The following is a 42,236-nucleotide window of genomic DNA, read 5'->3' as shown; positions in this document are numbered from 1 at the left end:
TCGTCTTCAGGAGTCAGTTGGGGGTCAAGTCGTCTGATGACTTAGTCTACACCCGGAAGCTACTTAGAATCTCCTTCTAATGTTTCATCGGCTTTTAGATCTACAACCAGAGTACCTTTCTGAAGAGTGACCAGCAAGCTTGGTCCTGTAGCTCCAACACCTCCCTTCCCAATCAGGTTCTCCATTAAATATTTCCCAAATGTTTCTTGCCGCTCCATCATCTGACCAAGAATCAATTCATCAAGTGTTGCACTTGAAGTATTAGAAAAAGGAAGTTCATAGCTCTTCGCCGTCATTGCGTAGCGTTTTATCGGCTTTCCAGGCCGTCGCTCCTCACTTACGACTTTTACCAGACCAATGGCCTCTAGTTGTTTAACACGATAATAAACTCTATCCATAGATAAATTGAGATCATCTACAAGCTCTTTCAGAGAGTGAGGTCGAGTAAGCAGTCTCTTAATAACATCCTTATAGTCCGAACTGAGCAGTATACGACACTGCTCCGGTGTAGCGATGGCCACGTCCGAACTTGTGAGAGAAGGTTCCATGACAAGTAGGTTACTTGGGATACTCTGTTCACGGATGAACTGCTTGTCCCAGCAGCCTGACAACTGCACTTGGACAAGACATGAGCTAGACCAATATCAAAGGAGGGATAGAATGGTACCGACCATCATCGTTTCAATTGGCAGCTAAGCACTTTTCCAACCTCAGCACATATAAAACGTGTGCTGAGGTTTTCTAATTTTTGCCCAATGTACCCCTATCGGCAACCTTTTACTCGCTGGAGGGGCGGAATTTTTCTGCCTCAAGATTGATACCCCAAACACCAGAGATCAGACAGCAAAAACCCCCGCTCCAGGCGGGGTGTTTGTGGTGGATGATGAGGGATTTGAACCCCCGACCCTTCGCTTGTAAGGCGAACGCTCTACCGCTGAGCTAATCATCCGCTCAAAAGCTCAACCAGTGTAAGGGGCGGCCCGGATTCTGTCAATTCTCCGGGCCACGCGCCTCAATTACCGGCGGTTCTGGTAGCGGTCCAGCAGCTCCGCCTTCAGGTCGGCAAACGCCACGCCTTTGCGCTCTTGGTGGCCTTCGGGGGTGCGCTCACGCACACTCACAGCCTGAGCCTCCTGCTCCTTGTCGCCCACAATCAGCATGACGGGAATCTTTTTCAGCTCAGCGTCGCGCACTTTGGCATTCATACGGTCGCTGCCGGTGTCCACTTCAGCGCGCAGACCGGCGGCCACCAGTTCGGCCCGCAGCTGCTCGGCATACTCATTGTGGCGGTCAGCAATGGGAATGAGCATGACTTGGCGTGGTGCCAGCCAGAAGGGGAAGTTGCCGGCAGTGTTCTCGATCAGGAAGGCCGTCATGCGCTCCATGGTGGAAATCACCCCACGGTGAATCATCACCGGACGCTGGCGCGAGCCGTCCTCGGCCACATACTCCAGATCAAACTTCTGCGGCAGCAAAAAGTCCAGCTGCGCCGTGCTGATGGTTTCGTCTTTGCCCAGGGCACTGCGCACCTGCACATCCAACTTGGGGCCATAGAAGGCCGCGTCGCCGGGCGACTCGTAGTAGTCCACGCCTAGGTCGGCCAGCGCTTCACGCAGCTGCGCCTCGGCGGTGTCCCACATCTGGTCGTCTTGGTAGTACTTCTCGGTATCGCCAGGGTCACGCAGCGAGAGGCGGTAGCTGTAATGCTCGAAGCCCAACACCTCGTACACCTCCTGAATCATGCGTACCACGGCCTTAAATTCTTCCTGAATCTGGTCAGGGCGGCAGAAGATGTGGGCGTCGTTCAGCGTCATGCTGCGGACCCGCGATAAGCCAGTCAGCTGGCCGCTTTGCTCATAGCGGTACATGGTGCCCAACTCAGCAATCTTGAGGGGGAGTTCACGGTAGGAGTGCGGCTTGTGGGCGTAGATCTGGATGTGATGCGGGCAGTTCATGGGGCGCAGCACCAGTTCTTCTTGGTCCAGATACATGATGGGGAACATGTCCTCTTGGTAGTGATCCCAGTGGCCGCTGATCTTATACAGCTCCGACTTCGCCAGTGCCGGCGAGTACACATGCTGGTAGCCGTTTTTTAGCTCTACATCCACAATAAAGCGTTCCAGCTCACGGCGAATGGTTGCGCCTGACGGCAGCCAGATAGGCAGGCCCGGCCCAATCACGTCACTGGTAAAGAACAGCTCCAGCTCTTTACCCAGGCGGCGGTGGTCGCGGCGCTTGGCTTCTTCAAGCAGGTTCAGGTAGTCCTCTAGCTCCTTTTGCGTGGCAAAGGCCACCCCATAGATGCGCTGCAAGATGGGGTTGTTCTCGTTGCCGCGCCAGTAGGCCCCGGAGGTACTCATCAACTTAAAGGCAGTGGGCAAGCGGCCAGTATTCGGAAAGTGTGGGCCACGGCACAGGTCGGTGTAATCGCCCTGGGTATACAGCGTGACGGCTTCGCCTTCGGGCAGACCTTCAATCAACTCAGCCTTATAAGGATCGTGGGCAAACACGTCCAGCGCCTCGGCGCGGCTCACCTCGCGGCGCGAGAATTCCAGTTTGCGCCCGATAATGTCGCGCATCAGCCGCTCAATTTCGGGCAAGTCATCTTCGCTGAGTGGCTCAGGCAGATCGAAATCCTGATACCAACCGTTCTCGATGGCCGGGCCTACGCCGCGTTTGATCTGATCATCCCCGTAGCCTTTGGCGCGGTAAAACTCGCCCACGGCCTGACTCATCACGTGACCCAGCGAGTGGCGGAAGAGGGCCGCTGCGTCGCCGGGGTTCTTCTTGGTGATCAGGCTGAGCCGTGCGCCGTCTGACAAAGGCGTCATCAGGTCGGTCAGCTCGCCATTGGCGGTTGCCGCGACAGCGTCACCAGCCAGGCGCTCAGAAATCTGCCGGGCCACATCCAGAGCCGTGGCTCCTTGGGGAAGGTCAAGTTGTTTGCCGTCAGGAAGGATAATGTGCATAGGTTCTCCAGAAGAATCCAAAAGAAGTGGTCAGGAACAAGGAAAGCGTGGCCCGCCGCAAAGAAGCCGCCTGAAAGCCGGGGAAAACAGGCTCTCAGGCGCAGGAAGTTCGGGTCAGACCACGCATGGCAGCATCACCTTGGCCGTGCCTGACCGGGCCACGCATGGGGTCAGGAAAGGGGCCTCGGGACATGGGCCCATGATACCCACTCGCTGCCCCATGCGGCAATACGGCCCCAGCACGCAGTACCCAGCCAAATGTGAGCCGATTTGACAAGATGCGGCGCTGGTCCCTATACTTCCTTTCGCGCTTGAGAAGCGGCCCCGCCCGAAAGGGTTTTCCGCACACGCTCTGCACATGAGCAAACGGGGGGTTGGCCGAGTGGTTGAAGGCAGCAGTCTTGAAAACTGCAGTAGGGCAACCTACCGGGGGTTCGAATCCCTCACCCTCCGCCAACTGGCGATTAGGGGCACAAGCGCCGCACAATTTGGGGAGGTGGGTGAGTGGCTGAAACCGCACCCCTGCTAAGGGTGTATACCGCAAGGTATCGAGGGTTCGAATCCCTCCCTCTCCGCCACGTGCGTACCCATAGCTCAGCTGGATAGAGCGTCTGACTACGGATCAGAAGGTCGGGGGTTCGAATCCTCCTGGGTACACCATCAAAAACCTCACCCAACCGGGTGGGGTTTTCTCTTTGTCTACCTTGCCATTAACCTTTGGCGCTTCGCACCTGCTGTCCGCTTGCACTTTTGTGGAGTGCCCGGTATACTCCCTTCCTGCCTGAGCACTGAGTCCAAGCACCAAGCCAAGCAGTGATAGCCCATCTCAATAATGTACCCATAGCTCAGCTGGATAGAGCGTCTGACTACGGATCAGAAGGTCGGGAGTTCGAATCTTCCTGGGTACACCATCAAAAACCTCACCCAACCGGGTGGGGTTTCTTCTCTTTTCTAGTCCGCTACTCCGGCTCACTCCACTTTTGCCTCAGTACACTGGCCTATGCGCTTTTACAGTTTGTGTGCTTGCTTTGCTCCTCAGCTGTACACCGGCACCACCAGCCGACTTGCCAGCGGGCAGTGCGAGTGGATCGGCAGCCCTGACCACGTTCCCGCCCATCAAGGACGCCGACCTACGGAGTCATCGCCCTGCCGGAAATACAGTGCTCAGGCACACTGAGTTCGGAAGACACGCTGAACCGGGGAGAAGTGACCTGGCTGTATGAAAATGTCACCTGTGATGATCTGCACTGTGGGACGCTCGTCTACCGCACCGCCGAGCTGCCGCAGGGGCGTGAGGTGACTCCTGGCTTTTGGCAGGAAGCAAACCGGGTCATTCTCAAGTTGGACAATGCGGCGGACGCACTGCGCGAAGAAGGCCGGCAGCGCTACGGCGAGGAGCTGTCTATTTCGTCACCCTGTACTTTGACGCACAGCCGGGCATTCCTGCAAAGAACGCAGGGAAGAAATATTCCATTCTCCTGACGGGCCTGTACTGAGGCGCCTCTGTCCGAATGGGCACCCAGCACAACCACACCAGGCAGCTCGTGAAGTTACTCACGAAGTAGCAATGTTCCCATGATGACATTGGGGGCATTTGCCCCGTATCATGAGGCATGACAAACATTTCACAAGCGCCTGGCGGGAGTGCTGTCTCCCCGTCTCTGAGCGTAGATGACGCCATTGACCGTATCGGGATGGGTAACTTTCAGTGGAAGCTGCTGGCCATCTGCGGGCTGACCTGGGCCGCCGACGCGATGGAAGTGCTGCTGATGGGCTTCGCCATGCCCGGCATCAGTGCCGAATTTGGACTACAAAAAGGCTCACCGGAAATGACTTGGCTGCTGACAGCGACTTTTGCCGGAATGTTCGTGGGCGCAGCTTTTTGGGGATACATGGCGGACCGGATCGGGCGGCGCAGTGTCTTTCTGACGACGGTGGCTCTGGGCGTCGTGTTTGGGGTGGCTGGAGCCTTTGCGCCTACAGTGACCCTGCTGATGGTGGCCCGTTTCCTAACCGGATTTGCTATCGGCGGCACCCTGCCGGTGGACTACGCCATGATGGCTGAATTCGTGCCAACCGCCTGGCGCGGGCGCTTCTTGGTATATCTGGAAAGCTTCTGGGCCGTGGGCACCATCGTCGTGGCTGGGCTGGCCTGGTTCCTCAGCACGCAGCTGCCGCCGCAGGAGGCCTGGCGCTGGCTGCTGGGTCTGGCAGCGCTGCCAGGCCTAATTGGTTTGCTGGCCCGCTTCGGCATTCCCGATTCGCCCCGGCACCTGCTGCTGCGCGGTCAGGAGGGACAGGCCCGCGCCGCTGTAGAAAAGGTGGCGCAGGCCAACGGTGAGCCGCAGGCACTCAGTGGACAGGAACTTGCCCCTCCAGTCACCACGGCCCGCGTCACCCCCGCAGACCTGCTGCGCGGCGCGCTGGGAAAGCGAACTGTCCTGCTTGGCATCGTGTGGTTCGGTCTCTCACTGGGGTATTACGGCATCTTCAGCTGGCTGCCCAGCTTCCTCAAAGCGGGCGGCATGGACCTGGGCGCGGTCTACCGCACCACGCTGTTGCTGGCGCTGGCGCAGCTGCCTGGCTACGCCCTGGCCGCCTACCTGGTGGACCGCATTGGACGCCGGGCCACGGTGAGCGGCTTTCTGGCACTGGGCGCGGTGGGAGCCTACCTGTTCTTGTCAGCAGGCACTCCGCAGAGCGTCCTCGCTACCTCCGCGCTGCTGTCCTTCGCGCTGCTGGGTGCTTGGGGCGCAGTGTATGCCTACACGCCAGAGCTCTTTCCCACGCGGCTGCGCTCCACCGGCATGGGCCTGATGAGCAGCATGGCCCGCGCCGCCAGCCTGATTTCGCCCAGCGTAGGAGCCATGCTGCTGACCGGCAACCTGAGCATTGCGCTGACGGTTTTTGCCCTGTGCTTTGCCATTGCTGCGGCCAGCGCCTGGGCGATTGGGGTAGAGACACGGGGACAGCAGCTGGACGACGTGGTGGCCTGAACGTGGCTGCCCCAGGGGCGAGGCTGGCCTAAAGCTGGCCGCCTGCCCCGGCTCTGCGCTACGGTAAAGCTCTTGCCGGAATCACTTTGGCCGGTGTCACTCTTCACTCTGGCCGGTGTCCCTCTCCCCCCTCATTTCTTCTTTGTTCTGGCCCCTGGAGGCTCCTATGAATCCCGTGACACCTACCCAGCAGCGCGACCTGGTCTGCTCCACGCCGCTTTTTACCGACCTGTACCAGCTGACCATGATGCAGGGCTATTTCCTTGAGGGCATGCACGACCAGGAAGCCACGTTTGACCTGTACTACCGCAAGCAGCCTTACAGCGGCGGCTTTGCGGTGTGGGCTGGGCTGGAACCCGCGCTGGATTACCTTGAGCACCTCAGCTTTAGCCCAGCAGACCTGGATTACCTGGCGGCGCTGGACCTGTTCCGTCCCGAGTTCCTGGCGGCGCTGAGAGACTGGCGCTTTTCCGGCACGGTGACTGCTTTCCGCGAAGGCCGCATCGTGTTTCCGCATGTGCCGCTGCTAAGTGTCACAGCGCCTCTATGGGAAGCCCAACTGGTCGAGACGGCGCTGCTCAATACCCTCAATTTCCAGACCCTGGTGGCGACCAAAGCGGCCCGCTGCGTGATTTCGGCCCTGAGCAGTCCGTACGGCGGCGAAGTGGTGGAGTTTGGTGCTCGCCGCGCCCAGGGCCCCAACGGTGCTCTGAGTGCCGCCCGCGCCGCTTTTGTGGGCGGGGCTACTGCCACCTCCAACGTGGAAGCGGGCCTGCGCTACGGCCTGCCGCTGTCAGGCACGCACGCGCACGCCTGGGTGCAGAGCTTTGGCAGCGAGCTGGAAGCGTTCCGCGCCTATGCCAGTGCTTACCCGGACAGCACCGTGCTGCTGCTCGATACGGTAGACACCCTCAAAAGCGGCCTGGTTAATGCCCTGACCGTGGCCCGCGAACTGCGCGCCAAAGGCCACGAACTGCGCGGCGTGCGCCTGGACAGCGGTGACCTGGTGTACCTGAGCCGCCGGGTGCGGGCGGCACTGGACGAAGCCGGCTTCCCAGACGTGAAAATCATCGCTTCCAATGACCTGGATGAGCAGGTGATTGCCTCGGTGATTGCCGAAGGCGGACGCATTGATGTGTACGGTGTTGGCACCCAGCTGGCGACGGCTGGCGGCGATGGCGGCGGCGCACTGGGCGGCGTGTACAAGCTGGCCGCCCTGAACGGCGAGCCCAAGATGAAGTTGACCGGCGACCCCATCAAGAGCAATGTTCCAGGTGTAAAACGCGTCTGGCGTGGCCGTGACCGCGAAGGCATCCTCACTTTTGACGTGATGACGCTGGGAGGGCAGCCCAAAGAGGGCGACCTGGTCAGCGACCCGACCAACCCGCTCAAGCACACGCACTTGCCTGCCCTGGAGTGGGAAGATGTCCGCGAAGTGGTCATGCGTGATGGTCAGCGCGTGCATCCTGCCGACGACCTACCCACCATACAGGCCCGTGCGCGCACCGAGGCGCTTCAGCTGCAAGAAGGCACGCTGCGCCTGCTGAACCCGCACCACTACAAGGTCAGCATCGGTCAGGACGTGTCCGACCTGCGTGACCAGACGGTGCGCAATATCCGGGCCGACCGGGTCGGGGGCTAAGAGTAAAGCAGGAGGTACAGAAGGCTTAGCAGGTCAGCTTCAGCCCCCTCCCAGGGGGCCGTTGCCGTGAGGCAACCGGGGGTGTCCACCAGCCGCTTGCTGCCCGGCTTCAGCCCTCTACGCCGTGCAGCGGCACATGGCCCGGAAAGCCGATCAGCCAGTCCAGCAGGTCGCCCACCATCGCGGAGGCTGTGACCATACCGCCTGCGCCACCGCCCGCGAAGAACAGCGGGCCGCACTCTTCGCCTTCGTATACCATCGCGTTGCGGCTGGCCCCAGCGGTACACAGGGCATGGTCGGCGGGGAGTGCCTGCGGGGACACGCTGGCGTGCCAGCCCTCCCCTTCGCGGCGCAGCTCAGCCACCAGCTTGTAGCGTTTACCGCGCTCGGCGGCGGCGCGCACCAGCTCAGGTGTCAGCCCTTCAATGCCCTGCACCTCTATCTGGCTGTAGGCAAAGTCGCCGCCCACGCAAAAGCGGGCCAGCACCGCCAGCTTGTGGGCACTGTCAAAGCCGCCCACATCCAGGGTAGGGGGATCCTCGGCGTAGCCCAGCGCCTGCGCTTCCGCCAGGGCTGCCGCATAGGTGTGGCCTTCTTCCATACGGGTCAGGATGAAGTTGCAGGTGCCGTTGACCACCGCTTGCAGGCGCTGAAAGGTACTGGCCCGCAGCACGGTACTCATGGGGCCGATGACTGGGGTCCCGGCCATGACACTGGCCTCGTAGTACAGCTGTCCGGCCAGGGCATAGGGCCGCAGTTCGTCCCAGCATTCGGCCAGCAGGGCCTTGTTGGCGGTGATGACAGGGCGACCTGAGCGCAGGTAAGGCCGCAGCAGCTCCAGCGGGCGAACGGTGCCGCCCATCACCTCCACCACCACCGAGCACTCATTGAGAAAGTCTGGCGATTCGGTCAGCGGGGTGCCAGCGGGCACGTCGCGGGGCCGGGCGGCGTCGCGCACCAATACGCCGACCACACGAATCCGCACGCCCATGTCCTCAAAAACGGAGCTGCGGCGGTCCAGAAGCTGCAAGAAAGCGGTGCCCACGCTGCCGCAGCCCAGCAGCCCCAGGGTAATCTCGCGCACCGGAACCTGGTGCTGGGCGTGCAGTGGTTGGCTAGGGGTCGGACTTGGCATGGCCCAGCTTAAAGCAGTTCTCCCGGTTAAGCCACGCGGGAGAGCGCACCCTGCATGACCCGCTTTTGTGTCCTGTGGCCGCTCTGCCTTCGCTCTGCGCTGCCGCTTTATGCCGCGCTTTTTCCATCTGGACAGATTCGCCAGGAAACGCCCCTACAGCACCAGCGCCTGCGCCGCGCCGCCCAGCCGGTCCCAGAGGGTAAATGCAGCGCGGCCGCCAGGGCGAATCCAGCCCTCGTCGGCCCAGCCCGCTGCCAGGGCCGGGCCCCGCGTGTGTGCCCACAGCACCTGCTCAGGCGTCAGGGCTTCGCCGGGAGCCAGCGGCGCGCCACGGTCCCCGCTGCGGGTCACACTGGCCGCGAAGTTGACTGGAGCGCTGGGCGGCGTGACCGGAGCGTCACTGCCAAACGCCAGCACCGCGCCGTGCTCCAGCAGGCTGCGGCTGGCAAAGCTGAGGGCCTCGCGGTGCGGCACCAAGTCCCGAATCAGCGCGGCGTCGGCTGGCAGGTGCGAAGGCTGCAAGCTGGCGACCACGCCCCGGAAGCGCGGCAGGTCCTCGGGGCGCAGGTGCTGGGCGTGCTCAATCCGCAGTGGCAGCCCCCGGGCATCGGCCAGCGGACGCAGCTGGTCGTACACGTTCAGCACCTCGGTATTGGCGCGGTCCCCGATGGCGTGCGTGACGGGCACCAGCCCCAGCTCCAGGGCGCGGCGACCACGTTCCAGAATCAGCTCCGGCGGGTCTAGGGCGATGCCCGTACCCGATCCATCAGCGAAGCCCGGCGCGTGCAGCCAGGCGGTGCGGCTGCCCAGCGCCCCATCTGCGAAGAACTTGACCCCTCCCCACTGAAACATGCCACCTCCCCCATTGCCGCCAATCCCCAGACGCTCAGCCGAGTCAAGTTCGCTGTGGGGCAAGCAGGCCCACACGCGCACGCCCAGTTCGCCCCGGCGGTCCAGCTCTTGCAGGGCCAGCGCCGCCTGTGGTGACTCGTACGCCATGGTGTGTGTGCTGACAAACCCGCGTGCCCGCAGGTCATCCGCCCCGGCCCGCGCCGCCGCCAGATAGGCCACCGCGTCCGGCTCAGGGATGACGCGGCTGACCAGGCCGCAGGCATGCTCCAGCAAGCAGCCCAGGCCACTCGAATCCGGTCCGGCGACACGTGAGCGCACAATCTGGCCGCCTTCTGGGTCAGGCGTGCCAGCGTGAATGCCAGCCAGCTCCAGGGCGCGGCTGTTCACCCAGAGCAGGTGCAGGTCTCGTGAATACAGCGCCACCGGATGCTCAGGGCTGACCGCGTCCAGATCAGCCGCACTGGGGTAGTCGCTCAGGCCCAGCTCCGAGAGCAGGAATCCGCCGCCCTGAATCCACTCGCCGCTCGGCGTGCGGGCCACCCGCTCGGCCAGTCGCCGCTGCACTTCCGCTACGGAGCGGGTACCGTGCAGGTTCAGCTGCGAGAGGGTAAAGCCGTAGGTCGCCAGATGGGTATGGGCGTCGCACAGGCCGGGGGTGAGCACCAGGTCCCGGTGGTCAAGCACCTGTGCCTGCGGAGCCTGGGCGCTCAGCTCGGCGCGGCGACCCACCGCCAGTATCCGCCCGGCACCGACCAGCACCGCTTCCGCCGCTGAGGTTCCGGGAGTCTGCGTCAGCACCTGGGCCAGAATCAGTTGCAGTGTGGACATGCTTTACCTTAACGCAGCCGCGCACGCAGGCAGGACATGAGCCGCCGCTGAAAAACGGCTGCTACACTGGGTGTCATGCCCAAAATCCTGGTCGTGGATGACGACGCCGCTATTCTCAAACTGATCTCTGTCATCTTGACCCGCTCGGGTCACGACGTACGGACAGCCAGCCACCCCGTCGAGGCGCTGGACTTGATGAAGGTCTTTGTACCGGACCTGGTGATCAGCGACGTGGTCATGCCGTACATGACTGGCCTGGATTTTCTGGAAAAGATGCGCGAGGACGAAAAGCTGGCGCGGGTGCCTTTTATGCTGCTGTCGAGCCACGCCGAGCGGGCCGATGTCCGCCGGGGCATGAACCTGGGGGCCGACGACTACCTGCCCAAGCCATTTACGCCCGCCGACCTGAACGGGGCTGTGGAGGCCCGTCTGCGCCGCGCTGGCATGACCCTACAGGGCGAGAGCGGCCTCAAGGCCACCGCGCTAGGCAGCGCCCAGGTCACGCAGGACGGCGAAGTGGTGTCGTGGGTGTCCCGCAAAGCGCTGGAACTGTTTTTCTTTTTGCTGGAAAATGGCGAAGTCACCTCCTGGGAAGCGGCAGAAGCGCTGTGGCCCGAAAAAGACGAGTCGCGCGCCAGCAGTCTCTTTCACACCACACTGCACCGCCTGCGCAAATCGCTGGGCAGTGACGCCGTGACCAGCACCAATCGCCGCTACAGCCTGTCGGATGAAATTCGCCCTGAGTACGATGTGCAGCGCTTTGAGTTGCTGGCGGCTCAGGCTGAGCAGGGCAAGCTGGGCCTGGAAGAACTGCGCGAGGTGGTCGGCCTGTACGGCGAGTACCTGCCGGGCAGCGACGGCCCCTGGATTGACGATGTACGCGCCCGGCTCGAAGGTCTACAACTGAGCGTGCTGGACAGTGCCGCGACCGCCGCGCAGCAAGCGGGCAGCCACAAGGAGATGGCCGGCTACTTGCAGCGTGCGCTGAGCATTGACCCGATGGGCGACAAGCACTGGGACCAGTTGGCTGCCTCCATGCAGGCCCTCAGCGACGAATCCCGCGCCCGGCAAGCCCGCGAACGTGAGATGTGGTGGGACAGCGACTTCGGCTGAGCCTGCACCGAGACTGGGCTGAGATAAGGCCGAGACTGGCCTGCGCCTGAGAATGCAAGTGGATTGGCATAGGCAGTCCCCAATAAAGACGGGGGCCGCTTCTTGCTCCGTGACTTCCTGCTGGGCTTGCCGGAGACCGTATACCGGTTTTTAGTGTCCTGTACACTGCCCTATGCCTATTGGACCGATGGAATGGATCATGATCGCCGTGCTGCTTGGCCTGCCCGTGCTAGGCATTACAGCACTGGTCATGCTGCTGCGCCGCGCCCGCCAGAGCGACAGCCCCAGCGAACAGGCCCGTATCCGCGAACTGGAAGCCAGAATTCAGGAGCTGGAAAGGCAAGGTCGCCGCTAGCTGAGCTTGCCTGATACCCAAGCATGCGTTCGGCCAGTTCAGCCAACGCCCAGACAGAGCAATGCCTTGATCTGGCCACTGCCTGGTCCAAACATGGGCAGCCCGAAGCGGAGTACCCCCAGAGCCGAATCGCCCAAAGCCAGGCCACGCTGCGGGCCGCTATACTCGCGGTTATGACCGCGCCAGAGTCCTCTCCTGCTTCCCCGTCTGCTCGGCACCTCACCACAGCGGACATTCGCCGCAAATTCCTGGAATTTTTTCAGAGCAAAGAACACCTGATCCTGCCGGGTCACCCGGTGGTGGCTCCCGACCCTACTACCATGTTCACGGTGGCCGGGATGCAGCAGTTCAAGCCCCAGTTCATGGGCGCACCAGCGGTATTCAACGAAGGCGCCAGCAAGCGCGTGACCACCGCCCAAAAGTGCGTACGGATGGACGACATCGAGAACGTGGGCCGCACCCGGCGTCACCTCAGCCTGTTCGAGATGATGGGCAACTTCAGCTTTGGGGACTACTTCAAGCGCGACACCATTGCCTGGGCCTGGGAATTTCTGACCAGCCCGGAGTGGATGGGCTTCGAGCCAGAGCGGATGTACGTGACCATCTACGTGGACGACGACGAAGCGTTCCGCTACTGGACCGAAGACCACGGCCTGCCCGCTGACCACATCCACCGCTTTGGTGCCGATGAGAACTTCTGGCCCGCTGACGCGCCCCTCAAAGGCCCCAACGGTCCCTGCGGCCCGTGCAGCGAGATTTACTACGACCGTGGCCCCAAGTACGGCGACGACACCTGGGCCGAGTACGCCGACACCCGCGAGAGCGCCCGCTTTCTGGAAGTGTGGAACCTGGTCTTTCCAGAGTTCGACCGTCAGGGCCTGGACGAGAACGGCGAGCCGATTCTGGCCCCGCTGCCCTTCAAAAACATTGATACCGGCATGGGCCTGGAGCGTGTCGCCAGCGTGGTGCAGGATGTCCCGGACTTTTATACCAACGACATCTTTGCTCCGATCATCGGAAAGATTGCCGAGCTGAGTGGCCGCCCCTACGAGGGCGAACAGAGCGTGTCGCACCGCGTGATTGCCGAGCACGCCCGCTCGGTGAGCATGGTGATTGCCGACGGCGTGGCCCTGAGCAACACCGGGCGCGGCTACGTGGTGCGCAAGGTGCTGCGCCGCGCTTCCCGGCACGCGTACTTGCTGGGCCTGAACGAACCCAGCATCTACCAGTTGGTGCCGCTGGTGGTCGAGAAAATGAAAGACGGCTATCCGGAGCTGGTGGCCGAGCAGGAACGGATACAAGCCGCCATCAAGGCCGAAGAAGAGCGCTTCTTGCGGACCCTGGAAGGCGGCATTCAGCGCCTGAGTGGCCTGCTGGAAGACCTGGGCCGTGAGAAGGTGCTGAGCGGCGAAGACGCGTTTACTCTGTATGACACCTACGGCTTTCCGCTGGACCTGACCCAGGAAATTGCCGCCGAGCACGGCGTAGAGGTGGACGTCACCGGCTACGAGCTGGCCCTGGAACGCGCCCAGGAAACCGCCCGCGCAGGCAGCCGCTTCGGCAAGTCCGAGCTGTTCGACGCCGGGGCCGAAGCGGTGCAGAACCTGCCCCAGACCGAGTTCGTGGGCTACGACCAACTGGACGCCGAAGGCGACGTGCTGGCCGTGCTGGAGGGCGAGACCGCTGGGCACAAAACCGTGGTGCTCAGCCGCACCCCCTTCTATGCTGAAGGCGGCGGCGAAGTGGGCGACACCGGCAGGCTGGAGTGGAGCGGCGGCGAAGGCCGGGTGCTGGACACCCGCCGGGTCGGCGGCGTCTTTCTGCACGAAGTCGAAGTGCTGAGTGGCGAGCTGAGCCAGGGCCAGAGCGTGCGCGGCGTGGTCGGCCCAGAGCGCGCCGCCATTCAGCGCCACCACACCGCCACCCACCTGCTGCACGCCGCTCTGCGGGCCGTGCTGGGGAGCGGGGTGCGGCAAGCCGGTTCACTGGTGGCCCCAGGCCGTTTGCGCTTTGACTTTACCCACACGGCGGCCCTGAGCCAGGAGGAACTGGCCGCCGTGGAAAGCCTGGTCAGCCGCTGGGTCAGTGCCAACTTCCCAGTGAGCTGGCAAGAGATGCCGATTGACGAGGCCAAGGCGGCGGGCGCTACTGCCCTCTTTGGCGAAAAATACGGCGACACCGTGCGTGTGGTGCGGGTTGAGGGTGACGTGGACTACTCCGGCCAAGCTGTATCCAGCATGGAACTGTGCGGCGGGGCGCATGTGCGCCGGACCGGTGACATCGGCGCATTTGTGCTGCTGAGCGACGAGAACGTAGCGGCGGGCGTGCGCCGCATCGAGGCGCTGGCCGGAGAAGCGGCGACGGCGTGGGTCCGCGAGCGCCTGAGCGCTTCTGCCAAAGCCGCTGCGCTCCTGAACACCAGCCCTGAGAGCCTGGAAGACCGCATTGCGGGCCTGCAGGGTCAACTGAAAGCCAGCGAGAAAGAAGTGGCGAACGTGAAACGCCAACTGGCCGAAGCGCAGATGGGCGGAGGCGGCAGCGCCGACACCCGCGAACTGGGCGGGTTCCAGGTCGCCAGCCTGAAGCTCAGCGGAATTGAGGGCGGCGAGCTGCGCGGCGCAGCGGACCGACTGCTGGAACAGAGCGGAGCCGACATCGTGGTCATCGCTTCCGACAAGGGCCTGGTCGTCAAAGCCACCAAGGATGCGGTAGCGAAAGGGGCACACGCCGGTCAGCTGGTCGGCAAGTTGGCTGCGGCTGGCGGCGGCAAAGGCGGTGGCCGCCCCGATATGGCGCAGGCAGGCATTACAGACGCAGCAGGCGCACTGGGAGCGCTGGAAACAGCTTTCTAGAGCAGCCAGACAACAAGCAGAGGTTCAGCGTTCAGAAGCTGGGGAGTGACACCCCCAGCTTTTTCGTAATTGATAGGGCTGGAAACGTGAGAAATTTAGAGCAGTTCTCCGAATTACGCTATGCCTAGAACCCCACTCCACATAGCTCCATTCTCCGTCCTGCTCTTTGTTTTGCACTCACTCCGTTCGCCAAAAAGACAAAGGGTCTTTTTGTCAAATGCTCTAGTGAGTTTGTCCAGTAGAAGTGGACACTCCCCTTCAGCGGTGAGGACTGAAAAATAGACCCCAGTCTGCCGATTTTTGCCGGGCCAGTGCAAAATTTTTCACTTTTCGCCAGATATGTCGTTTGCCTACAACAATGTAATTGGCGCATATATGTTCGTAACTTTCCTAATATTTCTGCCCTATGTTAAAGGCCGTATGAAGGAGAAAGCACAGTCAAAGATGCGGGCTGACCGGCTGGTCGCGGTTGGGCGCTGGCTGTGTGGCCGGTCTATGCAGCAGGCTTATCGCTGCACGCGGCTGGCGATAGAAGAGGCCGAGCGCGAAGGCGAAGCGGGAAGGCGAGCACTGGCCCATGCCTTCAATCTGATGGGCAATATCGAGATTGACCTGGGTCAGCCGGGGGCAGCACGGGTCAGTTTTCGCCGTGCCCGTGAGGAGGCCGTGCGTACAGGGGACACCGAAGTGCAGTTCAAGGTGGCCAACAACATGGCCCTCCTGCACCACACCGCTGGCGAGTGGCACAGCGCCACGCAGCAGTTTCTGCTGGCTCAGGAGCTCAGCCGCCAAGAAGGAATGCAGGTGCCGGAAGTTCTGCTCAGCATGCTTCAGATCAATCTGGCCAACCTGCATCTGGACTGGGGCGATCCTGAGCGGACCCTGCACCTGATTGATGCCTATCACTTGCAGAACCATCCAGAAGCACAGGTGCGTGCCCAAGCCCAGTTGGCACAGGGCATGGCCCATCTGTTCCTCGCCGAACAAAGCGAGCGGCTCGGACGCAGCGAGGAGCAGGCGGCGCACCTTCAGCAAGCAGCGCAGATGTTGGAGCAAACCTATGTGCTCCCCCCCACCGAGCTCTTCTACCACAACACCCGCTGCGCCCTTGAAGCGCGGCTCCTGGCGCACCAAGGCAAGTATGACGAGGCCATCTCCCTGCTTTCACAGCGCTTGGAGCACCTGACGGAACAGTACATGGACGGCGAGATTGACCTGCACCTGTGGCTGGGCAAGCTGCTGCTCAAGCGGCCCAGTGACTGTGCTGCGCAGCGCCGCACCGCTCAACTCGAAGCCGAAGAACACATCAACACCGCCCTAGAATTGATGGACCGCTGGGGTAAGCACCACCTGCGAGTAGAAGCCCTAGAACTCCTGGCTGGGCTGTATGAGGCGCAGGAGCGGCTTGCTGAGGCGCTGAATCTCATGCGGCAGGTAGCCGCAGAACTGCGTGGGCAGGCCGTTGATCCTATGGGATTCACCGGCCTGTTTCATCCCACGGACGACCTGCTGGCCGAAGGCAGCGTGCAGGCCGAGTGGAAACAGCGCGTACAGCTGGCCGAAGGCATGGCCCGCCGCGACGCCCTGACCGGCATCAGCAACCGCCGGGGAGCAGATGAGATCCTGCCTGGGCTGCTGCACCAGCTGCGGGCCCCGACCCAGTCGCTGCACCTGATGCTGATTGATCTGGACCACTTCAAGCAGATCAACGACAATCACTCACACGTGGTCGGCGACAGGGTGCTTCGGTGCCTGGCACAGCTGCTACCAGAAGTGGCCGGTCTGGACGCCCTGACCGCCCGCTACGGCGGCGAGGAGTTTCTGGTGGCGCTGTCCGGTGTCCACAACGAGGAAGCGCGCCGGGTGGCCGAGCGAATTCGGCTGCGGACCATGCAGCTGAACTGGGATATTCCCGGACTCCGGATCACCGTGAGTGTAGGTCTGACCCGCGCCGTGCCACATGACACGGTCAGCTCCTTGATCGCCCGCGCCGACGAAGCGCTTTACCGGGCCAAGAACAGCGGACGGAACCGGGTGGTTGAGCTGCCGCCCAGCGTGCCGGTAGCTGCCCGCTCTGTAGCAGCAGAACATGCTTAGAGCAGTCGGAATTTGGCAAAGACGTGAACAGGACCAGGAGCGGGGATAAAGCGGGAAAAACCACTTCTATCACGCCTCATAGCCTGGCAAGGCTGCACCGCAGAGACCAGCTCTCAATCCTGGCGGCGTGAGGCAGCGTACGCGCTAGCATTGCTGCCATGACACTGACCTTCGCCGCCCTCCTCATTGGTCTGCTGGCTGGCGTGCTGGGGGCCATTTTGGGACTGGGCGGGGGTGTGGTGGTGGTGCCTGCCCTGGGAGCGGTGTCAGAGGCGCTGGGGCAGCCGCTCCCGATTGCCGCCACCATCGCCGTGAGTCAGGTGGGAGTACTGGCGGTAGGCCTGAGTGGCGCAGCGGGTTACCTTCAGCGGGGGCTGGTGCAGGCACGCACGGGCTACTTGTATGCTCCGCTGACCATCGCAGGCGGGGTGATCGGTAGTCTGCTGGGGTTGGTGCTGCCCGCGCAGGCCGTCGCCACCGCTTTTGCAGCACTGCTGCTGTACTCGGCCTACCGGCTGCTGCGCAGTGGCCCCCGCGCCGAGGAACGCCGCCCGCAGAGCCGCTGGGCAGCACCTGGCATGGGCTTTGCGGGAGTCATGAGCGGACTGCTGGGCATCGGCGGGGGCACGGTACAGGTGCCCATCATGAACCTGTTGGGGGGGCTGCCGCTGCGCGAGGCCATCGCCACGTCCACATTCATCATGGGGCTGACGGCAGTCGCCAACACGCTGATTTATCAGGCGGGGGGCCTGCTTGACCCCGCTCTGGCCTGCGCCGTTGCCCTGGGCGTGCTGCTGGGCGCACGTGCTGGAGCCGGTCTACAGGAGCGCATTCCCACGGCGCAGCTCAAGGGGGGATTTGCCGGCTTGCTGCTGCTCACGGCGGCGCAGCTGCTGTGGAAGTACTGGAGCTGACTGCTTGGCCGCACGCAGCGGCCCCCAGAAGCTTCAGCTTGGTTCAAGGCGGCGGCGCATTTGGCGTCCTCCACTCGCCTATACTTGCGCCCGTGGAAAGAATTATGTTCCGGGCCAAGATTCACCGCGCAACCGTCACCCAGGCTGACTTGGATTACGTGGGCAGCGTGACCATTGACCAGGACCTGCTGGACGCCGCCGACATCCTCCCCAATGAGAAGGTGGAGATCTGGAACATCACCAACGGCAACCGCCTGTATACCTACGCCCTGAGTGGCGCACGCGGCAGCGGCGTGATCGGGATCAACGGCGCAGCGGCCCATCTGGTGCAGCCGGGCGACCTGGTGATTCTTGCGGCGTTCGGCAACTTCAGCGAGGAAGAAGCCCGCACGCTGGAACCCCGTGTGGTCCTGGTAGACGAGAAAAACCGGTTGCTTGAGCAGCGCTGAGAGCAGGCTTTTTGGCCCTGTCTCCCGCATGACCGTGTGGTAAGGTGGTAGGAATGAAAAGTACGTATGCATTGGCTATGACGGCATTGTTGCTGCTGGGAATCGGTGGCTCAGTGGTCGGATACCGAGCAGCGGTGAACAAGGTGGCCGCCCACGAAGCTCACGCTGAAGCTGGCACTGAAGACCACAGCGCGGAAGACCACGGTGCAGAAGGTGCGGCAGCTGGCGCAGCTGCAGGCTCAGCTTCTGCCCCAGCTGCCGCAGAGGGCACTGCCCAGCCTGCAACTGAAGGCAGCACCTCCCAGGAGGGCAACGATGCCCATGCTGCAGCCGCTGCAACGGGCGACCCCGCAGCTGGCAAGCAGGTCTTCGCTTCTAGTTGCGCCGGTTGCCACGGGGCTGAAGGTCAAGGAGCCCTTGGCCCTGCCATGACGGCCAACGCGGTTGGTTGGGCACAGCCCGAATTCGTAAAGGCTGTGCGTGAAGGCGTCTCACCGCATGGAGAGCTGGCGGCCACCATGCCCCGCTTCGGCGAAGCCCAGGTCTCTGAAGGCGACCTGAACAACATCTACGCCTGGGTTCAGTCGCTCAAGTAATCGCCACAAGTCAGCGCCATTTGTCTCAGCCGCTCATCCCACGGGTGAGCGGTTGTCATTTGGAGCCTTGCCTGCCTCCGCTGCGCTAGCGCTCAGGGACTGGCAGGGCCGCCAGCGCCGCCCCGAGAGCCTGCATACCTTCTTGCAGACGTGGGCCGGGCCGACCCAGACCACTTTCAGGAATGCACACCACCTCCGCGCCCAGGCCACGGGCTTCCATCACTTCAGGGCGCAGCTTCTTCACGCCGCACCATGAACAGGTCATCAAGTCAGGGGCAGCGGCCTGGACCTCTTCCAGAGTCAAAGGACTGCTGCGGCCCGCCCGCTCAGCAAAGGCGTTCTGGGCTCCCAGGTCCTGCAACATATGGGTCACCCACGAGTCACGGGTCGCGGCGATGATGGGCCGGGGCCACCATTCCACCATCACGCGGGGGGGGCGGGGCCAGGCTGCCAGCGCCCGGCGGCTCCCACGTGCGGCCGTTTCCAGGCCAGCCAGAAACCGCTCAGCTTCCTGCTCGCCGCGCTGCGGGCACCCTACCGCCTGCGCCACCTGCCGGATATCCGAAGCGATGTCCTGGGGCGAAATAGGGTCCAGCACCAAGACTGGAAGTCCAGCTTCCCTTACCGCCTGCACCACCCGTTCCAGGCCGGGCACACTCAGGCTGGCCAGCACCAGGTCAGGGCGGGCCTGGACCAGCTTAGGTATATCAATGTCCTGATCGGGGCCCAGCCGCACTGCGCTTTCCAGACCAGGACTGTCTGAATGGCTGTCTACCGCCACCACCTGACCGAGCAGGCCCAACACTTGCAGGATTTCGGTGTTGCTGCACACCAGCGAAGCCAGCCGGAGCGGGCCAGGAGTGCCCAGCGTCTGAGTTGAGACCATACACTCAGTCTAGAGGGAGGCCTGGCCTAGCGGGGCACAGCGCCTAAAGAAACAGCGCCTAAAGAAGACGCGAACAGGCGAAAGCAGCCAGCGCCCTGCAAGAGACGCGGTGCTACACTAAGCGCCGTGCTCGCACAAGTTCTTCCCCTACTCACCGCCCTGCTGGCCGTCGGGGTGTTGGGGTACGCTGCAGTAGAGGCGAATCAGGCACTGATGGCTGCTTCGGCTGTGCTGCTGGCTGCCCTGACCACTTCGCTCACCGGCCCTATCCGCTGGGCAGCGCTGCTGGCTTATCCAGCTGCCTTTTTGGCCTACATCGTGCTGTTTCCCAAGCAGCTGGTAGCCCAGGACCTGCTGACCGCCACGCTGGTCTTGGCGGGCTTATTCCTGATCATTTACCGCGATCAGCTGAATGTCAGCGACCTGCGCTGGCAACGCCGGACCGTCCAGGCCCTGCGGAGCGGCAGTGAGCGGCTGGCCCAGGCCCAAACAGCCGAGCAGGTGACAGAAGCGGGCGCAGAAATGATTCACCAACTGGGGCTGGCCCCCAACCTGGCGTATCTGGCTTACCGGGGAGGCAGTCCACAGATTCTGGCGGCCCGTGGGGCGTTCGTGCCGTTTATGGGGCAACCCATTTTTCCCAGCCACAATGACAGCCGCTCGGTACAGGCCGACCACTGGGTCGTGGAAGAAGCGCTCGTGCGGCTGCCACGTGACCAGCGCACCCGCTTTCTGGCCGTGCCGGTCAACAACCGCGACACCCAGCACCTGGGCACGATTGTGCTGGCGCGGCCCGGTAACGCCGAATTTCACCCGGACAATGTGGGTGTGCTTCAGTCATTTACGCGCTTGCTGGGCGCACAGCTGGGCCAGTTCGCCGCCATTGACGAACTGAGTGAGGCGCGTGACCTCAGCCTCAAAGCGCTGGGCGGCACGCTTGAACAGCGCGACGACGAAACGGGCGGGCACACTGGCCGCGTGGTGGACCTCAGCCTGCGCCTGGGCCATGCCCTGGGCTTCAGCGAATCCAAGATGACGGCCCTGCGCTGGGGAGCCTACCTGCACGACCTGGGCAAAATCGCTATTCCGGACGCCATCTTGCACAAGCCGGGCCTGCTGACCCCATCGGAGCGCAAAGTGATGGAGTCGCACACCAAAATCGGCTACGATCTGCTGCAAAACCTGCACTTTCTGCCGACGGAAACGCTGGACCTGGTGCGCTATCACCATGAGAAATGGAACGGCGGCGGCTACCCCGCAGGACTGCGCGGCTATGAGATTCCCGAAACGGCCCGCGTCTTTTGCATCGTGGATGTCTATGACGCCCTCACCAGCGAGCGCCCCTACAAGGAAGCCTGGAGTCAGCAGCGTGCCCTACAGGAACTGCGGGACCAAGCAGGCAAGCATTTTGACCCTCACTACGTGGATGTATTCCTGCGGATGCTCCGGGAAGAGGGAGCAGACAGCCTGCTAGAACAGTGAGCAGCGGACTGTCGCCCACTGGCCTGACCCCCGAGGAACAAGCACAGCTCCGGGCGCAGGCGCAGCGGCTGGCAACTGACCTGGCCCTGCTTCCACACCACAGCCCCGAATTCCGCAGGCAGGTGGCCGCTGTGCAGGCGCTGGGCGGGCGAGCGCAGGCCCAAGCAGCGAGACTGGGCCGTGCGCTGCCCACAGCCGGGAGCAATCACGCGCCGCCCCTGAGCGAGTTGCGGCAGCTCATGGCCCGCTTGCAGCCTGCCCAACCTGGACTGCTGGCCCGGCTTCTGGGCCGCCGCCCTACGGCGCTCACCTCACAGGAATATGCCCAGGTCGCTGCCCAGAGCACGCCACTATTGGAAGGGCTGTACCGCAGCCAGGACGCCCTGCGGCGGCAGCAAGCTGCGCTGAGCGAGGAGCAGCAGCAGCTTGCGGGCAGCCAAGCCGAACTGGAACGCGCTCTGGCCCTGACCACCGAGGTAGAGCACCTGCTGAGTGCCAGCCTGCCCGACCTGGAAGCCCGGCAACCACTGCACGCCGCAGCGGTGCAGAGCGAAGTGCTGTACCTCGTGCGGGAGCGGCGCACCGACCTGAACACCGCGCTGGCAACCACCGCCCAGGCGCAGCTGGCCCTGGAGGTGGCCCGCAGACAGGCCGCCGAGCTGGACACGCAGTTGGAGCGAAGTGCAGCTGGTGTGGTCCTGGCGCTGAAGCTGGCCCGCCGGGCAGTGCAGGCGGCAGAGCTGCGCTCGGCGGCGGCGCAGGCCAGCGAACAACTCCAAGGGGCCCAGCAACGCATGGAAGGCGCGGCCAGCTTGGATGACCTGAATGCTGCGCTGGCCCAGGCCTACGCCTCCCTAGACGACCTCGAACGGCTGGAAGGACAGGCCCGTTCCTTCTAACCGCTGGCCTTGCTAGACCCTGCGCCGCAGCAACACGGTTGCCGGGTTCGGCACAAATCCCAGTGCCCGGTTGACTGCCAGCATGGGAGCATTGCGCTGATGGTTCACCGTGTCTACCGAGTGGTAGCCGCGTTCCCGCGCTGCCCGCAGGGCCGCCAGCTTGAGGGCATAGGCCACTCCTCTCCCCTGCCACGCGGGCTCTACTCCGGTCAGCCCAGTACGTAGCGCACCTGAAGCCTCGGCGAACAGCTCGGTCAGCCCCACCCACTCGCCTGCCGGAGACACCGCCACAAAGACAAGCGTGGGGTCGTAGCGGTCAGCGGCGCGTTCTCGCCACACCTCGAAGGACCAGGGGCGGTAACTGACAACGCCCGGCACAGCCGCCAGCCGTGAGACGACCAGGGCATACAGCCGCCGCTGCGCCGCCTCCGACTGGGCAAACTCACCCCAGCCTGCCTCCAGCGTGGCCTGTTCCAAGGGCAGGATATGGACCCCTGCCGCCTGTACCGCTGCTTCCCTGTCCGCGAACTTCCCAACATCCAAGCAGGCCAGGTCCAAGCGGCTGCTGAACGTGCGGTCATATTCAGCAAAGCCTGCCTTCAGATGGGCCGCCAGTTCAGGCCGGTCCTCCCGGACGCGGGCAATAAGCGCGGCGGCATTCAGCTCACGCGCTTGCCGGTGGCCCAAGTCCAGCAGCCGGGGCAGCAGCTCAGGCTGCGGCGTGCCGACCCGCAGTTGCAACCAACCGGGATGATTCTCGGCGCGGGGGGTTTCCAGTTCCAGCACACCTACCCGCTGCTCCTCACTGCCGCACACCCAGAACCGCTGAACCACTTCATCCACCGTGCGCAGCCGGTCACGCTCAGCCAGCTCGGCAGCGGTACGCGGACTGTCTGGCCGCCAGCAGCTAAACGCCTCAGCCCAGGCCGGGAGGTCCGGTGGGGTGAGGGGATGCAGGGTCAGTGATTTCATACGCCAGTCTGCCCCAATCCGCGCCGGAATCCTTACGCCAAGTGGCCTACGTACCCCTTGGCCCCAGTTACCATGTTCAGAACAGCAGCATTCTGCCCGTTACTCTGAAGTATGACTTCCACGACTGCACCGCCCACCACAGCCTTTGGCTCGCTGCTGACCGGAGAGCGGGTGCTGGACTACCATATCCGCCCGCTGTACACGGGCATGCCAGGGCTGAGCGGTCCAGCCTTTACGGTACGGCTGGAACCCGGCTGCAACCTGATGCTGCACGCGGCGATTTATCACGCACCAGTCGGCTCGGTGCTGGTGGTGCAGTCCCCGGACCGGCGGCATGCGGTGGCTGGAGGCAACGTCTGCCTGACCGCGCAGCAGAACGGCATTGCTGGCATGGTCATTGATGGTGTCATCCGTGACCGGGCTGAGATTGAGGCAGCCCGCTTTCCGGTCTTTGCCCTGGGCACCAGCCCTATTCCGGGCAGCAAGGAGCCACGCGGCGAGTGGCAGCAACCGCTTCAGTGTGGTGGCGTGACGGTCCATCCTGGCGACTGGATAGTGGCCGACAGCGAGGGCATCCTATGTCTTCCCGCCAGGGAAGCCCCGGTGCTGCTAGACCAGGCCCGCCAGGCAGAAGCAAAGGAGGCGGCCCAGTCACTAGAAGCGTGGCAGGCCGAGCACCGACGCAAGGTGGACAGCGCGCTGGCTGGGTGCAGTGGAAACTAAGCGCTCTGGAAACTAAGCGCTCTCACCTATACTCGGATTCATGACCCAATCCACCAATCCTTTGCTGGACATCCAGTTCCAGATTCCTTTTGACCGGCTGCGGCCCGAGCACGCCCAGCCTGCCATTGACACCCTGCTGGATCAGAGCCGCGCCGCGCTTGGTGCACTTGCCGGGGCTGGTGAGCGCGACTTTGCCGGGTTCGTGGATGAGCTGGACCGGCTGACCCGCGAGCTGGACACGGCCCGCACCGTAGTAGGCCACATGGACAGCGTGGTGGCCACTGACGAGTGGCGCGCCGCTGAGGAAGCCATCCTGCCGGGCGTGACCGAGTTCTACACGTCACTGGGTCTGGATGCCGGGCTGTGGCAAGCGCTCAAGGCTTACGCGCAGACGCCCGCCGCACAGCATCTGGACCCGGTGCGCGCCCGCTTCCTCAAGCTGACGATGGACGAGTTCCGCCGGGGCGGAGCCGACCTGCCCAAAGACAAGAAAGCCCGCTTGCAGGAGCTGAACGCCGAACTGGCCCAAGTGACCAACACCTTTGCCAAGAACGTGCTGGACGCCACCGCCGCCTTTGAGCTGTATGTGCCGGCCGAGCGCCTGAGCGGTGTGCCTCAGCGGGTGCAGGAGGCCACGCGGGCAGACGCCGAGGAGCGCGGCCAAGCAGGGCACCGCCTGACCTTGCATGCCCCAGTGCTGACGCCCGTGCTCACCTACGCCGATGACCGCGAGCTGCGCCGTGAACTGTGGCAGGCCAGCGGCCTGGTAGGCCAGCAGCCGGAGGGAGACAACCGCCCACTGGTTCGCCGCATCCTGGAACTGCGCCGCGAGAAGGCGCAGCTGCTGGGCTACCGCAACTTCGCCGACCTGGTGCTGGAAGACCGCATGGCAAAAACGGGCGACGCAGCCCTGGCGTTCGAGCGCGACCTGGAAGCCAAGACCCGGCCCGCCTGGGAGCGGGAAAACGCTGAGCTGGAAGCCTTCTACCGGCAGCAGGCTGGCACGGACGCCCCGGCCCTGGCACACTGGGACATCGCCTACTGGGCCGAGAAGCAGCGCCAGGAGCAGTACGACTACGACGAAGAAGAGCTGCGCCCCTACTTCGAACTGAACAGCGTCCTGGCGGGCCTGTTCGAGATTGTCGGGCGGGTGTTCGGCATCACGGTCAAGGAGGCGCAGGCTCCCGGCTGGCATCCTGACGTGCGCTACTACGACATCTTTGCTGAGGGCAAGGATGGACAGCGCGGCGAACATATCGCCAGCTTCTATACCGACTGGTTCCCCCGCGACACCAAGCGCGGTGGGGCCTGGATGAACGCCTTTGTGACTGGTGGACCTGCCGAGGGCCAATTTTTGCCCCACCTGGGCCTGATGTGCGGCAACATGACCCCGCCGGGCAAAGATACGCCTGCCCTGCTCTCGCTGGACGAAGTGGAAACGGTCTTTCACGAGTTCGGGCACCTGCTCCACCACGCTCTCAGCCGGGTAGAAGTCCGCAGTCTCAGCGGAACCAACGTGGCCTGGGACTTTGTGGAACTGCCCAGCCAGATCATGGAGAACTGGGTCTGGCAGCGAGAAGCGCTGGACCTGTTCGCGCGGCATTACCAGACCGGCGAGCGCCTCCCCGAAGACCTGTTCCGCAAGATGCTGGCCGCCCGCAACTACCGCGCCGCCAGCGCCGCCATGCGCCAGTATTCCTTCGGGATGACCGACCTGAGCCTGCACGTGGAATACGACCCGGCCAGCGATACGGACCCGGTGGCCTACGCCCGCGAAGTGATGAACCGCTTTAGCCCTCTGCCCCTGCCCGGCGACTACGCGATGGTTGCCCGGTTTGGACACCTGTTTGCCAGCCCGGTGGGCTACGGGGCAGGTTATTACTCCTACAAGTGGGCCGAAGTGCTGGACGCCGACGCCTTTTCACGCTTCGAGCAAGAAGGCATCTTTAGCCGCGAGACAGGCCGCGACTTTGTGGACACGCTGCTGGGCCAGGGCGGCAGCAAGGACCCTGCCGAGCTGTACCGCGACTTCATGGGCCGTGACCCCGACCCGCAGGCCCTGCTCCGCCGCAGCGGACTGCTCTAGAGGAAAAAAGCAGAAAGCAGAGAGTCCTGAACGTCCAGATTAGCTCTCTGCCTTCTGCTCCTGGCGACCTCAACCCAAACGCGCTTTCCAGTCCTTTTTTAAGGCTGCGTACTCCGTGTTGGCTTCGGCCTCGTCCCACTTGGCCTTAAAGATACGGGCCGCTTCGGCCTTAATAGGGTCTTCGGGTTGGCGGGGCAATTCAGCGCGGCCATGCGCTCCCGACTGGCCCTTTTTGTCATCTGGCACGGGGCCATCGTACTTTTTGCCGCCCTTGTGGTTGGCGTAGCGGCGGGCACGCGTAAAGCCCATTTGTAGAAATTTGCGGGCCATGTCCGCTCCCACAAAATCGCCCTGCGCCAAATAGCCAAGAAACATCGCGTAGATTTTGTCGCTGCTTTCCCGCGCCTTGTCGGGCGTGGCAAAGCGCCAGTGCGGCAGAATCTCGGCCTTGTACGGCTGCACCAGCAGCACACCTTGCTCGCCCCGGCCCACGCGGTACAGCTCCGGCTGCTCACGCAGATTCAGCTCAGCGTAGTGGAGGTCGTAGTCAAAGTCGCGCTCCGACTTTTTTTGTGGGCCTTTGGACACCCGTTCCTTTTCGGTCACTTGTCCTCCTGATAGCTGATGAATTCCAGCAAGGAGCCGTCCGGGTCATAGAAATACACACTCTGGCCCTCGCCTCCAGCCCCAGGCCGCCGCACCGGGCCAGAAATCACCTCTACTCCCCGCACCGCAAGATACGCCTGCGCCTCAGCGACGCTTCCGTCCCACTGGAAACACAGGTCCGAATTGCCTGGTTGCACCGGCAGACGGGCCACCTCCTGCACCTCCAGACCTGGTCCATGCACATTCAGCTGCTGCCCACCAATACGGTAGACAAAGCCTGAACCGTGCGGCACCACCTCGGCACCCAGGACCTCGGCATAAAAGGCATTTGAGCGCTCCCAGTCACTGACATGAATCACCACATGGTCAAGTTTCAGCATTTGCCGTCCTCTAGCAAAAAGGCCCGCCCCGGTGGGCAGGCCCTCATTCTTGCGCCTCCGCCTTAGCGGTTGTTCTGCATGTACTCGTCGTCCATCATGGCCTGAAGCATCCAGCGGATTTTGTCCATGGTGGCTGCGTAACCGTTGTACAGGTCGGCAGTGGCGGGGTCGTCGTTCTCGTCGGCGGTCAGGCTGTCGTCGCGGAAGCCCTTGCTCACGCGGGTCAGGTCGCTCACCAGGTCCTGCACCTGGGTGTAGGCGTCCCGCACGGTTTCGGTAGGCACCTGCACCACGCTGTAGCGGTCTAGGTCGCTGGGAGCAGCCACCGGACTGCCGCCCAGGGCCACCAGACGCTCGGCCTGCTCGTCAATCGCGGGGAAGAACATATCAATAAACTCGTCGTAGGCGGGGTGCAGATCGCGGAAGTACCGGCCCCGGATGTCCCAGTGGTACTTCTTGAACTTCAGGTACAGGCAGATGGTGGTGGCCAGGTTGCGCTGCAAGGTTTCGGCCACCGCACCGAACTGCTCTTCGGACAGGTAGTTGTGATCCACCAGATCGTTGTGCTGGACCTTCATATGGGCGGCATCGGTGGCGGTCCGCTGCGAATCGGCCTTGGCAGATTTGGCTTTGCTGGCCCTGCCCGCTTCCGCTTTGACAGCGGGCTTCTTGGTGTCTTTCTTCGCTTTGGTCATGGCGTCAGGATACGCCCCAGAGCAGCCGATTCTCCAGAATTTCCGCCCTGACATGGCCATCGGTCAAGAGCTCCTTAAGGTGCGCCGCCACAACGGCGCGGTTCAGGAGCAGCGGCCCCATGTGGCTCATCTGGACACCGGCCAGCTCGGCCACCCGCGCCAGCAGCTCGTCCAGACCCGCTGCGCCCTGCGTGGCTGCCTCCAGCACCCAGGCCGTGGTCTGGGCGTAAGACTGCACATTCGCTTCGGCCAGGCCCGCCAGGTCACCGGACGGCTCGCCATGCCCCATCAGTACCGTGCGAATCCCGCTCAACTCACCCAACGCCTGAGCCGATGCCTTTTGCGCGGCGGAATCGGCGCAGAAGGTCAGGGGATGTTTGCTCAGGGCCTCTGGGCCAAACAGAGCGTCAGCCGCGTAAAGCACGTCATCTATGCGTACCGCAAACATCTGCGCGGCGTGACCGGGCACCGCCAGCAGCTCTACGGCGGCTCCACCCAGCGTCTGCTGGCCGGCCTCCACCTCCTGCGCGGGCGAAGCAGGCGCGAGCAGGAACTTGGTTTGTAGCTCGGCAGGCGGGAGCGCCCCGTACAGCGAGAGCGGCTCCAGCACCGGATGGCGAATGATGGCGGCTTCCAGCGGCGGCGCATACACCGGCAGGCCAGGACACTTTTTCAGGATGTGGGCATTGCCGCCGTGATGGTCAGCGTGCGAGTGGGTGTTCAAAATCGCCGCTGGCGTGAGGCCCTGCGCCTCCAGCCCACGCAGCAGCCGGCGCGCTTGGGCGTCGTCCAGGCCCGTATCTACAATCAGCGCGCCACCGGCCCCATTGTCCACGGCCACACTGGTCACCGCTCCGCCCAGCCACCACACCCGGTCCGAAATCTGCTGCAAGGTCATGGGTCAGTGTAAGGGGCAGAGGCAGCAAGGAAAAAGCAGAAGGCCTGAGAGCGAAGATGCTCTGCCTTCTGCTTTCCGCCTTTGGCTGACTACTGCCCGCTCAGCTGCTGTGCAGCACGTTCATGATGTCGCCGTCTTTCATCACGTAGTCCTTGCCTTCGGTGCGAACCCAGCCCTTCGATTTGGCATTTGCCCAGCCGCCCGCTTCCACCATCTTGTCCCACTCAATCACTTCGGCGCGGATAAAACCTTTTTCCAGGTCGGTGTGAATCTCGCCAGCGGCTTCAGGGGCCCGTTCGCCGTCGCGGATGGTCCAGGCACGCACTTCCTTTTCGCCAGAGGTGATAAAGGTGATCAGCCCCAGGGTGTCGTAACCCACTTTGACCAGCTGATCCAGGCCGGATTCCTCTACGCCCAAGTCGGTCAGGAACTCGCGGGCTTCATCTTCAGGCATGGCGGCCAGCTCGCCCTCAATCTGGGCACTGATTTTCACGACCAGCGCGCCTTCACGCTCGGCGTACTCACGCACCGCCCGAACGTGGTCGTTCTCCTCAGTCAGCTCGTCTTCGCCCACGTTCGCCACGTAGATCACCGGCTTGGTGGTAATCAGGCCAAAATCCTTGGGAATCGGCGCGTCATAGCTGCCCGCACGGGCCGGCTTCCCCTCGCCCAGCACCGCGATGATCTGCTCGGCCAGCGACGCCAGGGCTGCCGCTTCCTTGTCGTTGCCCTTGGCTTTTTTCTGTAGATTCGTCAGGCGCTTTTCCAGCCCGGCCAGGTCGGCCAGAATCAACTCGGTATTGATGGTTTCGATGTCGTCTACCGGGTCCACCCGGCCCGCCACGTGAATCACGTTGTCGTCCTCAAAGCAGCGCACCACGTGGGCAATGGCGTCCACCTCGCGGATGTTCGCCAGGAACTGGTTGCCCAGACCCTCGCCCTTGCTGGCCCCCTTGACCAGACCGGCAATGTCTACGAACTCCACGTAGGTGGGAATAATCGGTGGCACCCGGTCTCCCTTGGTAAAGACCTGGCTGAGTGCACTCAGGCGCTCGTCGGGCACAGTTACGCGGCCCACGTTCGGCTCAATGGTCGCAAAAGGATAGTTGGCCGCCAGCGCATTGGCGCGGGTGATGGCGTTGAACAGGGTAGATTTGCCGACGTTGGGCAGGCCCACGATGCCGATGGCAAGGTTAGACATGGCGGTTCTCCAGGTTCTTCGGTGCGATAACTACAGCATTTTTCACGCTCGCCAGTCTATCAGGGCAGCGAGAGTTGAACCTGTGTCACCTTAGTCGTCCAGCAAATACACCTGCTCCTCACAGTCAGTCCAGCAATCCTTGGCGTTCACCTTAGTTGCCATCCAACAAAATGGCAACAAAAAACTACCGCATAGCGGCATATTCCGACTGTACCTGTTGGCAAGGCACACTCAACGTCCACATGACTGCCCACTCCCTGTCCGTATAGCCAAAAAGGCTTTCAACCCGTGTTTATCGAACACCCCATCCATATTACTGTGTTTTAGCGTATAATTTAGTAAACTGAAAAGTTTAGGAGGAATTATGGCTAGCACCAAAACGGGAATTGAATGGACCGACAAGACCTGGAACCCTACAACAGGGTGCAATAAGGTCTCTCCTGGATGTAAGCACTGCTACGCCGAGGAAATTACCCGTCGTTTTAAGGGCACCTTTCCCAACGGGTTTACTTTCACCATCCATGAGGAGAGATTGCAACAGCCAAGGACTTGGAAAAAACCGAGTCGTATCTTTGTCAATTCCATGTCTGACCTCTTCCACGAGCAGATGCCACTCTCTTATCTTGAAAGAATCTTTGAAGTCATGGCAGACTGCCCTCAACATGTTTTCCAAGTTCTGACCAAAAGAGCAGAACGGCTAAGTGAAATAGCACCCTATCTAGACTGGCCTGACAACGTTTGGATGGGCGTATCAGTAGAGACGCAAAAGTACGCATATCGCATCGATCATTTGAGAGAGGTAGATGCCAAAGTACGTTTCCTTTCGTGTGAGCCTCTCTTAGGACCGCTAGAGCTAGATTTGACCGGCATTCATTGGGTCATTACTGGTGGCGAATCTGGCAAAAACCATCGCCCGATAGATGAGAACTGGGTACGTTCGATACGAGATCAGTGCCTAGAGAGCAAGGTTGCTTTCTTTCACAAGCAATGGGGCGGTTCCACACCTAAAAAGAATGGCAGAATGCTCGACGGGCGCTCTTGGGATGAAATGCCGGCTGTTTATAGAGAATTACTTACCGATGAAGAGTTAAACGCTATCTAAGAAAAGTCACGATTGAGGTATCTGGCATCTGACTGTCAGGTACCCTTTTTCCGTCAGGCTTCTCAACTGCGATAATGCCCTGTTCTCTGAGTTGTTTTAGAGAATCTTTATAATCTTTATCTACATAAGAATTACGTGGATTCTCAGTATCATAAATATTGATAATTTCTCTTACGGTCACCTGCTGTCTGGAAAATCTTTTAAGCAGTAGATCCCCTAGAAGATAATAATTACTGAAAAGGCCCTGTGTCTTTTGAGACTTTTTTAGACTAAACCTAAATTCCCCGCCTTCTTCAGTCCTTAATCCTGACATTACCTCTCTGGCTATCTTTCTACCGGTAATATTCTTAGAAACGAATACGAGATAATGACTAGTACGCTCTTTATCTTGAAATTCAAATTCGAACGGCACCACATAACATTTCTCAGGCAAACAGTTTTCTAACGCTGACCAAATGTGGTCTACTATAGCCTTCTGCTTTTCTCTTCCATGCAAACTATGAATTTTTTCTAAAAGTTCGGCTTTACTTTCCACGCCTAAGAAAATTTCCGATTGACTTTTTATTTTTTCCGATGGATGTGATATATCCATATTGAATCTGTTAAAGTTAAAGAAGAATAAGATATCATTCCCTCTGCCAGATAATATTTTACTAATAGATTCTATAGAATATCCTCCATATCCAAATGGATCTAGAAAATATAGACACGGATACGGGCGAATGAACTCTTCTAGATTTTCAGCAGATATAAACTCATGAGTTAGTGTCAATCTTCTCTGAATATGCGGCCACATCCTGTGATTTTTTAAGTTTTCTGATAGAGCATTGAAATACTCGACATTTGGTTCATTAAAATGAATATAAAAATTCTTAGCCATATCACGGTAATAACAAGCACAAAATTCCATCACTTCAATAGGGGTTGACGGCTCCCTATGACCATCCTTATCAATAAAATATCCCGTTCCAGAGAATAAATCAACGTAGCCTATCTTTTTGTGCTTCGATGACAGAATAACCGACCAAGCCCTTAGATATTTTCTAACTATCTCTGTTTTAATTTTAGAAGGTAATTTTTGATTACTACTGAAGAAGTCATCTGTATTCCCCATATTCTTCCCCCTAGCTATGTATTGTGGCTCAAACCTAAAATATTGACCTGATTGTCTCGTCTATTTCTTCTCGCAGGCCATCCCGTCCCCGTCTCGGTCCAGCTTTGCACTGTAAGCCGGGTCGCCCTTCTTGATGTTGTAATAGCCGGCAGCGTTGGCTTCCTTGCAGGATTTGAAGCCGCCAGCGGGGATTTTGCCGGCAGCCAGGGCCGGAGCAGCGGCGAGGGTCAGGGCGGCGAACATCAGAACGGTTTTTTGCATTTCGGAACTCCTCAAGGTTGGATGGCGTTTGCGCGAACAGGCCGCAACGGGCGGTGAACCAGTCGGTCTTTTTCTCTCTGCATCCTACTCAGAAACTGGCCGACCTTCTGCACATTTGTGCAGCCTATGACCCAAGCCACACCCGGTAGCTCCTTAGACATATCCAGAGAAAAAAAGAGGCAGCCCTCTCACCGGCTGCCTCTCTTCCTGAAAAGAAGTCTTACTGCTCGACTTCGACCATCTCGCTGGCTTCGATGATGTCGCCTTCTTGCACTTCATCCCAGTCCAGGTTGATACCGCACTCCAGGCCCTGACGCACTTCACGCACGTCATCCTTGAAGCGCTTGAGGCCAGCCACGTTGCCCTCGTACACAACTTCCTTGCCACGGGTCACGCGGGCTTTGGCCCCACGCTTGAACAGGCCGTCGGTGATGTACGAACCGGCGATGTTGCCGGTCTTGGGGTGGCGAATGACCATGCGGACCTCAGCGCGGCCCAGGTACTGCTCCTCGTAGACCGGCTCCAAGTTGCCCTTGATCAGGCGGTCCACCTCGTCAATCATCTCGTAAATGATCCGGTAGGATTTGAGGTCGATTTCTTTGTTCTCAGCGGCTTTTTTCACGGCTCCGCTGGGCACCACGCTAAAGCACAGAATGGTCGCCTCAGCGGTGGACGCCAGCAGCACGTCGCCCTCAGTAGGTGCACCGATGCCGGCCAGCATCACGTTCAGCTTGACGTCATCCGTTTCCTTTTGGGCCAGGATGCCCTGAATGGCTTCCAGGCTGCCCTGCGTGTCGGCGCGCAGAATCAGGTTGACGGTCTGCACTTCGCTCAGCGGACCGAGGATGTCATCCAGGCTCAGCTTGGGCTTCTTGCGGGCGTCTTCCTCGTCGCGGCGCTGTTCCTGACGCTGCGCCACCAACTCGCGGGCTTCGTGCTCGTTGCCCGCACTGGCGACCATTTCGCCGCTGCTGGGCGCTTCACTGAAGCCCAGAATCTGCACCGGCGTGCTGGGCCCAGCTTCCTTGATCCGCTTGCCTGCCGAGTCGGTCATGGCCTTGACCTTGCCGTAGTTCTCGCCCACGACCAGGAAATCCCCGACTTTCAGCGTGCCTTCTTGCACCATCACCGTCGCCAGCACACCCGCTTGCTTGTCCACGCGACTTTCGATAATCACGCCAGCGAACTTGCCTTTGGGGTCGGCGCGCAGGTCCTCGAGTTCGGCGGTCAGGGAGATGTACTCCAGCAGGTCTTCGACCCCTTCGCCCGTGCGGGCACTGACCGGCACAGTAATCACGTCGCCGCCGTAATCCTCCGGCACCAGGTTGATGGTGGTCAGGTCGGCCTTGACGCGCTCAGGGTCGGCCTGGGCCAGGTCCACCTTGTTGATGGCAATCAGCATCGGCACACCCGCCGCCTGGGCGTGGGCGATGGCTTCACGGGTCTGGGGCATCAACGAGTCATCGGCGGCAATCACGATGATGGCAATGTCGGCCACATTGGCCCCGCGTGCGCGGATAGTGGTAAAGGCTTCGTGGCCAGGCGTGTCAATAAACACGACTTTGCCCCGGCTGGTCTGCGCCTCGAAGGCCCCCACGTGCTGGGTAATGCCACCTGCTTCTTTGGCGGCCACCTTACTGGAGCGGATGTAGTCCAGCAGGCTGGTCTTGCCGTGGTCCACGTGCCCCATGATGGTCACCACTGGGGCGCGGTGAGGCAGGCCCCCGCGGGCCGCCGCCGCTTCCTGGGCAGCTTGCTCTTCGGCTTCCAGTTGGGCCAACTCGGCCAGTTCTTCGGGGGTCATGTCGGTGCCAGCGTCAGCCTTCGGAGCAGCTTTGGGCTGTGCCTGGGCAGGCGCGCTGCCCGCTGCGGCGTCAGCCGTTTGTGCAGCTGCAGCTGCATCAGGAACGGCCTGAGCTGAGCTGCCGCCTTCAGCGACGATGCCTTTGATCAGTTCCACGGTGTCGGCTTCGATGGTGCTGCTGACGCTTTTGTAGCTGACACCCAGGTCATCAAGAATGCTGAGCATTTCAGCGTTGTCAATGCCAAGCTCCTTGGCAATGGTATAGATACGAACTTTGGACATAGCTCACCTCCGGGTGAGAAAAGATTGAATCAGGGAGAGCGGCTTAGTGCATGGCCCGGTCCTCGGGGAAAGGGTCATTCTGCCGGTGGGGAACAATGGTCATGGTAGAGCTGTTGATGGCGTTGGTGGGGAAAGCGGCTCGGTGGAACTTGCGGCCAGTTGCTCGGCCAGAGCGGGCGCAGCAGCGCCAAAAGCACGGCGCAGTTTCTTCTCGGTCCAGCAGGCTGGATTCTCCGCGCACAGGTAGCGCCCGCGTCCAGGCAAGCGGCGCGTGCCGGGCTGAGCCAGGTGCCAGCCGCCTGCCGAGGTCTGGGTCAGCCGCAGCAGTTCCGCCTGGGGGCGGGTGCAGCGGCAAGCCACACAGGTCCGCAGCGGCACGTGGGGAGCTGCCGCTGACGCCTTGGGGGTCTCAGACCTGCGCGTCACCTTCGCCCTGCTCGGTGCCAGCGTCCGCGTCTGAAGTGTCAGCCTCACTCGCGGCAGTGTCTGCAAAGAGGGCATCAAACGCCGAGGTGTCCTTGCCGCCCGACTTGCCGCCTTCGGCCTCAACGGCCTGCTTCATCGCTTCATCCAAGTCACTGATTGCGGCGGTTTCGCGCAGATCAATCTTCTGGCCGGTCAGCTTGGCCGCCAGGCGCACGTTCTGGCCACCTTTACCGATGGCGAGCGATAGCTGGTCCGGGGTGACAGTGACGGTGGCAGTGCCGGTTTCTTCGTCCAGCTCAATGGGGCCGACTTTGGCGGGGCTCAGGGCATTGCGGATGAATTCGCGCTGGTCCTCGTCCCACAGAATCACGTCCACACGCTCGCGGCCCAGTTCGCCGGTGACGGCCTGAATGCGCCCACCCCGGTGCCCAATGCAGGCACCGATGGGGTCCACGTTGGAGTTGTTGGAAAACACCGCCACCTTGGAGCGCTGGCCAGCTTCACGGCTGACCGCCTTGATTTCCACCACACCGTTTTGCACTTCGGGAATTTCCTGGCGCAGCAGGTAGTCCAGCAGGCGCTCATCGGCCCGGCTCGCCAAGATCGTGGGGCCTTTGGGCGTCTTGCGCACTTCCTTGAGGTAAATCTTGACGCGGTTGCCGGGGGTCAGCTTCTCGCCGGGAATCTGCTCGCGGGGCGGCATGATGGCTTCGCCAGCTCCCAGCTCCACGAACCAGTTGCCCTTGTTGTCGCTGCGGACCACCTGAGCGGTCAGCACCTGGCCTTCGCGGTCCTTGTACTCGTTGTAGACCACATTACGCTCGGTTTCCCGCATCTTCTGGGTCAGGGTCTGCTTGGCCGCTTGCAGGGCGATGCGCGAGAACTGCTCCCGCTCGACTGGGAACTCCATCTCCATGCCCACTTCCACACCAGGGTCCAGCTCCAGCGCTTCGGCAAGCGAGATTTGCATGTTCTCGTCTTCGACCTTCTCCACCACTTCTTTGATGATCAGCACTTCCAGGTCGCCGCTCTGGGGGTCCAGATGCACTTCCACGCGCTTTTCGGTGTCAATGTTGCGCTTGTAGGCGAGGGCCAGCGATTCCTCGAAGGCTTCGATCAGCTGTAATTCGTTGATATTGCGTTGCTGCGCCACTTCACGCAGCGCGTCCGCAAAGTTGATTTCTTGCGACATGGATATCCTTTCTTGAGGGGAGGCCAGCACTGGGTGCGGCCTTGCCCCAACAGCTCAGCGGTGTTCGCTGGGAAACTCGGCCAGGTTGGCCTTGAGGTCGGCGATTCGCAGGGTCACGTCACCCTGACCAGGCACGTCAAAGGTGACCTGTTCGCCGTCCACGGCCTTGATCGGCGCGGTAAAAGCGTGTTCACCGCCGCGCACCTTGGCCTTGAGACCCAGCATCCGTTCAAAGTGCCGGGAACGCAGCAGTGGACGCTTGGCCCCAGGCGACTCGACTTCCAGACGGTACTCACCGCCGATGGGATCGGCTTCGTCCAGCCAGGTGCTGAGGCGGCGGGTCACCGCTTCAATATCGTTCACCGCTACCGGCTGCTCATCGAGACGGTCAATCCGCACCAGCAGGACCGGGCGGCCTGACGCATTCTGCATCTGCACTTCCAGCAGCTCGTACTCGCTGCCCAGCTGCCGGGCTATTTCGTTACTCAGTTCTAAGTTGTTATTCATATGTCTGGCCCAGGGGGCCACGCTCACCTCCTCCACGAAAAAAGGTGGGCTCCCTCGCCCACCTCCCGTTCGAGGTCTGAGACCTCAGTATAACAGGCGCGCCCCTGGCCGCCAAAAGCAGTCCGCAGACACGCCGCGCACTTCAGCCCTCGCCGCCCACCGGAGGCATGGCCGAAAATGCCGGGGAAATCACAATGCGGTCCTCCTGAATCCGGGCCAGTTCGGCCTCGGCAGGCGCTTCCAGGCGGCGCATGGTGCTTAGAGAACTGCCTTCCGGCGAGCGGGCGAGGGCGTCGGCAATCCGAATCTGGGCGCTGGCGATGGGCCGTGCCCAGACGATGGCCGAAGTGTTGCCATAAGCGCCAGCATGCGCCACCCCCCGCAGCGCTCCCATCACGATAATGTCGCCGCCTGCCACGATCTCGACGCCCGGGTTCACATCACCCAGGACCACCACGCTGCCGCCGTACTCGCGGCGAAACCCGGAACGCAGAGAATGCGGCAGGATCACCGTGCGGTTGGGGTCGTCCGAGGAGGTCGCCGGGCTCTCCTCACGGGCGCGTTCATCGGAGGCCGAAACTGGCGCAGGCGCACTCACCGATACGCGGGGCGCACGGACCCGGTTTACCCGTCCCCCGGAGCGGGCAATCACGCTGATGGCGTCGGATACCGCGTCTGGAGCGGTGTCGCCCTGAATTTCCAGGGTCACGTTGACCCGCGCCAGACTCTGACTTTCCAGGCTGCGCCGAACACTGGTCCCGGTATCTCCCGGTTCCAGCACAATCATCAGGCCGCCGTGTGTTTCTCGCTGCTTCACTCCGCCATCTTAGTCCAGGTATCCCCGATTCAGATGATCTTGACTCTGCGCCGCAGCATCTGCACCACCTTCAGCCCCCCCGCCAAGGGCAGCCATCAGGTGGACGGGCTACAGAAGGCTGGTGAGCCCTAGTGCAGCGACAAACAGAGCCATTTGATAGATCTGGCCACTCGATCAGCACGGCCCACTTAATGAGCAGGGCACCAACAGACTCTCCCTATTTTATGAGCCGTTGCCCGCATAAGTTAGAAGGCCCCACGGCAGCCCCGTGGCTGGAACTTTTCGACCAGGCGCGAATTGACCTGAGCCTGGCAGCCTTGAAGTGGCGGCGTATCAGCGAAGCGCCAACAATTAAGCCACCACCAGCAACACATCAGCCCCGCTATTTTCGCTTTTAAGCAAGGAGAAATTATGACCCTTTACACTGATCCCCGTTCACGCCGCCTCCGTTGGAGCGGCATTCTGGCTGGCCTCGTTATGGGTGCCGTTTCGACCATGACCATGCTGGCCCTCGGCACCGTCGTTACCTCCCTCACCGGAATCACCCTGTCAGGCACTGGTATTCAGGCCCTGATCTGGGTGGCCCTCTCGGCCCTGGTGGGCGCTTACGCTGGTGGACTGACCGCCGTGCGTGCCAGCTCGCCTGCCACGTATGACGGCGACGCAGCCATCACCAAAGACGACGCTGGCCTGACTGGCCTGGTGACTGGGGGACTGTTGGTGCTGGCCTTTACCTGGATGCTCACCAGCGGCATCGGCAGCCTGCTGGGCCTGGCCGGTAACGCTGCCGGTGGCCTGGCCACTGCGGCCACCACCACGGGCGCCGCCGCTGGAGCTGCCGCTTCTCAGAGCCCAAGCGTGCAGGACTTCGTGTCAGGTATTCAGCCTGAGGACATTGAGTATCTGATTGCTGACAACACGGACCTGACCCCAGAGCAGGTGTCTGCGACCTCCAATGTCGTGGCGGGCGTGTTTCGCCGCGCCACAAACACGAGCGGCGTCAATCTGACCAATATCGCTGACGTGACCCGCAGCCGCACCGAGTACGTGCAAAATGAGCTGAGCGGCCCAGAATTCATCGCCCGTCTGGAGCGTCAGGGCCTGAGCACGGCGCAGGCGCAGGACGTACAGACCGAAGTCAGCCAGGAAGTAGACCGCCTCCAGAAGCAAGCTGCCGAAACTGCTGAGGCTGCCGAAGCTGCTGCCCGCAAGACTGCCACCTATGCCGGTCTGGGCTGGCTGATCCCCGCTGGCCTGATTCTGCTGGCCAGCCGGATGGGTGCAGCCAACGCAGCAGGTGGCGTCCGCCCCGTACGCCAAGTGACCACCGGCGTGAGCACCAGCAACACCCCGCCCCGCGACCGCAGGGAATAAGTCCCAAACGGCAGCCATTACAGACAACTGCGAACTCTTCCCATCCAAGAGGACCTGCCCGGTATTCCCCGGCAGGTCCTTTTTCTTTGTGCAGCTTCCAGGTCACAGAAGGTATGACGGCACAGTATTTGCCCAATTGCTGAGGTCCGCTTGATTGCCTCAAAGCAGTGCCGCCCGCTCTCCGGAGAAAGCGGGCGGCAGCTTCTAAGAAGCCCAGCTAAAGCGAGCGCAGTTACTTGATATTCAGCTGCCAGCGCACATGGCTGGCGATCTTCATGACGTGCGCCGCCACACCCGTCAGGGCCAGTCGGTAGTCGCCGGGCAGGTTGATGGCACCTACGGCCATCAGGCCGCCCAGGCTGACGAACTCGCCCTGGCTGTAGGGCTCATAAGCCTCCAGCGCTTCACCATGCGCGAGACGCATCAGGTTGGCGGCGGTGTGGCGACCCTCCTGTCCGGCATGCTGGGCCGTTGAGGGCACAGGTGCGCCGTCGCTCGCGTTGGCCGCAGCCATATCCCCGATGACGAATACGTCCGGGTAGTTGTGGGCCACCAGGTTCTGGTCCACCTTGATGCGGTTGCCCGGTCCACCCACGATGTTCTCGCCGCGCAGCAGGTTGCGGGCGCGGATGCCGCCAGTCCAGACGATCTTGCCGCCTGCAATCTGGCGGCGCTCACCAGCAGCGTTCTCGACAGTGACACTACCCGGAGCGGCCTCCACAATCTTGTGGCTGGTCAGAATTTCGATGCCGTAGTCCTTCAGCACACCGATGGCGCGTTCACGCAGCTTGGCATCTACCGTGGGCAAGACCGCAGGACCGGCTTCCACCAGGTACAGCTTCAGCCTAGGCAGGCCGGTTTTGTAGCTCAGCTCTTCGGAGCGCTGGGCCAGTTCCGTGATCAGCTCGGTGCCAGTCAGGCCCGCGCCGCCGATCACCACATCGCGGCTGCCAGTAAAGCCCGGCTCAAAGGCCCGGTTGACCCAGTCATAAATCTTCTCGGCGTCCTCAATCTCTTTGAGCACGTCTGCATTTTCCTGAAGGCCCTGAATACCATAAAAGTTGGTTTCGGAACCCATCGAGACCACCAGCTTATCGTATTCCAGTACGCGGCCATCCTTGAGGTGGACAGCGCGGGCGTCCAGGTCCACATGATCCACACTGGCTTGCTCGTACTCCACGCCTGTGCCCTGCAGCAGCGGCTGAATTGGCGTAGTAACCGTCTTGCCGTGGCCAGCGGCCTCGTGCAGCAGGGTGTAGTAGGTGTGATAAGGACGCTGGTCAATCAGCAAAACGTCGAGATTGTCAGTGGGCTTGAGGGCTGTGGCCGTAGCCATACCGCCGTAACCGGCACCCAGGATGATGGTTTTCATAATGATTCCTCCAGGAGATGATGCGAGCAGAAGTGAATGAATTCACGAGCAAGTTGAAGAGAAAGGATTGACCGAGCCGGAAGCCAATTGCAGCAGTGTAAGCGTCTAAACAGTCCAGTGCAACCCAGGGCGAGGACACCTGCGGCCTCAGGAAACACCTGCTCCGGCTGTGGCCCGCAACCACACCACAACGCCTCACATCTTACCCCAGCTCCGCAGCGGAGCAGGCGCCGGCAAAGGGGCTTCGCAGCACGGCGCCCAATAACGGACAAGCGCCCATACATAGCGCAAAAAGAGGCGGCGACCACTCTTGCTCTAGGCGTCTAGGCCACTAGTGACCGAGAGCACCTGAGACAAAGTGACATCCACTTCGCCCTACCTCAGTCATTGAGACGCTGGGACTTATCGCAGGCGCAGCGCGGAGGCCAGGCCCTCACTCAGTACTCAGTACTGACGGCCAAACAGCAGACGCTTGCCATACGCAGCGGGCTTGCCGGTATGCACGCAGACCCCTTCTTCACGATCAGCGAAGAACTCGGCGTCGTCAAAGGGCACATTGCGCGCTGTGGCCTTGGTGTCCTCTTTGATTTGACGCTCCGACTCGGGGTCGCCACAGTGAAACGCCCGCACCCATTTGCCCGCCTCAATGGCCGCCTTGAACTCGTCGTAGGTGTCTACGGTAACCGTGTTCTCCAGCATGAAGTTCTTGGCGCGCTCGTAGAGGTAGCGCTGAATGCCGTCCAGCCGGGCGTCCATGCTGGTCACGGCGTCCACACGGCCCAGGGTTTCCTTGTCTTCGCTGGTGCGGTTCTTGACCACCAGCTGTCCGGCTTCCAGGTCACGGGGACCAAGCTCAATGCGGACCGGCACGCCCTTGAGTTCCCAGTCGTTGTACTTAAAGCCGTTGGTCAGGCCCTCGCGGTCGTCCACCTTCACGCGGATGCCTTCACGCTCCAGCTCGGCGGCCAGGCGGCGAGCTTCTTCTACCATCTGGGCAAAGTCCTCTTTGCGGCCCACCGGCACGATGACCACCTGAATGGGCGCGATGTTGGGCGGCAGCATCAGGCCAAAATCGTCGCCGTGGGTCATGATCAGTGCCCCGATGATGCGGCTACTCAGGCCCCAGGAGGTGGTATAGGCGAACTCTTCGCGCTGCTCGGCGGTTTGGAACTTGACCTCAAAGGCCCGGCTGAAATTCTGGCCCAGGTAGTGGCTGGTCCCCGACTGAAGCGCCTTGCCGTCGCGCATCATGCCCTCAATGGAGTAGGTATTCTCGGCCCCGGCAAAGCGCTCGGAGGCGGTCTTTTCGCCGCGCACCACCGGCAACGCGAGCACGTCCCGGCAAAAAGAATGGTATTCGTCCAGCTGCTGGCGCACTTCAGCGCGGGCTTCGGCTTCGCTGGCATGGGCGGTGTGGCCTTCTTGCCAGAAGAACTCGGAGGTCCGCAAAAACGGCTTGGTCCGCAGCTCGGCGCGGAACACACTCCCCCACTGGTTGTGCAAAAAGGGCAGGTCACGGTAGGAGTTGAGCCAGCCGGACCACATGTGCCCGATGATGGTCTCGGAGGTGGGCCGCATCACGTACGGCTCGGCCAGCTCCTCGGTGCCGATCTTGCTCACGGTGAAGAGCTCCGGCGCGAAGCCCTCTACGTGGTCCGCCTCTTTCATGATGAAGCCCATCGGAATCAGCGTAGGAAACAGCAGGTTCTGGTGGCCGGTGGCTTTGAAACGGTCATCCAGGCCGCGCTGAATGCGCTCCCACAGCGCCGTGCCATAAGGCTTGACCACCATCGCGCCCGCCACCGGGGAATGATCGGCCAGGTCGGCTTTCTTCACCACTTCGTTGTACCAGTCGTTGAAATCCTCGCTCTGCGGGGTCACGCCATACTGCTTGGCCTTGTGGTCCTGCTTGTGCTCTTTGCCGCTCTGCTTGCCTTCGGTCATGCCGACCATCATAGCGGGCAAGCTCCCCGCACCGGCCTGCGCCAATGTGCTTAGCTTTACAACCCTCTAGGCCCGTGCTACCATTCTCTCCGCTGGCCTGAGCAGAGGTCATCCGCATAGCCGGCGCTGTAGCCAAGTGGTAAGGCAGAGCTCTGCAAAAGCTCCACCACCGGTTCGAGTCCGGTCAGCGCCTCCAAATCTGTTACCCCCATCCACATGCAGTTCCGTAGCTCAGGGGTAGAGCACTACCTTGACACGGTAGGGGTCAGCGGTTCAAATCCGCTCGGAACTACCAGATAAGAAGCCCGCCGCAAGGTGGGTTTTTTCTTTTTCTGCGGGGCCAAGTTGGCTGCTAAGTAGCTTCCGGGTGTAGATTGCATCATATTGCAATTCCCCAGTTGGCTCCACCAACTGC

General features: G+C 61.7%; 36 protein-coding genes and 7 tRNA genes. 22 read left to right on the top strand and 21 right to left on the bottom strand.

From position 1 onward, the window contains the following. Nucleotides 1-59: 59 nt before the first annotated feature. The 3 genes from IE158_RS09985 to thrS all read right to left on the bottom strand — a co-directional run bounded on the left by IE158_RS09985 (nucleotide 60) and on the right by thrS (nucleotide 2,969). The gene (locus IE158_RS09985; RefSeq protein ID WP_189643555.1) at nucleotides 60-548 is read right to left on the bottom strand and encodes an ArsR/SmtB family transcription factor; all 489 of its coding nucleotides are present in this window, start codon (nucleotides 546-548) and stop codon (nucleotides 60-62) included. Between the two features lie 326 nt (nucleotides 549-874). Continuing rightward, nucleotides 875-949 (bottom strand) — tRNA-Val (locus tag IE158_RS09980). 67 nt (nucleotides 950-1,016) lie between these two features. Then, complete coding sequence (thrS, locus tag IE158_RS09975; protein WP_189643554.1) at nucleotides 1,017-2,969, bottom strand: threonine--tRNA ligase; 1,953 nt, start codon at nucleotides 2,967-2,969, stop codon at nucleotides 1,017-1,019. A gap of 368 nt (nucleotides 2,970-3,337) precedes the next feature. Between thrS and IE158_RS09970 the strand changes: the two genes are divergently transcribed. The 7 genes from IE158_RS09970 (at nucleotide 3,338) to IE158_RS09940 (ending at nucleotide 7,607) form a co-directional block, all read left to right on the top strand. Then, a tRNA-Ser gene (locus IE158_RS09970) sits at nucleotides 3,338-3,425 on the top strand. A gap of 34 nt (nucleotides 3,426-3,459) precedes the next feature. After that, nucleotides 3,460-3,547, top strand: a tRNA-Ser gene (locus IE158_RS09965). 5 nt (nucleotides 3,548-3,552) lie between these two features. Then, nucleotides 3,553-3,629: transfer RNA gene (locus tag IE158_RS09960), tRNA-Arg, on the top strand. A gap of 174 nt (nucleotides 3,630-3,803) precedes the next feature. After that, nucleotides 3,804-3,880 (top strand) — tRNA-Arg (locus IE158_RS09955). Nucleotides 3,881-4,175: 295 nt separating this feature from the next. Beyond that, nucleotides 4,176-4,451, top strand: a complete 276-nt coding sequence (locus tag IE158_RS09950; protein ID WP_189643552.1) for a hypothetical protein — start codon at nucleotides 4,176-4,178, stop codon at nucleotides 4,449-4,451. 131 nt (nucleotides 4,452-4,582) lie between these two features. After that, complete coding sequence (locus IE158_RS09945; RefSeq protein ID WP_189643550.1) at nucleotides 4,583-5,965, top strand: MFS transporter; 1,383 nt, start codon at nucleotides 4,583-4,585, stop codon at nucleotides 5,963-5,965. Nucleotides 5,966-6,131: 166 nt separating this feature from the next. Continuing rightward, on the top strand, nucleotides 6,132-7,607 hold the full coding sequence (locus IE158_RS09940; protein ID WP_189643548.1) for a nicotinate phosphoribosyltransferase: 1,476 nt from the start codon (nucleotides 6,132-6,134) through the stop codon (nucleotides 7,605-7,607). A 109-nt stretch (nucleotides 7,608-7,716) separates the two neighbouring features. On the opposite strand, the gene IE158_RS09935 is transcribed toward IE158_RS09940, so the two are convergent. Continuing rightward, nucleotides 7,717-8,742 carry a homoserine dehydrogenase gene (locus IE158_RS09935; protein ID WP_229839050.1) on the bottom strand — a complete coding sequence of 342 codons (1,026 nt, stop codon included), beginning with the start codon at nucleotides 8,740-8,742 and terminating at the stop codon, nucleotides 7,717-7,719. 153 nt (nucleotides 8,743-8,895) lie between these two features. Beyond that, nucleotides 8,896-10,422, bottom strand: a complete 1,527-nt coding sequence (locus IE158_RS09930; RefSeq protein WP_189643547.1) for an amidohydrolase — start codon at nucleotides 10,420-10,422, stop codon at nucleotides 8,896-8,898. Between the two features lie 75 nt (nucleotides 10,423-10,497). Here IE158_RS09930 and IE158_RS09925 point away from each other — a divergent pair, with 75 nt between their 5' ends. The 7 genes from IE158_RS09925 (at nucleotide 10,498) to IE158_RS09895 (ending at nucleotide 18,798) form a co-directional block, all read left to right on the top strand. Next, nucleotides 10,498-11,535 (top strand): AfsR/SARP family transcriptional regulator, encoded by a 1,038-nt coding sequence (locus IE158_RS09925; RefSeq protein ID WP_189643545.1) that lies wholly within the window; start codon nucleotides 10,498-10,500, stop codon nucleotides 11,533-11,535. Between the two features lie 172 nt (nucleotides 11,536-11,707). Further along, nucleotides 11,708-11,890 (top strand): hypothetical protein, encoded by a 183-nt coding sequence (locus tag IE158_RS09920; RefSeq protein ID WP_189643543.1) that lies wholly within the window; start codon nucleotides 11,708-11,710, stop codon nucleotides 11,888-11,890. Between the two features lie 173 nt (nucleotides 11,891-12,063). Beyond that, nucleotides 12,064-14,742 carry an alanine--tRNA ligase gene (gene alaS, locus IE158_RS09915; RefSeq protein WP_189643541.1) on the top strand — a complete coding sequence of 893 codons (2,679 nt, stop codon included), beginning with the start codon at nucleotides 12,064-12,066 and terminating at the stop codon, nucleotides 14,740-14,742. Nucleotides 14,743-15,186: 444 nt separating this feature from the next. Beyond that, nucleotides 15,187-16,839, top strand: coding sequence for a GGDEF domain-containing protein (locus IE158_RS09910; protein ID WP_229839049.1), 1,653 nt, complete (start codon nucleotides 15,187-15,189; stop codon nucleotides 16,837-16,839). Between the two features lie 158 nt (nucleotides 16,840-16,997). After that, nucleotides 16,998-17,753 carry a sulfite exporter TauE/SafE family protein gene (locus IE158_RS09905; RefSeq protein WP_189643537.1) on the top strand — a complete coding sequence of 252 codons (756 nt, stop codon included), beginning with the start codon at nucleotides 16,998-17,000 and terminating at the stop codon, nucleotides 17,751-17,753. A 92-nt stretch (nucleotides 17,754-17,845) separates the two neighbouring features. Continuing rightward, nucleotides 17,846-18,202, top strand: a complete 357-nt coding sequence (gene panD, locus IE158_RS09900) for an aspartate 1-decarboxylase (protein WP_189643535.1) — start codon at nucleotides 17,846-17,848, stop codon at nucleotides 18,200-18,202. A 53-nt stretch (nucleotides 18,203-18,255) separates the two neighbouring features. Beyond that, nucleotides 18,256-18,798: a c-type cytochrome gene (locus IE158_RS09895; RefSeq protein ID WP_189643534.1), complete on the top strand. Its 543-nt coding sequence runs from the start codon at nucleotides 18,256-18,258 to the stop codon at nucleotides 18,796-18,798. Between the two features lie 85 nt (nucleotides 18,799-18,883). Here IE158_RS09895 and IE158_RS09890 read toward each other — a convergent pair whose 3' ends face one another. After that, a complete protein-coding gene (locus tag IE158_RS09890; protein ID WP_189643533.1) occupies nucleotides 18,884-19,684 on the bottom strand; it encodes a helical backbone metal receptor in 801 nt (266 codons plus the stop codon). Nucleotides 19,685-19,810: 126 nt separating this feature from the next. Here IE158_RS09890 and IE158_RS09885 point away from each other — a divergent pair, with 126 nt between their 5' ends. After that, the gene (locus IE158_RS09885; RefSeq protein ID WP_189643532.1) at nucleotides 19,811-21,166 is read left to right on the top strand and encodes an HD-GYP domain-containing protein; all 1,356 of its coding nucleotides are present in this window, start codon (nucleotides 19,811-19,813) and stop codon (nucleotides 21,164-21,166) included. Then, nucleotides 21,163-22,065 carry a toxic anion resistance protein gene (locus IE158_RS09880; protein ID WP_189643531.1) on the top strand — a complete coding sequence of 301 codons (903 nt, stop codon included), beginning with the start codon at nucleotides 21,163-21,165 and terminating at the stop codon, nucleotides 22,063-22,065. The genes IE158_RS09885 and IE158_RS09880 overlap by 4 nt, the downstream gene beginning before the upstream one ends. 12 nt (nucleotides 22,066-22,077) lie before the next feature. On the opposite strand, the gene IE158_RS09875 is transcribed toward IE158_RS09880, so the two are convergent. Beyond that, complete coding sequence (locus tag IE158_RS09875) at nucleotides 22,078-23,037, bottom strand: GNAT family N-acetyltransferase (RefSeq protein WP_189643530.1); 960 nt, start codon at nucleotides 23,035-23,037, stop codon at nucleotides 22,078-22,080. 111 nt (nucleotides 23,038-23,148) lie between these two features. Between IE158_RS09875 and IE158_RS09870 the strand changes: the two genes are divergently transcribed. Next, the gene (locus IE158_RS09870) at nucleotides 23,149-23,760 is read left to right on the top strand and encodes an RraA family protein (protein WP_189643529.1); all 612 of its coding nucleotides are present in this window, start codon (nucleotides 23,149-23,151) and stop codon (nucleotides 23,758-23,760) included. A 40-nt stretch (nucleotides 23,761-23,800) separates the two neighbouring features. Continuing rightward, nucleotides 23,801-25,846, top strand: coding sequence for a M3 family metallopeptidase (locus tag IE158_RS09865; protein ID WP_189643528.1), 2,046 nt, complete (start codon nucleotides 23,801-23,803; stop codon nucleotides 25,844-25,846). 69 nt (nucleotides 25,847-25,915) lie between these two features. Here the strand turns inward: IE158_RS09865 and IE158_RS09860 are convergent, their stop codons facing one another. From IE158_RS09860 to ychF, 5 genes are all read right to left on the bottom strand, one after another. Beyond that, complete coding sequence (locus IE158_RS09860; RefSeq protein WP_189643527.1) at nucleotides 25,916-26,452, bottom strand: DUF4385 domain-containing protein; 537 nt, start codon at nucleotides 26,450-26,452, stop codon at nucleotides 25,916-25,918. Beyond that, nucleotides 26,449-26,832, bottom strand: coding sequence for a VOC family protein (locus tag IE158_RS09855; protein WP_189643526.1), 384 nt, complete (start codon nucleotides 26,830-26,832; stop codon nucleotides 26,449-26,451). The genes IE158_RS09860 and IE158_RS09855 overlap by 4 nt, the downstream gene beginning before the upstream one ends. 62 nt (nucleotides 26,833-26,894) lie before the next feature. Continuing rightward, a complete protein-coding gene (locus IE158_RS09850) occupies nucleotides 26,895-27,527 on the bottom strand; it encodes a Dps family protein (RefSeq protein WP_189643525.1) in 633 nt (210 codons plus the stop codon). Nucleotides 27,528-27,531: 4 nt separating this feature from the next. Further along, nucleotides 27,532-28,425, bottom strand: a complete 894-nt coding sequence (locus IE158_RS09845) for an MBL fold metallo-hydrolase (protein WP_189643524.1) — start codon at nucleotides 28,423-28,425, stop codon at nucleotides 27,532-27,534. A gap of 100 nt (nucleotides 28,426-28,525) precedes the next feature. Further along, on the bottom strand, nucleotides 28,526-29,626 hold the full coding sequence (ychF, locus tag IE158_RS09840; RefSeq protein WP_189643523.1) for a redox-regulated ATPase YchF: 1,101 nt from the start codon (nucleotides 29,624-29,626) through the stop codon (nucleotides 28,526-28,528). A 364-nt stretch (nucleotides 29,627-29,990) separates the two neighbouring features. On the opposite strand from ychF, the gene IE158_RS09835 reads away from it, so the two are divergent. Next, the gene (locus IE158_RS09835) at nucleotides 29,991-30,728 is read left to right on the top strand and encodes a DUF5131 family protein (RefSeq protein ID WP_189643522.1); all 738 of its coding nucleotides are present in this window, start codon (nucleotides 29,991-29,993) and stop codon (nucleotides 30,726-30,728) included. Here the strand turns inward: IE158_RS09835 and tcmP are convergent. The 7 genes from tcmP to IE158_RS09800 form a co-directional block, all read right to left on the bottom strand. After that, nucleotides 30,721-31,842 carry a three-Cys-motif partner protein TcmP gene (gene tcmP / locus IE158_RS09830; RefSeq protein ID WP_189643521.1) on the bottom strand — a complete coding sequence of 374 codons (1,122 nt, stop codon included), beginning with the start codon at nucleotides 31,840-31,842 and terminating at the stop codon, nucleotides 30,721-30,723. The two genes, IE158_RS09835 and tcmP, sit on opposite strands and share 8 nt — an antisense overlap. 60 nt (nucleotides 31,843-31,902) lie before the next feature. Beyond that, a complete protein-coding gene (locus IE158_RS09825; RefSeq protein ID WP_189643520.1) occupies nucleotides 31,903-32,103 on the bottom strand; it encodes an excalibur calcium-binding domain-containing protein in 201 nt (66 codons plus the stop codon). Between the two features lie 220 nt (nucleotides 32,104-32,323). Continuing rightward, entirely contained in the window at nucleotides 32,324-34,189 is a 1,866-nt protein-coding gene (infB, locus tag IE158_RS09820) for a translation initiation factor IF-2 (protein ID WP_189643519.1), read from the bottom strand. Between the two features lie 99 nt (nucleotides 34,190-34,288). Next, complete coding sequence (locus tag IE158_RS09815; RefSeq protein WP_229839048.1) at nucleotides 34,289-34,615, bottom strand: DUF448 domain-containing protein; 327 nt, start codon at nucleotides 34,613-34,615, stop codon at nucleotides 34,289-34,291. Continuing rightward, nucleotides 34,599-35,807, bottom strand: a complete 1,209-nt coding sequence (nusA, locus tag IE158_RS09810) for a transcription termination factor NusA (protein ID WP_189643517.1) — start codon at nucleotides 35,805-35,807, stop codon at nucleotides 34,599-34,601. Before nusA ends, IE158_RS09815 begins: the two co-directional genes overlap by 17 nt. 54 nt (nucleotides 35,808-35,861) lie before the next feature. Further along, entirely contained in the window at nucleotides 35,862-36,314 is a 453-nt protein-coding gene (rimP, locus tag IE158_RS09805; RefSeq protein WP_189643516.1) for a ribosome maturation factor RimP, read from the bottom strand. Between the two features lie 142 nt (nucleotides 36,315-36,456). Next, nucleotides 36,457-37,131 (bottom strand): septum site-determining protein MinC, encoded by a 675-nt coding sequence (locus IE158_RS09800; RefSeq protein WP_229839047.1) that lies wholly within the window; start codon nucleotides 37,129-37,131, stop codon nucleotides 36,457-36,459. 411 nt (nucleotides 37,132-37,542) lie between these two features. On the opposite strand from IE158_RS09800, the gene IE158_RS09795 reads away from it, so the two are divergent. Further along, the gene (locus IE158_RS09795) at nucleotides 37,543-38,505 is read left to right on the top strand and encodes a hypothetical protein (RefSeq protein WP_229839046.1); all 963 of its coding nucleotides are present in this window, start codon (nucleotides 37,543-37,545) and stop codon (nucleotides 38,503-38,505) included. Between the two features lie 232 nt (nucleotides 38,506-38,737). Here the strand turns inward: IE158_RS09795 and IE158_RS09790 are convergent, their stop codons facing one another. Both IE158_RS09790 and proS read right to left on the bottom strand, forming a co-directional pair. Further along, nucleotides 38,738-39,877, bottom strand: coding sequence for an NAD(P)/FAD-dependent oxidoreductase (locus IE158_RS09790; RefSeq protein WP_189643515.1), 1,140 nt, complete (start codon nucleotides 39,875-39,877; stop codon nucleotides 38,738-38,740). 444 nt (nucleotides 39,878-40,321) lie between these two features. Then, nucleotides 40,322-41,821 carry a proline--tRNA ligase gene (proS, locus tag IE158_RS09785; protein ID WP_229839045.1) on the bottom strand — a complete coding sequence of 500 codons (1,500 nt, stop codon included), beginning with the start codon at nucleotides 41,819-41,821 and terminating at the stop codon, nucleotides 40,322-40,324. 122 nt (nucleotides 41,822-41,943) lie between these two features. Here proS and IE158_RS09780 point away from each other — a divergent pair. Both IE158_RS09780 and IE158_RS09775 read left to right on the top strand, forming a co-directional pair. Continuing rightward, a tRNA-Cys gene (locus IE158_RS09780) sits at nucleotides 41,944-42,017 on the top strand. A 24-nt stretch (nucleotides 42,018-42,041) separates the two neighbouring features. Then, a tRNA-Val gene (locus IE158_RS09775) sits at nucleotides 42,042-42,116 on the top strand. Nucleotides 42,117-42,236 lie beyond the last annotated feature (120 nt).

This window comes from Deinococcus piscis (assembly GCF_014653275.1).
GTDB classification, from domain to species: domain Bacteria; phylum Deinococcota; class Deinococci; order Deinococcales; family Deinococcaceae; genus Deinococcus; species Deinococcus piscis.
This window is presented reverse-complemented; position numbering and strand designations above follow the sequence as displayed.

Bases quoted from the DNA above. Each gene is read 5' to 3' on its own strand.
- IE158_RS09910 (WP_229839049.1), top strand. From the start codon at position 15,187: ATGCGGGCTGACCGGCTGGTCGCGGTTGGGCGCTGGCTGTGTGGCCGG.
- IE158_RS09985 (WP_189643555.1), bottom strand. From the start codon at position 548: ATGGAACCTTCTCTCACAAGTTCGGACGTGGCCATCGCTACACCGGAG.
- IE158_RS09930 (WP_189643547.1), bottom strand. From the start codon at position 10,422: ATGTCCACACTGCAACTGATTCTGGCCCAGGTGCTGACGCAGACTCCC.
- IE158_RS09875 (WP_189643530.1), bottom strand. From the start codon at position 23,037: ATGAAATCACTGACCCTGCATCCCCTCACCCCACCGGACCTCCCGGCC.
- IE158_RS09895 (WP_189643534.1), top strand. From the start codon at position 18,256: ATGAAAAGTACGTATGCATTGGCTATGACGGCATTGTTGCTGCTGGGA.
- IE158_RS09835 (WP_189643522.1), top strand. From the start codon at position 29,991: ATGGCTAGCACCAAAACGGGAATTGAATGGACCGACAAGACCTGGAAC.
- IE158_RS09790 (WP_189643515.1), bottom strand. From the start codon at position 39,877: ATGAAAACCATCATCCTGGGTGCCGGTTACGGCGGTATGGCTACGGCC.
- IE158_RS09940 (WP_189643548.1), top strand. From the start codon at position 6,132: ATGAATCCCGTGACACCTACCCAGCAGCGCGACCTGGTCTGCTCCACG.
- IE158_RS09890 (WP_189643533.1), bottom strand. From the start codon at position 19,684: ATGGTCTCAACTCAGACGCTGGGCACTCCTGGCCCGCTCCGGCTGGCT.
- IE158_RS09845 (WP_189643524.1), bottom strand. From the start codon at position 28,425: ATGACCTTGCAGCAGATTTCGGACCGGGTGTGGTGGCTGGGCGGAGCG.
- proS (WP_229839045.1), bottom strand. From the start codon at position 41,821: ATGACCGAAGGCAAGCAGAGCGGCAAAGAGCACAAGCAGGACCACAAG.
- IE158_RS09870 (WP_189643529.1), top strand. From the start codon at position 23,149: ATGACTTCCACGACTGCACCGCCCACCACAGCCTTTGGCTCGCTGCTG.
- tcmP (WP_189643521.1), bottom strand. From the start codon at position 31,842: ATGGGGAATACAGATGACTTCTTCAGTAGTAATCAAAAATTACCTTCT.
- IE158_RS09920 (WP_189643543.1), top strand. From the start codon at position 11,708: ATGCCTATTGGACCGATGGAATGGATCATGATCGCCGTGCTGCTTGGC.
- IE158_RS09925 (WP_189643545.1), top strand. From the start codon at position 10,498: ATGCCCAAAATCCTGGTCGTGGATGACGACGCCGCTATTCTCAAACTG.
- IE158_RS09825 (WP_189643520.1), bottom strand. From the start codon at position 32,103: ATGCAAAAAACCGTTCTGATGTTCGCCGCCCTGACCCTCGCCGCTGCT.
- thrS (WP_189643554.1), bottom strand. From the start codon at position 2,969: ATGCACATTATCCTTCCTGACGGCAAACAACTTGACCTTCCCCAAGGA.
- IE158_RS09795 (WP_229839046.1), top strand. From the start codon at position 37,543: ATGACCCTTTACACTGATCCCCGTTCACGCCGCCTCCGTTGGAGCGGC.
- IE158_RS09855 (WP_189643526.1), bottom strand. From the start codon at position 26,832: ATGCTGAAACTTGACCATGTGGTGATTCATGTCAGTGACTGGGAGCGC.
- IE158_RS09850 (WP_189643525.1), bottom strand. From the start codon at position 27,527: ATGACCAAAGCGAAGAAAGACACCAAGAAGCCCGCTGTCAAAGCGGAA.
- infB (WP_189643519.1), bottom strand. From the start codon at position 34,189: ATGTCCAAAGTTCGTATCTATACCATTGCCAAGGAGCTTGGCATTGAC.
- nusA (WP_189643517.1), bottom strand. From the start codon at position 35,807: ATGTCGCAAGAAATCAACTTTGCGGACGCGCTGCGTGAAGTGGCGCAG.
- IE158_RS09945 (WP_189643550.1), top strand. From the start codon at position 4,583: ATGACAAACATTTCACAAGCGCCTGGCGGGAGTGCTGTCTCCCCGTCT.
- IE158_RS09905 (WP_189643537.1), top strand. From the start codon at position 16,998: ATGACACTGACCTTCGCCGCCCTCCTCATTGGTCTGCTGGCTGGCGTG.
- ychF (WP_189643523.1), bottom strand. From the start codon at position 29,626: ATGTCTAACCTTGCCATCGGCATCGTGGGCCTGCCCAACGTCGGCAAA.
- rimP (WP_189643516.1), bottom strand. From the start codon at position 36,314: ATGAATAACAACTTAGAACTGAGTAACGAAATAGCCCGGCAGCTGGGC.
- alaS (WP_189643541.1), top strand. From the start codon at position 12,064: ATGACCGCGCCAGAGTCCTCTCCTGCTTCCCCGTCTGCTCGGCACCTC.
- IE158_RS09935 (WP_229839050.1), bottom strand. From the start codon at position 8,742: ATGCCAAGTCCGACCCCTAGCCAACCACTGCACGCCCAGCACCAGGTT.
- IE158_RS09865 (WP_189643528.1), top strand. From the start codon at position 23,801: ATGACCCAATCCACCAATCCTTTGCTGGACATCCAGTTCCAGATTCCT.